The organism is Novosphingobium sp. (assembly GCF_031424035.1).
Classification (GTDB): domain Bacteria; phylum Pseudomonadota; class Alphaproteobacteria; order Sphingomonadales; family Sphingomonadaceae; genus Novosphingobium.
The window spans coordinates 1-53,807 of sequence record NZ_JANPGP010000135.1 but is presented as its reverse complement, the minus strand read 5'-3'; the positions used below and the strand labels follow the sequence as shown (position 1 = coordinate 53,807).

The window sequence follows — 53,807 nt, the reverse complement described above, 5'->3', positions numbered from 1 at the left end:
CTCGCCTGGGCAGGCTATGCCTGTTACCGGCCGATCGGCGGCCTGACGACGCGGCTGGGGCCGGTGCTCGACTTGCCCGAATGGTCGCTGTGGCTGATCGCCTGCCTGATCGCGACTGTGCCGATGACCGTCGTCGTCTGGTTGGTCAGTGCCATGCCGGGACCGCTGGCCGTGCCATCCCCGGGGGCGTGGATCGAGACTTACGGCTATGTGCTGGCCATTGGCGGCATGGTGACGATGGTGTTCTACCTCGTCCAGTCGAAGCCCGCCGCACCTGCACCCTTCGCCAAGCCGCAGCCGGTGCCTGCCGCAGAGGTTGCACAACCCGCGCCGCAACCGCGCCTGTTCGATCGCCTGCCGCCGGGGCTCGGCACTGACCTTGTCGCGCTGGAGATGGAGGACCATTACCTGCGCGTCCACACCGCGCTGGGGTCCGACCTGATCCTGCTGCGGATGCGCGATGCCGTGGCTGAACTCGATGGCATCGACGGCGTTCAGGTCCATCGCAGCTGGTGGGTGGCACGCGGCGCGGTTCAGGGCGTGGAGCGCGATGGCCGCAATATCCGTCTTGCCCTGGCGCGCGGGCTGATTGCGCCTGTCGCACGCAACATGGTGCCGGTGCTCAAAACAGCAGGCTGGCTCTAGTCGCGGGGCCAATGCTTGCCTATAGGCGCGCGACGACGATCAGGGGGACCTAAGTGTACGACAAGACCCATGCGCTGATGCAGCGCGGCATCGAATTCCTGGGCAGCGAGCACGCGATCCTCTGCGGCGCCATGTCGTGGGTGTCTGAACGAAACCTCGTTTCGGCGATCAGCAATGCCGGCGGCTTTGGCGTGATCGCCTGCGGCGCAATGACGCCAGAGCTGCTCGATGCCGAAATCGCCGCGACCAAGGCGCTGACCTCCAAGCCTTTCGGCGTCAACCTGATCACCATGCATCCGGGCCTGTTCGACCTGATCGCGATCTGCGCCAAGCATCAGATCGGCCATGTCGTGCTTGCCGGCGGCATTCCGCCGAAGGGCAGCATCGAGGCGCTGAAAGAAGGCGGCGCGAAGACGATCTGCATCCCGCCGACGCTGGCGCTGGCAAAGAAGTACCTGCGCTCTGGCGCCGACGCGCTGGTGATCGAGGGTATGGAAGCCGGCGGTCACATCGGCCCCGTTTCGACCAGCGTTCTGGCGCAGGAAATCCTGCCCGAACTTTCCGCCGACCATCTGGTCTTCGTCGCGGGCGGCATTGGCCGGGGCGACATGATCGCCTCCTACCTCGAAATGGGCGCGAGCGGCGTCCAGCTCGGGACGCGCTTTGCCTGCGCGACCGAATCCATCGCCCACCCTCTCTTCAAGAAGGCTTTCTTCCGTGCCAACGCCCGCGATGCGGTCGCCTCGGTCCAGGTCGACCCACGCCTGCCGGTGATCCCGGTGCGCGCGCTGAAGAACAAGGGCACCGAGGAATTCACCGCCAAGCAGGTCGAAGTGGCCAAGCTGCTCGATGAAGGCAAAGTCGATATGGGCGAAGCACAGCTCCAGATCGAGCACTTCTGGGCCGGTGCGCTGCGCCGCGCGGTGATCGGCGGCGATGTCGAGAACGGCTCGCTGATGGCCGGGCAGTCGGTCGGCATGGTCACCTCGGAAGAGCCCGTCGCGCAAATCATCGCCGCGCTGATGCAGGAGTGCGAAGCGGCGCTGGCCCGCCGCTGATTTGTGCGCCAGACTGGGCGTCAGGGAGATAATCCATGCCCACCCAAAGCCTCGATCACGTCAACATTCTGACCGATGACCTCGCCGCGACGATCGCCTTTTATGAAAGCGCGGTTGAGTTGACGGCGGGCGCCTCTCCGGCGGAGAAGTTCGGCTATCAGGGCACTTGGCTATACGACGCGAACGGCCATCCCGGCGTGCATGTTGTGGTCAAGGGCACGCTCCGCAATTACGGCGAGGACCATGTCGTCGGCGCGCCGACCAATGCCGTCCACCACGTTGCCTTCCGCTGCACCGGCTTTGCCGAGGCGCAGGCTCGGCTGGCGGCGGCGGGTCATGCGATCAAGGTCAATGACGGGATCGCCGGTCTTAAGCAGATCATGCTGACCGACCCCAATGGCATCAATGTCGAGCTGAACTACACGGCCGAGTGATCAGTCGCCCGCCGCGATGAACCGCGCCCAGGCCGCCGCGCCGGGATAGTCGTTGGTCTCTGGCTCCCACTGGCGGTTCATGATTGCGCGGGCCTCGCCCTCATTCATGCCCAGCACGTCGCGGTGCCAGCGATAGAACATGGCCGAGACGCGCCAGTTCATGATGCAGTGGACGTGGAGCGGGCGGGGCGCGGTTTCGACTGCCTCGACGAAGGCGGCGAAGTGCGTGTCCTCAGGCGCAGCGAACGGCACCGGAATGTGCGTGTAGCCGATGCCCAGCGCCGCAAACCGCTCGGCCGCGTCGGGCAGGATCTGCGGATGATCGCCCATCGCAAGGTTGATCGCGTGCCGCACACCGAGCGCCGCCAGCGCGTCAAAGTCCGCCGGTTCGAGATGGCCCGAGGTCGTCACCGTGCCCGACAGGCGCTGCCAGCAGGCGATCTGCTCAGGTGGGGTCTTGTCGGATCCAACTGCTTGCATATGCATTTCACTATCATATGTTGGATGCCGTTCCATCGGGAGACTGGCCATGTGCGATGATTTCACCCTCGAAGCCGATAAAACCGCGCTTTCCCGGCGGACGTTCGGGATCATCGGCGGGGCAGCGGCAGTGTCGATTGCGGCCAGTCCGGCAGCGCTCGCCAAGGGCGGCCCTGCGCTGACCGAGCGCATGGTCGAAATTCCGACGCCCGCCGGCATCTGCGACGCGTTCTTCGTTCATCCGGCCAAGGGCAAGCATCCCGGCGTGATCTTCTGGCCCGACATCGGCGGACTGCGTGATGCCAAGAAGGAAATGGCGCGGCGGCTGGCGGCGCAGGGCTATGCCGTGCTCGCGGTCAACCAGTATTACCGCGCGGGCAAAAGTCCGGTGCTGAACTCTTTCGCCGAATGGCGCACGCCCGAAGGCCAGGCCAAGCTCAAGCCGATGATCGCCACGGTCACACCAGAGGGCGTTTCGCTCGACAGCAAGGTCTTCGTCGCCTGGCTCGACCTGCAAAAGGCGGTCGACAAGAAGCGCGGCATCGGCAGCGAGGGCTATTGCATGGGCGGGCCGTTCACCGTCCGCACCGCTGCCGCCAACCCGGGCCGGGTGCGTGCCGCCGCATCGTTCCACGGCGGCGGTCTGGTGGGCGACAAGCCTGACAGCCCCAGCAAGTTGCTCGCCAAGACCAAGGCCAGCTTCCTATTCGCCATCGCCAAGAACGACGATGCCCGGTCACCCAACGACAAGGACGCGCTGAAGGAAGCCGCCGCCAAGGCCGGGCGCCCGGCAGAGATCGAGGTCTATGCCGGTGACCACGGCTGGACCGTCCCCGACTCGCCAGTCTACGACAAGGCCGCCGCCGACCATGCGTTTGAACGGCTGCTGGCGCTCTACAAGAAACTGTAATCGCTGCGCTCTTGCCCTTCCGATTCCGCTTGCGGGGCCGTGCTGCCGCGTTAGCATGGCTGGCATGGTGGTAACTGAGGAGAGCGTGATGGGTGGGACATTGCTGGCCCTTGTGGTCGTGGTCGTGCTGTTCCTGCTGATGGGCGTGCGCGTCGTGCGGCAGGGCTATGTCTATACGGTTGAGCGGCTGGGCCGCTACACGCTCGCCGCGCAGCCGGGGTTGCATGTCATCGTGCCTTTCGTTGACCGTATTGGCCACAAGGTCAACATGATGGAGCAGGTGCTCGACATCCCCGGGCAAGAGATCATCACCAAGGACAACGCGATGGTCGGGGTCGATGCCATCGTCTTCTTCCAGGTGCTGGACGCCGGCAAGGCGGCTTACGAGGTGTCGAACCTCTATGTCGCGATCATGCAGTTGACGACCACCAACCTGCGTACCGTGATGGGCTCGATGGACCTCGACGAAACGCTGTCCAAGCGTGACGAGATCAATGCCAAGCTGCTGATCGTGATCGATCACGCCACCGCGCCGTGGGGCGTGAAGATCACCCGCATCGAGATCAAGGACATCCGCCCGCCAGCCGACATTTCCAATGCCATGGCCCGCCAGATGAAGGCCGAGCGCGAAAAGCGCGCCAACATCCTTGAGGCCGAGGGGCTGCGCGCCAGCGAGATCCTGCGCGCCGAGGGTGAGAAGCAGGGCCAGATCCTTCAGGCCGAGGGCCGCAAGGAAGCCGCCTTCCGCGATGCCGAGGCCCGTGAACGCCTTGCCGAGGCCGAGGCTGCCGCCACCCGCGTGGTGTCGGAAGCCATCGCCACGTCGGGCACGCAGGCGCTCAACTACTTCGTGGCGCAGAAATATACCGAGGCGGTCGCCGCCTTTGCGAATTCGCCCAATGCCAAGACGATCCTGTTCCCGGTTGAGGCGACGCAGCTGATCGGCTCGCTGGGCGGGGTCGGTGAACTGGTGCGCGACGCGCTGGGTTCACCGAAGGACAAGCCATGACCGACTGGCTGAACAGCCTCGATCCGCACTGGACTTGGCTGGCCATAGGTCTCGTCCTCGCGGCGGCGGAAATCGCGGTTCCGGGGTTCTTCCTGATCTGGTTGGCCGGGGCGGCGGTGATCACCGGGCTGGTCGCCTGGGTCATGCCGATTTCCTTCGCGCTGCAAGTGCTGCTGTTCGCCGTGCTCGCGCTGGGTTTCGTTATGGCGGCTCGGCGCTGGCTCAAGACGAACGAAATAGAAGGCTTGGACCCGGCGATGAACGATCGCGGCGCGCGGCTGATTGGCGAGATCGTCCAGATCACACACGCCATCGACAATGGCACCGGCCGCGCCAGTCACGGCGATACCGAATGGCTGGTCAAGGGCCCCGATGCCTCCCCTGGCACCAAGATGCGGATTTCCGGCCATGACGGCGCGGTGCTGGTTGTCGAGCATCTTCACTGATCCCATATGGCACGCAGGCGGCAGGCACGGAGACGACCATGACGGACAGGATCGACATCAGCGAAGGTGAATGGCGTGAAAAGCTGACTCCCGAGCAGTATCACGTGCTGCGCGAAGGTGGCACCGAACGGGCTTTCACCGGCAAGTACGAAAGCAACAAGCAAGCGGGCCTCTACAAGTGCGCCGGCTGCGGTGCGCCGCTGTTTGCCAGCGAGACGAAATACAATTCCGGCTCCGGCTGGCCCAGCTATACCGCGCCAGTCGAAGGCGAGGCGGTCGAGGAACTGCGCGATACCGCTCACGGAATGGTCCGCACCGAAGTGCGCTGCGCCAAGTGCGAAGGCCATCTGGGTCACGTATTCCCCGACGGTCCGGGCGAAAACGGCCTGCGTTACTGCATCAATTCGGCCAGCCTCGATTTCGAGCCGGAATGAGCTGAACGACACGATTTGCCATTAACGCTGCGTTGCGATTGCCCTAGGTAGGGGCGCAGGGACGGGCGGAACTTTTTCCGCCAGAGGATGGGATTGCTTCAGAATATGGCACGCAGCGCCATCAGGCAACGTTTCGGTGCACCCGGTATGCCCACGCCCCCTCCGCCCCCGCCGGGCAAGCAGAAAAAAAAGAGCGGCTGGTTTCGCAAGCTGCTGATCTGGGGCTTTGCCCTGGCGCTGCTCGGCGCGATCTTCCTTGGCGTCGCCGTGGCGGTGACGGCAAAGTCGATCCCCAGTTATGAGGAGCTGAAGCGCAGCCAGTCCGGCCAGACCATTCTGGTGCGTGCCCGCGATGGCAGCGAACTGTTCAACATGGGCCCCAGCTATGGCAAATGGGTGTCCATGCGGTCGATCCCAAAGGTGATGCCGGCAGCCATGACCTCGGTCGAGGATCGGCGCTTCTACAGCCACTTTGGCATCGATCCGCTGGGCCTGATGCGCGCGGTCTATGTCTCGATCACCAGCGGCAAATCGATGCGCGCCACATCGACGATTACCCAGCAGCTGGCGCGCAACCTGTTCCTCAACAACAGCCGCACGATGACCCGCAAGCTGAATGAAGCGGTCTGGGCAATGGCGATGGAGACGAAGTTCTCCAAGGACCAGATCCTCGAGCTTTACCTCAACAAGGTTTACTTCGGCGGCGGCGCTTATGGCATCGATGCCGCCAGCCGCAAGTTCTTCGGCCACGCGGCGGAAGAAATTACCCTGCCCGAAGCAGCGATTATCGCAGGGCTGGTCAAGGCACCGTCGCACTATTCGCCCACCGCCGATGCCAAGGCCGCGGTCGACCGTGCCAAGGTGGTGTTGCAGACGATGGTCGAAAACGAGGCGATCAGCGCGTCGGAGGCCGGTGCGCTCGACCTCGCCGCCATCAAGTTCGCGCCTGAGGGTGGCAAGAACTCGGTGCGTTATTTCACCGACTGGGCGCTGCCGCAGCTCGACATTCTGGTGCCGGAAAATACCGACCCGATCGAGGTATGGACCACGCTTGATCCCGCAATGCAGGACGCGGCGACCAAATCGATAGTCGCCAATGTTCCCGGCGGGGCGCAGGGCGCGCTGGTTTCGATGGACCGCGACGGCGCGATCCTGGCCATGGTTGGCGGCACCGATTACGTCACCTCGAACTACAACCGCGCAACTCTGGCCGTGCGCCAGCCGGGCTCGGCGTTCAAGCTGTTCGTCTACCTCGCCGCGCTCGAAGCCGGCTACAAGCCTGACGATGCCGTGGTCGATGAACCGGTGACGATTGATGGCTGGACGCCGCGCAATTCGGGCGGCACCTTCGCCGGCAAGATCGACGTGCGCACTGCCTTCGCCTATTCGAAGAACACCGTTGCGGCGCAGCTCGGCAACGAGGTCGGCTTTGGCGCGATTGCCGGAGTTGCCCGCCGGTTCGGCATCACCACGCCGGTCAATACCATGCCTTCGATGGTGCTCGGATCTTCCGAAGTGCGGGTGATTGACATGACCCGCGCCTTCGCCACGGTTTCGGCCAAGGGTGTGCCGATCGATCCCTATGGCATCAGCAAGGTGGTGACGACTGACGGCCGCACGATCTATCAGCGCGCCGCGCCCACCGCGCAGCCGATCGTGCCGCAATATGTCATCGCCGGGATCACCGACCTGTTGCAGAGTGCCGTCAGTGTCGGCACCGGCCACGCGGCGCAGATCGGCCGGCCTGTGGCGGGCAAGACCGGAACCACCACGTCCAACAAGGACGGCTGGTTCCTCGGCTTTTCGAGCGGAATCACCACCGGCGTGTGGATGGGGCGTGACGATGCCAAGCCGGTCGCCGGCCTGCAGGGCGGCACCGCGCCGGCGCGCGCCTTTGCCCAGTTCATGAAGTTCGCCGTGGCCAAGCGCCCGGTTGAGAAGTTTGATACCGAGCTGAAACTGCCGGCCTGGCAGCTTGAACCTGATGACGAACAGATCCTCGCCGCGCCTTCGGACTATTCTTTCGTCGACGAGCAGGGCAACCTGATCGAGCCGCAGGAAAACCAGCGCCCGCGCCCGGGGGATGAACCCGGCCGCCCAGAAGACGCCGGCCTGCCCCCGCGTGCGGCGAACGATGACTTCCTCAACGAGGCAACCGGCAAGGAAGGCGTCCGCGTCCGCCGGGGTGACCAACCGCCACCGGGGAATTGAAGGTAGTAAATCCTCCCCGTGCACGGGGGGAGGTGCCCCGCCGGGGCGGAGGGGCGTCTCGGTCGAGTAACCCCGTCTCCATCTGCGCTTCCCCCTGCGAACGACCGCCGGCCGCGCAGCCCCCTCCGTCAGCCTTCGGCTGCCACCTCCCCGCGTGCGGGGAGGATTAGATGCGCCAAAGAAAATCCCCCCGCCGCGCGGGCGGCAGGGGGACTATTCATTTCCCGGCTAAGATCAGCGCAGGCGGATCGGAATATAGGCCGCCGGCTGGCCGCGCCGCTGGATGCGGAGCAGGACGGCGTTACGGTTCGATGCCTTGGCTTCGGTGATGATCGCTTCCAGACCGGCAGCGGTAGTGACCGGGCGGTAATTGGCGGTCAGCACGATATCGAAGCGCTGCAGGCCCTTCGATCCGGCGTCGGACGAACCATCGACTGCCGTGATCACCAGACCCTGCGTGCCCTGCGCCGCGCCAAGCTGGGTGGCGATCTGCGGGGTTACCGGCACCACGGCAAGGCCGAGCGCCTTCTGGATCAGGCTGTCGCCCTGCTTGTCACCCTGAGCGAAGGGATCGCCGTCGGTGTCACCCTGCTGGCCGAAGTTTTCAAGCGCGAGCTGTTCCTCGCTGGGGCGCTTGCCGACCGTCACGGTCAATGTCATGCGCTTGTTCTCGCGGATGATGTCGAGCGGGATGCGGGTGCCTGGCGGGGTGTTGGCGACGATGTAGGACAGCGTCTGTTCGGGCGTTACGTCCTTGCCGGCCACCTTGAGCACGATGTCACCCGGTTGCAGGCCCGCCGCAGCGGCAGCGCCGCCCGGTTGCACGCCCTGCACGATCTCGCCGCGCTTGTGCGCGATGCCAAGCGAATCGGCGACGTCCTCGGTCACCGGGGCAATCTGCACGCCCAGATAGCCGCGCTCGATGGCGATGCCCTTGATCAGCTTGTCAACGATTGGCTGGGCAATCTCGGTCGGAATGGCAAAGCCGATGCCCACTGACCCGCCCGTAGGCGAGTAGATGGCGTTGTTGATGCCGATGACCTGACCCTTCATGTCGAACAAGGGCCCGCCCGAATTGCCCCGGTTGATCGAGGCGTCGGTCTGCAGGTAGCGGTCATAAGCACCGCCTGCGCCGGTATTGCGATAAACGGCAGAGACGATGCCGGCGGTGACGGTGCCGCCAAGGCCAAAGGGATTACCGATGGCGATCACCCAGTCACCCACGCGGGAATCGCGGCTGTCACCCATCTTGACAAAGGGCAGCGGCTTCGAGGCGGTGATCTTGAGCACGGCGAGGTCCGACTGTGCGTCCTTGCCGACCAGTTTGGCCGGGTATTCGGTGCCATCGGGCATGGTCACGGTGATCGATTCGACCTGTCCGCCGGCGCCCTCGGCGCTGATGACGTGGTTGTTGGTGACAACAAAACCGTCCGCCGAAACGATGAAGCCCGAACCCAGCGACTGCGCCTCACGCGTCTGCGGGCCGCCTTGTCCCTGTCCGCCGCCGAAGAGATCGCCGAACGGCGTGCCGGCAAAGGGGTTGGCCGCCGCTGCAACACGCACTTTCTGGCGGGTGGAGATATTGACCACCGCCGGCTGCAATTGCTGCGTCAGTTCGGCAAAACTGCCGGGAGCACCGGCGCGCGGCACGATCTGGCCCATCTGCTGGGCGTCATTCTGGGCAACCTGCGCCCCGGCGGGTACGCCGGTGGCCAGCGAAATCGCGGCGCCGCCAAGCAGCAGGGCCGACGTCACTCCATAGGCATATTTCACGGGCTTCACGTCCTCTGGTTTCCTTCGTCTGTGTCTCGTGTCCCCGGTGCCGGATTCACGCCGACAACGATGAACGCACATTGAATGGCGACATTTATTGCTTTCCGCGGAATTACTGTTTTCCGCGGAATTGGCGCAGGTAATCGCTGTCGGGCGAGAGCAGGATGGTCGAACGGCCGACGTTCTTCTGATTGGAGAAGGTCGCGTCATAGCTCTGCATCGCGCGCCAGAAGTCATAGAACGCGGCGTCCTTGCCGAAGCTTTCGGCATAGATCTGCGCCGATTTCGCCTGGGCATCGGCGCGGATCAATTGGGCGTTCTTCTGGCCCTGCGCGATGATCGTGGTCGCCTCGGAATCCTTGGCGGCGGTCATGCGGGCAAAGGCAGAGTCAAGCGGGGTACCATCGGGCAGGTCTGCGCTCTTGATCCGCACATCGACCACCTGCGCACCGTATTCGCGCGCCTGCTTGTCAAGGTTGTTGCGGATGTTGATCATCGCCGCCCCACGCTCTGCCGTCAGCAGCGACTGGAACGTGCGCTTGCCCAATTCCTGACGCAGCACCGACGAGAAGATCGGCTGGAGCTGCAGGACAACGCGGTCAGCCGACCCGGCAGAGCGGACCATGCGCGCGGGATCGATGATGCGGAAGCGGGCATAGGCATCGACCACCAGCGGCTGCTGGTCGATCGACAGAACCTGCTGGCGTTCCATCGGCACGCTCAGCATGCGCTTGTCGATCCGCACCACAGTTTCGGCAAACGGCAAGCGCCAACTGACGCCCGCGCCGGTGCTGCCAAAATCGATACCCGGCTGGAACCGGTTGATCACGCGGTTGGGTTCACCCAGCCGCATGACAACAGCCTGCTGGGTTTCAGGCACGATGACGATGGTCGACAGCGCGACCACGGCCGCGAGGATGACCGTGATCAGCGCGGCCTTCTGCTCTTGAAGCAAACGTGTGAGCATCACTGGCCTCCCTGCGGCGCGGCGGGTGTTGCGGGCGTGGCTGTCTGGGCCGGAGCGGAGCGACGCACTTCAGGAAGTGGCAGGTAAGGCGTGACCCCGCCCGATTCGATGATCACCTTGTCATTGTTCGACAGCACGCGCTCCATGGTCTCGTAATAGAGACGGCGGCGGGTGACTTCCGGCGCAAGCTTGTACTGCTCGTAGACCTTTTCGAACTCGGCGGCGCTGCCCTGGGCCTGATTGATCACCTGCTGCGCCCACTGGCGTGCGCTGGTGACTTCCTGCTGGGCATTCTGCTGCGCGGCGGTGACACGCTGGAAGGCCTCGATCACCTTTTCAGGCGCGTCGGTCTTCTTGATTTCGACGCCGAGGATGCGGATGCCCGAGTGATAGGCATCAAGGATCTGCTGCATCCGGGTGAGCACCTGGCTTTCGATAGCCTGCCGGCCCGAACCGCCCATCGCCCCGTTCAGCGGCACTTCGGCCACGGCGGCGCGCATCGCGGCCTCGGCCACTTCACGCACCGTCTCGTTCGGCTTGTCGAGCTGATAGGTGTAAAGCTTCAGGTCCTTGATGTTCCAGCGCACCAGGTACGAGATGTTGACCAGATTCTGGTCGCTGGTCAGCATCAGCTTTTCATCTTCACCGGTCGGGATCAGGTCGTTGCGGATCGAGGTCACTTCCTCCACCGCCATCGTCTCGATCGGCCAGGGCATGGTCATCGAGATGCCGGGGCCAACGGTGCGCGAATACTTGCCGAGCGTGGTGACAATGCCCTGCTGCTTCGAATCCAGCTGGTGCGTGGTTGACCACAGCAGCCAGATCGCGACAGCTATTACAATTGCCGGCTTGGCCCAGGACTTGCCGTCGGGGCGCTGGGGCAGGGGCGGGAAGTTGAAGCCGCCGGGCCCCCTACCGCCGCCGCCGCCACCGCCCTTGCGGGGGCGCAGGATGTCTTCAATGCTGGCCGAGCGACGCGGTTCTTCAGCGCCGGCGGGCGGCAGCCAAGGATTGCGCGGGCCTTTCGGGGAGTCCTTCGGGCCTTCTGGCGGAGCTTCGGGCGCGCCATCGACGCCGGAAGGGGGCGGCGTCCCCTCGCCATCGCCTCCACCCGGATTTCCCGAACCCCAAGGGGACTTGCGGCCAGCCATGGCCAGACGTGCCCCCGCGATTGCATCGCTTATGATCTTCATGGCTTTCGTTATAGGAATGCCTCACGGAATTAACAGGGGCATGGCTTCCGATTTTTGCACGGGTATTTTGCCCCTTCGGGCAGTTCCAAGCATAACATTCTGCGGCTAAGGGCAGGCCCGGACAGCAAAAAGGCGTGACAATGACCGGCAGCACTGGCGACGAACTCAAGGCAGCCCTGCCGCCCGCGCTGCAGGCGCGCGTCACTGCATTGCGCTTTGCCGAAGGCGCGGCGACCGTGGTGGCCGACGTTTCCGGGCTCGATGCCATCGAGCGCGAACGCACCGAAGCCGCCCTGCGCGTGGCGCTGCTGGGCCAGCCGGGCGTCAGCGAAGTGCGCGTTGCGATGACGGCGGACAAGGTCCAGCGCCGCATCATTGCGGTGGGTTCGGGCAAGGGCGGGGTTGGCAAGTCGACGCTATCGGCCAACCTTGCGGTCGCCATGTCGCGGCTGGGGCGCAAGGTCGGTCTGGTCGATGCCGATATCTACGGCCCCTCGCAGCCGCGCCTGCTGCAGACCGAAGGCATCAAGCCGCGTGCCAAGGACAGCAAGATGTTCCCGGTGCCAAGCCCGTTCGGCTTCGGCGTCCTCTCCATGGGCAACCTCATCGAAGGCGACAAGGCAATTGCCTGGCGCGGGCCGATGGCGAGCGGCGCGCTGGGCCAGCTGATCGATGCCGACTGGGGTGATGCGGAGATCCTCATTGTTGACCTGCCGCCCGGCACCGGCGACGTCCAGCTGACCATGCTCCAGCGGCACAAGCCGGCGGGTGCGGTGATTGTCTCGACGCCGCAGGACCTCGCGCTGATCGACGCCACCCGCGCTATGCAATTGTTCAATCAGGCGGGCGTGCCGATTATCGGCGTGGTCGAAAACATGGCCGGCTATATGTGCCCGCACTGCGGCGAGGTGTCTGATCCGTTCGGTTCGGGCGGGGCTGAGGCCGAAGCGGCACGGCTGGGCGAGGCTTTCCTTGGCCGCATCCCGCTGACCATCAAGATCCGGCAGGACAGCGACGCGGGCCAGCCTCCCGCCGCCGGGGATAGTCCCGAGGGACAGGCCTTCGCTGCCATTGCCAGACGCGTGCTGACATGGCTTGATAACCAGTAATGGTAACGCGGCGCGGCATCTTGGCAGGGGCAGCTGTGGGCGGCGGGCTCATCGTCGCCTATGCGCTGATGCCGCGCACTTTTCCTCTGCCGCTTGAGCCGCGCGAGGGCGAATGGGCGTTCGGCGCATGGCTGAAGATCGGCAAGGACGGCATGGTCTCGGTCGCGGTGCCGCAGCTGGAAATGGGGCAGGGGGTGACGTCACTGCTGCCGCAGATCGCCGCGATGGAACTGGGAGCGGACTGGCGGCAAGTCGCTGTCGAGCCCGCACCGCCGAGCGGTGCCTATGCCAATGTGCCGCTCGCTGCGAAGTGGGCGGAGCTGTGGATGCCGGCCTTCGCAAGCCTTGCGCAGGGCGATGACCCGGCCATCGCGCGCAGCTTTGCCGAGCGCGGAAAGTTCACCATCACGGCAGAAGGCACCAGCGTCGCCGCCTATGAAGAACCGCTGCGCCTGGCGGCTGCCGCTGCGCGCGAAATGCTCGCTGAGGCTGCCGCTGACCGCTGGGGTGTTTCGGCCGACGAGGTGAAGATCGAGGGCGGGTTCGCCAGCCACGGCAAGCAGCGACTGGGCTTTGGGCAACTGGCAGAAGACGCCGCCGCGCTCTCCCCGCCTTCAAGCCCGACCATCCGCTCCGAACCGCCCAACGAACGCGGCGCGGGCCGTGCGCTGGGCGAGGCCAATCGCTTTCCCCGGCTCGACGTGCCGAGCAAGGTAACGGGCATGGCGAACTTCGCCGGCGACGTACGGCTGCCCGACATGGTCTTTGCCGCCATCGCGCAAGGGCCGGTCGGAGAGACGCGGCTCGCCGGATACGACACCAAGCGGATCGAGGGACTTCCCGGTGATGTCCGACTGGTCAAGGGGCCGGATGACGGCTGGCTGGCAGCGGTGGCGACCAACTGGTGGGCGGCCAACCACGCGCTCGAAGTGCTCTCGCCGCGTTTCGGCACGCGGAATGCGGTGGAAAGCGAAACCCTGTTCACGGCTCTCGACAAGGCTGTCCGCAAGGGTGTCACGGAACGCATCTTTACCGAGGGCAATCCCGATGATGCCATTGGCGCCAAGCCAAGCCTAGTCGCCCGCTATGATGTTTCCCCCGCGCTCCACGGCACGCTCGAAACGGCAAGCTGCACCGCGCGGCTTCAGGGTGGCCGCTGCGAATTGTGGCTCGCCGCACAGGCCCCGCAGGCCGCGCGCGAGGCTGTGGCCAAGGCGCTCGGGATCAAGCCGCTGGATGTGATTGTCTATCCGGTCCCGGCGGGCGGCAGCTTTGACGCCCGGCTCGATCACCGCCACGCGGTGCAGGCGGCGCTGATCGCCAAAGAGGTCGGCAAGCCTGTGCAACTGACATGGTCGCGCTGGCAGGAACACCTCGCGACCCTGCCGCGCACGCCTGCCGCTGCCGTGCTCTGGGCCAAGATCGCCGAACCGGGCGGGCAGATCACCGGCTGGAAAACCCGCATCGCCGCCCCCTCCATCGGCAAGGCCTTTGGTCGCCGCCTGTTCGAAGGTGAAAGCCCGCAGGCCGCGATGCGCGAGAGCGACGGCGCGGCGGACGCTATGGCCGTCGAAGGCGGTGTGCCGCCCTATGCACTGGCCAACTTCTCGCTCGATCACGTGCCGGTGGCCACCGGTCTCCCCGCAGGCCGGATGCGCGGGCAGGCGCATGGTTACACCGCGTTCTTCACCGAATGCTTCATCGATGAACTGGCTCACGCCGCCAAGCGCGAGGCACTGTCCTACCGCATGGAGATGCTGGGCGGCGATCCGCGCCTGGCCGCCTGTCTGCTGCGCGTGTCGAGCCTCGCCAACTGGAACGGCGGGCATGATGCGAGCGGCCAAGGCCTCGCCTGCTACCGCATAGGCGGCGATGAAGGCGGGCGCATCGCGGTGATCGTGACCGCGCGGCGCAATCCCGAAGGCGGTGTGCTGGTCGACAAGATATCCGCCGCAGTCGACATTGGCCGCGTGATCAATCGCGACATCGCGTTGCAGCAGGTCGAAGGCGGGCTGGTTTATGGCCTTGGTCTGACGATCGGATCATCGACCGCCTATGCCGAAGGGCTGCCGCTGGTCGGGCGGCTCTCGGGCCTCGGCCTGCCGCTGCTTGGCCAGATGCCGACGATCGAGGTCGACCTGCTCGACAGCACCGCGCCGCCCGCCGATCCCGGCGAGCTTGGCGTCGCGGCAATCGCCCCTGCCATCGCCAATGCCCTGTTCTCGGCCACCGGCTACCGTTTCCGCCGCCTGCCGCTGCTTGAGGAAGCCGAATGACCCTGCCCGAAGGCCACCCCTCCGTCGCGCTTGGCCGCGTCGGGGTTCTGCTCGTCAACCTCGGCACGCCTGATGCGCCGACGCCGGCGGCGGTGAAGCGCTACCTCGGCGAATTCCTGATGGACCCGCGCGTGGTGGAAATTCCGCGCCTCGTCTGGTGGCCGATCCTCAACGGCATCATCCTCAACACGCGCCCGAAGAAGAGCGCGCATGCCTACTCGCAGGTCTGGACTGACGCCGGCTCGCCGCTCGCCGCGATCACAAAGGCGCAGGCAGAGGCCCTGCAGGCGCGCATGGGGCAGGGTGTGCAGGTCGACTGGGCGATGCGCTATGGCAATCCCTCGGTACCGGCAAAGATTCAGCAGCTTAAGGGCCAAGGTTGCGACCGAATCCTCGTTGCGCCGATGTACCCGCAGTATTCCGGTGCCACCACGGCGAGCGCGATGGACGCGGTCGGCGCGGCGCTGAAGGCGATGCGCTGGCAGCCGGCGATCCGCACCCTGCCGCCCTATTATGATGATGCGCTGCATATCGAGGCACTGGCCAAGGACACCTCGCGCCAGCTCGCGGCCCTGCCGTTCCGCCCCGAAGTCCTGCTGCTCTCGTTCCACGGAATGCCCGAACGGACGCTCCATTTGGGCGACCCCTACCACTGCCAATGCCGCAAGACCGCGCGCCTGCTGGCAGCGGTGCTGGCGAAAGACTGGGGCGATCTGCGCGTCGAAGTCACCTTCCAGTCGCGCTTCGGCAAGGCCAAATGGCTGGAACCGGCGACTGATGTGGTGCTGATCGAGGAAGCGAAAAAGGGCACGAAGCGCATTGCGCTGGCCGCCCCGGGCTTCTCCGCCGACTGCCTAGAAACCATCGAGGAACTCGGCATCCGCGGCCGCGAGGACTTCGTCGCGGCGGGGGGGACGGACTATGCCGTGCTGACCTGCCTCAACGCCGAAGAGCCGGGCATGGCGATGCTGGAAGCGCTGGTGCGGCGCGAACTGGCAGGGTGGGTTTAGCTTTCGTCGCGTCTAAGCGGTCGCAAACGCCTCATTTTGCGCGCGAGACCATAGGGCTGGCGCAATTCAAACCGTTGCAATTCGTTCGATGCATCAGGATCGCCTGCGTGAGCCGCCCTGCGAAGCCAGCGACGATAAGCGGCCAAGTCGCCCAACCAGAAGTAAGTCATCGCCATGTTCTGTGCGGCGGTGGCAGAACCCGAACAATAAGCCCGATAGATCAGAAATGCCGGGCTATTGCCGTCGCCAATTCTGCCGAAACTGGATCGGTTGCCATCGACGAGCAGGAAGTTTGCCAAATCGAGCAAGCCAATGGCGTAACCACGCAAAGCAAGGTGGTGCAAGATGGGCAGTCGGTGGCCGTTGGCCTGTCTTTCGCCAATCTTCCAAGCCCTGAGCCACAGTCGGTCCAGCTTCTGACCGCGATTCACCGGTGCGCCTTTCAAAAATCGATCGCGATGCCGTCCTTCACCCAGTCGCCGTAGCGGGTGGGGGAGAGGCCGTCCGGTTCCGGGCCCTGCTGCTTTGATTCGGCGGGTTTCGGCGCGGGTTCGTTGGTCCAGTGCGCGGGCTTGACGAAGTCGGTCGGGCGTTGGGTGGCGCGTTTGGTCATGGCTCGATCCTATCAGCACAACTTGATACCGTCATCCTGAACTTGTTTCAGGATCCATTAGGCCGGTTCACGCAGGTCATCCGGCAGAAGTGCAACGGCGAGGCCGGGTTTGCTAACGGCGCTTCGGCGCGTGGTGCGCGATGGATCCTGAAACAAGTTCAGGATGACGGCTGGGTGAGGGAGGAGCTTATCTCGATCAGGATGACGAATTGGCGAGGGAGGGGCTTATCTCGTGGGCCAATCTCCCCTAGGGCCAGCCCATGTCTGACATTCCCGGCCTTCCCGCCCGCCGCGCGGCGCTCAAGCTTCTCGATGCCGTCCTGCGCCGGGGGGAGACGATCGAGCAGGCGTCGCACAATGCCTGTCAGGGTATCGTCGGCGGGCCTGACCGGGCGCTGGCTATCGCCCTGGCGAGCGAGGCGCTGCGCTGGCTCACCGATCTCGACGCGCTGATTGACAGCACGACCAACCAGACGCTGGATGAAGACACCAAGGTGCGCTCCGTCCTGCGGCTGATGATTGCCGGCTGGCTGCGGCTCGAAACGCCGCCTCACGCGGTGATCGCCACGGGCCTGCCGCTGCTCACCGGAGGTCCGCGCCGGTTGGCGCACGGCGTGTTTTCCTCACTGTCAAAGCGCGGCGCGGCGCTGCCTGATGTGCCGAGCCTGCCGGCCGAAGTTGCCGAGCGCTGGGGCATGCGGGCCGATGCGATTGCCAAGGGGCTGGGCAGCCCGCCGCCGCTTGACCTGACGTTGCGCGACCCTGCCACCACCGCCGAATGGGCCGAAAAGCTGGGCGGCGTGTCGCTCATGCCCGGCCACGTCCGTCTGCCGCGCGGCGACGCGATCGAGAACCTTGAAGGGTTCAATGATGGCGCTTGGTGGGTGCAGGACTTGGCCGCGAGCCTGCCCGCACGCCTGCTAGGGGCGGGAGAAGGCCGCCGCGTGCTTGATCTCTGCGCCGCGCCGGGGGGCAAGACGCTGCAACTCGCTGCCGCGGGCTGGCAGGTCACCGCGCTCGATATCAGCGCCAAGCGGCTCGAACGGGTCGAGGCGAATTGCACCCGCGTGGGGCTTGAGGCTGAACTGGTCACGTCTGACGCGCTGGAATGGCAGCCTGAGGCACTTTTCGATGCCGTGCTGATGGATGCACCGTGCACCGCGACCGGTACCGCTCGCCGCCATCCTGACGTGCTCCACCGCATAGCGCCGCGCCACATTGCCGAGATGGCCGAACTGCAAAAGAAGCTGATCGCACGGGCCATCGAATGGGTGAGACCCGGCGGCGCGCTGGTCTATGCCGTTTGTTCACTCGAAGCTGACGAAGGTGAGGGACAGGCGCACGAGGTGCAGCTCGATCCGTGGCCCATCACGGCGGATGCACTGCCTGCCGGCATCGAAGCCAGCGCCGACGGCTGGCTCCGCACCGATCCCGGTATGCTGGAAGAACAAGGCGGCATGGACGGCTTCTTCATCGCCCGCTGGCGCAAGCCGTCCTAAACCCTAGCCTTTAAGCTTGTCGGAAAAACCGGCCTGCAACTTGGCCAGCTTGGGCGGGATCACCGCGAGGCAATAGGGGTTTCGCTGGCCTTCGCCCTCCCAGTATTCCTGGTGATAGTCCTCGGCGGGATACCACGTGGCCGGCCCTTCGATGGTCGTCACGGCCAAGCCGTCATGACCGGCGTTCCAGCGGTCGATCCCGGCCTCAGCCTCGGCGCGCTGGTCATCGTCCAGCGGGAACAGCGCCGAGCGATATTGCGTGCCGACATCGTTGCCCTGCCGGTTGAGCTGGCTCGGGTCGTGAGTCGCCATGTGAATGTCGAGCAGGTCGCCGTAGCTGACGACTTCAGGATCGAAGGCAACGCGGATCGCCTCGGCGTGGCCAGTCTGGCCGCTGCACACCTGCTTGTACGTCGGGTTGGCTGGCGCGCCGCCGATGTAGCCGCTTTCGATACCGCTGACTCCGGCAATCGAGCGGAACACCGCCTCGGTGCACCAGAAGCAGCCGCCTGCGAAAATTGCTTCAGCCATTGCGATATCTATCCTTTTCGTCCTGCCTGACAGGTAGATAGGAAGCAGCTTCGTGCTTGTCATCGTTGCGGCTGCAACTAAACAGGGGGCATTCAAAAAACCTAGGGAGTTTCCATGCGCCGCCTGCTTATCGCAATGTCTGTCGCCGCCATCAGCCTTCCCGCTGCAAATGCTATCGCCCAGCCTGCTCCGGCTCAGGCCAAGGCGATGAAGGCGGAACTGGCCGCTGCCGTCGCCAGTCCGCTGCGTGAAAAGGATCGCGCCCGTGACCAGTACCGTCGTCCGGCTGAAACACTGACCTTCTTCCAGGTCGCCCCCGACATGAAGGTGGGCGAATATGCCCCGGGCGGCGAATGGTATTCGCGGATGCTGGGCTTGTACCTCGGCGGCAAGGGCAAGCTCGTCGGACTCTATTTTGATCCCACATCGGGCCCGTTCAACGAAAAGAGCCAGGCTGGCATTCGCGCCGGGGCGGTGAAGTATCCCGCCGATGTTGCCGCTGCCAGCGGGCTTCCCGCCGAACGCTTCGCCGCGATGACCCTCGAAAAGTTGCCTGACAGCGAAAAGGGCAGCTTCGACCGGATTCTGGTCATGCGCATGATGCATAACCTGATGCGCTGGAACATTGCCGACCGCGAGATCAAGGCAATGCGCGACCTGCTCAAGCCCGATGGCATGATCGGCATTGAACAGCACCGCGCCCGCCCGGACGCACCGTTCAGCTATGCCGATGGGTCAAAAGGCTACTTGCGCGAAGCCGACGTGATCAAATTCATGGAAGTCAACGGCTTCAGCTTCGTTGGCAAAAGCGAAGCAAATGCCAATCGCCGGGACCCCGCCAACTGGCCCGGCGGCGTCTGGACTTTGCCGCCGATGCTCGACGGCGCCAAGGAAGCGGACAAAGCGCGGCTCCAGGCCATCGGCGAGAGCGACCGCATGACCCTGCTGTTCCGCAAGCGCAAGTAATGTTAGGGGCGGCGGCATGACTGAACTGACTGTCGCCGCCCTGCAATTGCCCCTCGGTTCCGCTGACGAGGGCGAGAACATCGCCGCCGTTTCCGCACTGGTGGAGCAGGCTGCCGCCAAAGGCGCGCAGGTGATCCTGCCGCCCGAACTGTTCTCCGGCCCCTATTTCTGCACGGTCGAGGACGAGGCCCTGTTCGCGCTCGCGCGCCCCGCGGCCGAACACCCTTCGGTCAAGGCGATGATGGCGCTGGCGGCCAGACTCAAGGTGGCCATCCCGACCAGCTTTTTCGAGCGCGACGGGCACCATTACTACAATACGCTGGCGATGATCGGCCCGGACGGCGAGGTGCAGGGCACGTACCGCAAGAGCCATATTCCTGATGGTCCCGGCTACGAGGAAAAGTACTATTTCCGCCCCGGTAACGATGGGTTCAAGGTGTGGGACCTGTTCGGTGCCAAAGTCGGCGTGGGCATCTGCTGGGACCAGTGGTACCCCGAATGCGCGCGCGTGATGGCGCTGATGGGCGCCGAAGTGCTGTTCTATCCCACGGCAATCGGCTCCGAACCCTATGACGCGGATCTCGACACCAGCCGCATGTGGCGGCGCGCGATGCAGGGACATGCCGTGTCGAACTGCATGCCGGTGGTGGCGGCCAACCGAATTGGCAGCGAAGGCGGGCAGGCGTTCTACGGCCACTCGTTCATTAGCGACGAATGGGGCGACCTGACCGATGAATTCGGCGCGGAGGAAACCGGTGTGCTGGTCCGCAGGCTCGACCTGACGCGGGCGGCAAGGCACCGCGCCGGGATGGGCTTCTTCCGCGATCGCCGGCCGCAGCTTTACACCCGCATCGCGCAGGACATCTGAGGGCGGGGAAGATGGCGCAGGGCTATCTTATCGCGCTCGGTTCCAACCAGCGCCACCCGGTCCATGGTTCGCCGCGCGGCGTGCTCGCCGCCGCGTTTGCGGCGCTGGACCGGCAGGGGGTGAACCTGCTTGGCGCATCGCCGGTGATGGACAGTGCCCCCGTCGGCCCCACGCTGCGCCGCTATGCCAACGCCGCTGCGCTGATCGAAACGCGGCTGGACCCGGATGACCTGCTCGATCACCTTCACACTATCGAGGAACAATTTGGCCGCCGCCGCATGGGACAGGCCTGGCGATCCCGCGTGCTTGATCTCGACATCGCGCTGTGGAGCGGCGGCGCCTATGCCGTTTCCGGCCTCACCATCCCCCACATCCACTTGCGCCACCGCACCTTCGTGCTGGGCCCCGGAATGTCGCTCGCACCGGATTGGCGCGATCCAATCACAGGTTTGACGCTGCGACACTTGCACAGCCGCTTGACCCGACCCCGCCCACTCCCCTAGGGCGACCCGCGTGGTAAGGGCCCTTAGCTCAGTCGGTAGAGCAACTGACTTTTAATCAGTAGGTCGCTGGTTCGAACCCAGCAGGGCTCACCACGATATAAAAAACAATGCTTTACGCGTCATTTGTTCGCTCTGTATCACAGCATTGTATCACATATTCATCTGCTCCTGTCAGGGGAAGTCGGCGACGGAATCGTCGCCCATTGTCCGTCCCAGGCACGCGAGGCCGGTTCGCCTGATGTTTCCCCGACGGTAGCTAAGGGCATCCGCATCAGGCGGAAGCTGGCCTCGTCACCACAGCACAAGTGGCGCAAGGAAAATTGTTCAGGGTAAAGTCGTGTTTGGACACCGGGGGACCGGCTCCATCCGGGTAGCTGGATCGCGCCAAAGCTAGGACTTCGCCTTTCTTGGCCCTCAATACCCTCCTGCCAGATCATGATCTGGAGGGTATATCCTCCAGCCCGTTTCAGGCGTCCAGCCAGCGACCCCAAACGTGCCCATGCCCATCTCCTCGCGCAGGCGTGTGTGCCCACCGGTCAGCGTCCAGCGCGAAAACTCGCGAATGGTGATGGGGGTAACCCGCGACGAGGCATCGGCGACCGTTGAAATCCGCGACGATGGCCCCGGCATGCCGCCTGCGGATCTCGAGCGCGCCTTCGAACCGTTCTTCCGCGCCGAACCTTCGCGCAATCGCGACACCGGCGGAATAGGCCTCGGCCTGTCGATTGCGCGGTCGATTGCCGTGGCCCACGCCGGCACGCTCACGATCGAAAACACGCCGCAGGGCGGGCTGCTGGCCCGGGTCGTTCTGCCCCACGGCTTGCCGGCGAAACAGGAGGAACGACATTGAAGAAGGCAATTTTCGCCTGCGCGGCTCTGGCAGCGGCCATTCCGGCCCAGGCCCGGTCTGCGCGGGCGGATCGGTCTCGAATCCCAACGCGGCACGATCCAGTTCCGCAACCTGCGGCTAAAGCCTCTGGAGTGACTCCTGCATCGAGACAGGGTTCTAAGCGGATAAACTAACGGGAGGGACTGCCCGCCCGGATGCGCTTGCGGAACTTATCCGGCGTCGTGCCGGTGGCCCTTCGGAAAGCGGCCGTGAAGCTGGACTGCGATGAAAAACCCAGGATGCTCGAAATGTCGGCGATACAGGTGTCCGTATAAAGCTTGCGCTTGGCCGCTTCTATCCGGGTCTGCGTCAGGAAGTCGCTGATCGAACTCCCACGGCTGGTCTTGAAAGCGCGGCCGAGCTGGCGGGATGAAAGCCGGCAAAGCGTTGCCAATTCGGTGACGGTTGGAAAAGCGAGCGAACGGTCGGATATCCTGTCGTCAATCAAGCGCAGACGCCAAGAGGCCAATCCGCCTTTCTCATCGGTCGAGCTGGCAGCAGCAAAGTACCGCGCCAGTTCGATTGCGAGAATGGAGGCAAGGGATTCGCAGAGCTCAAGCGAGCCTGGCCCCGGATTGCGCAATTCATGATTGAATCTTAGCATCAAGGGCCGGATGGCGTCGCTGGCGATATTCAGCGATGCTTCGAGCCGGCGTTCGGTCCAGGTGAAGTCTTCCGGAAGCCATTTCTCAACCGCCGATGCCTGCAACTGGCAGATCAGCGATACATGGCGTCCTCCCGCGCTGTTCAGTTCCATGCGCATGCGCGGCGGAATGGCAATCAGTGAACCCATTCCTAGCGTCCGGGCCGGGCTCCAGTGATCGACGAAGCGCGCGGACGAATTCGGCCGCCTTGGGGTCAGGCACAGGTCTACCCAGAAGACCTTGTCGCGCCGGAATTTGTTGGTGTCCGCCTTCGGATGGTTCAACTCAGCGATGAAGACATGAGCGATCGACAGCTCTATTTCGGCGGCCACAGTAAGGCTGCGGGCGGGTGTGGCTTCACTTCCCCTTCTTATTGTGTCCGCGTTTTCGTTCGACGTTTCCACCGCCAAGGCCAAGGCTCCAATCCCGGTTACGCAATTCGAACGGCGCAGTTTACCGGCCGCCAGTGCTTTAGTCCAAGGCCAATGCCGCAATCTGCGAACTGATCCACCGACGCTCCCAGAGGTTTTTTCCGCCGGTCTGGTGATCGAGCATGATCAGCGCGTCGCGCTTGGCCCGCCGGACCTCGAGGCTGGAAGCGTCGTCCGCGGCCGCAAGGCGGAGCAGGTGCAGCGCTTCGAGCGGTTGGCCGAGTTTCACGAATTCACGGGCCTTTGTAACAAGCGGAGCCAGGCCGCCGATGAGTTCGGCAATCGCCGGGCCCACGCTCTCGGCGGGGACGCCGTAAAGCTCGGTCGTTCCGCGCGCGGGATCGAACCAGCCGGAATATTCATGCCAGATCGCCCGGATGTTCCACGACAGCTTTCCGTATTCTTCGGTCAGCGTCAGAGCTTCCGGCGTGCGGATTTCGCGCATCAGGGTTTGCAGGTCAGTGCCGGCGTTCATGCCCTTGACCGTCTCGTCATGAACCCATTCGACAGCGTCAGCGATGCGGGCGGTGATCTCCGCGACATGCGCTTCGCCGCGAATGTCCTCGTGTCCGGTGAGAATCTGTACGGGGCGCAATTCCCGCAGCTTGCGAACCGAAGCGACGAATTCCATCGCCGATCGCGGCTTGTCTCCGCGCAGCGTATTGAGGTTGGGGTGATTGCCGAAGAGCGGTCCGAACAGGTTGCCGACAATGGCAATCCGGTCGGCCGGCAGCCAGACGATGACCGCAGAACGCGTTTCCCCGCCCGGCGTCCAGATAACCTCGAATTCGCGCTCTCCGACAGAGAATCTCAACCCTTCGTCGCCGATCAGCCGGTCGGGCCGGACCTCGGCGGTGGGCACCATGTCTTCGGTGCGGCCGGTGATCCCGCCGAATATCCGGCGCGAGCCGCGGCGATAATGCTGCGAGAGCATCTCGCTGATCTGCCGTTCCTGAGGATAGAGCTTGTGGGCGATCACGTCGTTCTGCGGCGTCTTGTAGACTTCAAGCCCGCCGTACTGGTTCGCGTGGCTCTGGGTCAGCACGATCCGGGCGATCGGCGCTGCCGAAACCTTGGCAAACAGGTCCTTGCCGCGCTTCGCGTCGGCCAGGGTCCCGGCATTGACCAGAACGCTCTCGCCTTCGGTAGTGACCAGGTAGCTGTTGCCCACCCCCCGGCATTCCCAGATGCCGGGGCCGCGTGAGATTGCTTCCTTCTGGCCTTGCCCCGACTTGACCATCTGCGCGGCGCGCAAATTGCGATCCGAAAGGTCCTGCTGCTTTCCGTCCATCCTGCTTGCCCTTTTCCTTCGCGGGTCCGGCCGCGGGAACAGGCGCTATAAGGCCGTTCAATACCGAATGGCGCAAGCGTGTCCGGACCCCGGTGCTGCCGGGCGGTTCGATTGGGTCCTATTGAAAACAATGTGTCGCCCTGGCGACAATCCTGCGCCTTGCTCCCGCGCTGCGGGGTGGTGATATCCACGCAACAGTCGAGAAGTTGCGATGGGAAAGTGGATGTCACTGACGTTTCAGGATGTAGTCGAGGGCGCAAGGGCAAAGACCGGAGGACTGCCGGACCCGGATTGCGATTCCTGGCGCGAAGGTCTTGAGATCCTCCTCAAGGATCACGCGAAGCAGCAGCGCCTGACGGAACGTGGCTGGGCCAGTGTCCGTAACAGATACATAGATTGCCTCGCCGAGCGCATGGTGGTCGACGATTACCACCGCCGCCATCCCGAGCTTGCCAGCCAGCCGATCGAGCGGCCGGTATTCATTCTCGGCATGCCGCGCACAGGCACGACCTTGGTCAGCTACCTCATGGAATCGGACCCGGCGAACCGCACGATGCTGCGCTGGGAGGCATACAACCTGGCACCGCCGGCCGCGCCCGGTGCGCTGCGCACCGATCCGCGCTGCCTTGCTGAAGTCGCGAAGGACGAGATGATCTTCAAGAGCGCTGCGAAAGTGGCGGCGGCCCATTTCGAACCCGGCGACAGCCCGACCGAATGCGTGCACCTGCTGGCGCAGGATTTCCGCTCGCTGATGCTGGCAGTGATCACCACCACGCCGACCTACCACGACTGGTTGTTGTTCACCGACATGACCAGCGCCTTCGAACACCGCAAGCGCGCGATGCAGATCATGCAGTCGACCAATCCCGGCCGCTGGGTGCTCAAGATGCCGTCGGATTCGCTGTTCGTGCGGCAGATCTTCAGGACATTTCCCGATGCCCGGGTGATCTGGACGCACCGCGATCCCTATGCCGCCGCGGCATCAGCGCTCGGCATGCGCGGCGCTTCGCGGCCTTTTTCCGAAGTCGATGCCGGGGCGGACTACATGCGCCGGCATTTCCCGCTGCAGTTCGCGCTCCACCTTTCGCGCCCGCTCGAAGTGAGCAAGGAACGGCCCGAGGATTTCTACCACCTCTATTACGACAGCCTGATCGCCGACCCTCTCGCCGAAATGCAGCGGGTCTATTCCTGGCTCGGGGACGAATGGACCGAGGCCAGCGAGAGCGCCATGCGCGGCTGGCTCGCCGACAACCCGCAGAACAAGCACGGCAAGCACGTCTACAGCTTCGAGGAATGGGGCCTGACCAAGCAGGACATGGAACCCTATTTCTCCGACTACCTGCGCACCCATCCGGTCGAACGAACGAAAGCATGAGCGCAGGCATGTTTGACCTGACCGGCAGGGTCGTGCTGGCGACCGGCGGTATCCTGTTCGTCGACAGCGGCCGATCGGTAAAGCCGAAGTAGATCCGCAAGGCTTCAATGTTCCGAATGAGACGCTTTATCTCTAATCGGCCATGAAAGGGCCTGTCAGGCGCTCGCAAAGGCATCTCAAGGCACGTTGGCGTTTGGGCTGTGATCGGCCTGACCAGTATAGTCCTGACCAGCAGGAGCGAAGTTGCAGGGCCACGCCCGGGACAGCCTCGCCGCAAAAATCTGCCTTTGGGAGGGATGATCATGAAGACCTTGCGTACCACCGAATTTCGCCGAGCAATCCTGGCAAGCGCTGCTGTATTTGCGCTGCTGCCGAACCTTGCTCTCGCCCAGTCCAGCGCCGCTGAAGAGCCCGAAGGAGACGGTTCCGAAATCGTCGTGACCGGCACGATCCTTCGCGGCGCGGCACCTGTCGGTTCGAATGCGATCACGGTCGGGCAGGAAAAGATCGCCGAAACCGGCGCGACGACGGCCAACGAATTGCTGACCTCGGTCCCGCAGGTCACCAACCTGTTCAACAACGTGCCGCAGTCGCGCCTCGGCGTCGCGGTCAACCAGATCCAGGTGGTGCGCCCCAACCTGCGCAACCTTGCGGGCGAGACCAGCTCGTCCTCGTCAACCCTCGTGATGTTCGATGGTCGCCGCATTGCCCCGGTCGGCGTGACGCAGAACGCGATCGATCCCGACATCCTGCCCCCGATCGCGATCGAGCGCGTTGAAGTCGTTACCGATGGCGGCTCCGCGACCTATGGTTCCGACGCGGTCGGCGGCGTGATCAACTTCATCACCCGCAAGCGCTTCGATGGCCTGAAGGTGCAGGCGCACTACGGCATTGCCGACAATTACAAGCAGTATGATGCCTCCGTCATCGCCGGCAAGGACTGGGGTTCGGGCTCGGCCTACATCGCTTACAGCTACCAGCATAACGACCCGCTGTTCGCGCGCGACCGTGACTTCATCAAGGATGTCGACTGGCTCTCGCCCAACCTGACCCCGCGCGGCCGCTCGTGCACGCCGGGCAATGTCCGCGTCGGTTCGGCAGCGTTCTTCGCGCTTCCGGGCCTCACTAGCACCACCCCCAACTCGTGCGATTACCGCAACAACTCCGTGGTTCCGGAGAGCACCCGCCACAGCGGTCTGGCCCGTCTCCATCAGGAGCTGTCGCCTTGGCTGACCGTCGACCTCGGTGCGTTCTACGGTGAACGCAAGTCGGTCTCGCGTTCCGATTACGCCGGATCGGTGACGGTCAACGGCGCCTCTCAGCCAGAAATTGATTTCCGGCCTTTCTTCTTCCAGCCCGCGAGCTTCAGGAATTTCTATTACACCCCGGTACCGGGCCAGTCCGCGACCGCCAGCCAGACGGTGTTCTTCAACCTCAACTCGGTTCTGGGCGCTAGCACCAATCTGTCCAGGTCTTCGTTCAAGGAATGGGGCGCCAACGCCGAATTCCAGGCGGATCTTGGTGGCGGCTGGCAGCTGCGCACGCTGTTCAACTACAGCAACAGCGATAGCGAATACCACATTGGAGGCTTCAACTCGACGCTGCTGAACGCGTTCGCCTCGGGTCCGAACTCCGTAACCGCGGCTGGCGCAATCAACTTCTATAATCCCGGATCCGGCACGAGCGACCTGGCGAACATCCAGCAGCTGATCAACACTGAGTCGGCCGGACAGGGCAAGGAAGAACTGTTCAACCTGCGGGCGATTGTCGACGGTACGCTATTCACCTTGCCGGGCGGCGACGTGAAGGTGGCCGCCGGTTACGAGTTCGCACGCGACAACTTCCGCCAGCGGATCGTTGCCGCCAACCTGGCTGTCGGCGCGCTCGCAAACACCCCGTTCGTTCCCTACGGCCGGTCGGTCAATTCGTTCTTCGGCGAAGTGCAGGCTCCGGTCATCGAACAAGTCACGCTGTCCGCGTCGGTTCGCCATGACCGCTTCAGCGACTTCGGCAACACGACCAATCCGAAGTTCGGCATCAGCATCAAGCCGGTGTCCTGGCTCAATCTGCGGGGCAATTACAGCACTTCGTTCAACGCGCCTTCGCCGGTCGACCAACTGGGCGTGTTCACCAACACCCTGTTCGCATTCCCCTTCAACGCCTTCGTTCCTGCCGGCGTTACACCTGCCGCGTCAGGCACGGTAGCTCTTCAGGGTTCGAACCCCGGCCTGCTGCCGCAGACCGCCAAGACATGGTCGGTCGGGTTCGACATGGATCCGCTGGAAGGCGTGCATGTCAGTGCCAGCTACTACAACGTGAAGTTCAAGAACATCATCGGGACCCCGGCCCCGAATGCGACGATCTTCGCGCTCAACCCGAACAACGTGATCGCCAATGTCAACGGCGTGCCGCTGGCGACCATCACGAGCTTCATCAACGCGTCGGGCCTGTCGAGCGCGGCGGCCACGCTGGCAACGGTCACGGCAGGCTGCGCCAATCCGACGAATTGCCTCAACGTTTATGAGCTCGTCGATTTCCGCAAGGGCAACATCGGCAGTGTCAACGTGGACGGCATCGACTTCGTCGCCAGCTACCGCGGCAAGACCGGATTTGGCGGCTTCGATCTGGGAGTGTCAGGCAACTATGCGCTGAACCGCACGAGCCAGGCGGGTGTGGGCGCGCCAATCGTCAACGAACTGATTGCGACGAATATCTTCGTGCAACCGGGCAACGTATCCCTGCAGCGTAATGGCTCTTCGCGCTTGCAGCTTCAGGCTACGGCAGGAATCGATGTCGGCAGCTTCCGTGCTCAGGCGACGCTCAATCACAGCTCCGGCTATGCCACCTATCGCTGCGACGCGACCTCGACCCCGGTCTGCAATGCCACCACGAATGGCAACCCGAGCGGCAGCGGCCAGCCGCAGGACCGTGTCGGCGCGTTCAACACCGTCAACCTGTTCTTCAAGTATGACGTGCCTGCCGAAAGCGGACTGCTCCGCGACCTGCAGTTCACGCTCAACGTGAACAACGTGTTGGATACCGATCCGCCGGTTCTCCGCGCGATCGGTGGTTCGGGCTACGCCAACGGCTTCACGCTTGGCCGACTGATCCAGTTCGGCGTCGCGAAAAAGTTCTGATAAGGCTCTCCCAGGCCCGGTTGCTGCACCCGCAGCAGCCGGGCCAAACCCGGACAGGTGCACCTATGGTCAAGCGCGCAGCAGGTACTGCCTTGTTTCTCGCATCGGCCATTCTGAACCCTGCTGCCCTGGCACAGCAGCAATCCGAAAAAGCCTGGACCGCCAGCTGGATTGACCAGCCGGGGTCCGAACCTGCGAAACCGGGGGTCTACCACTTCCGGAAAGAGTTTGAGCTTACCGCGCAGCCGGCGAGTTTCCCCATCCGCGTGTCTGCGGACAATCGCTACCGGCTCTATGTGAACGGCGTCGAGGTCTCGAACGGACCTGCCCGCGGTGATTTGCTCCATTGGCGTTACGAGAGCGTCGACATTGCCGCGCATCTGAAGCCCGGCAAGAACGTCATCGCCGCGCTCGTCTGGAACATGGGCGAGTTCAAACCGGCTGCCCAGATCTCGCTTCGCACGGCGCTTGTCGTCCAAGGCGACAGTCCGGAGGCGGCTGTCGTCAGCACGGGAAGCGGCGGGTGGAAAGTTTTTTCCAGCCGGGCGTACACGTTCAAGCGCGTCGAGGGCGACGATACGGGCGGTTTCTATGTCGCCGGCCCGCGCGAAGAATTTGACGCCGGCCAGGCTCCATGGGGCTGGGAACAGCCCGGCTTCGACGCGGGCGGGTGGACCGAGGCAAAGCCCATCGTCCAGCAATTCGCCTCGCCAGTGGCACTGGCTCGCGGAACCCAGTTTAATGGCAGTGCGGCGGAATGGCAGCTCGTCCCCCGCAACATCCCGCTCCCCGAACAGACCCCTGTCCGCTTCGCCTCCGTCCGCCGCGCCGAAGGCGTGACGGTTCCGGCGGGTTTCGCCGCAGGCAAGCAGGCGCTGACCGTGCCGCCGCGGACAAAGGCGACCCTGCTGCTCGATCAAGGCGCCTTGACCGTTGGCTATCCGGTGCTGATCACAAGCGGCGGGGCTGGCGCGAAAGCCACGATTATCTTTGCCGAAAGCCTGTTCGATGCAGCGGGCAACAAAGGCAATCGCGCCGAGATCGAAGGCAAGACAATCCGCGGCCTGCGCGATACCATCCGGTTCGATGGCGGAGAGGGCCGGCGGTTCCAGTCGCTCTGGCTGCGGACCTGGCGCTATGTGCAGGTGGAAATCGAAACGGGCGACCAACCGCTCCGCATAGACTCCATCGAAGGCATCTTCGCGGCTTACCCCTTCAAGCAGAAGGCGGCGTTCGAATCCGACGCGAAATGGATCAAGCCGGTCTGGGACATGAACTGGCGCGCCCTGCGCATGAGCGCCTTCGAAACGTTCTGGGACACGCCCTATTACGAACAGCTCCAGTATGTCGGCGATACGCGCATCGAAGCGCTGATGTCGGTCTATCAGACTGGTGACGACCGCCTGATGCGCAGCGCCATCGAGCAGTTCGACGATTCGCGCACGTCCGAAGGGCTGACGGCCAGTTCCTATCCCTCCAGCCTGCGCCAGCAGATCCCGCCGTTCTCGCTTTGGTGGGTGGCCATGGTCCACGACTACTGGATGCTGCGCGGCGACCCCGCCTTTGTCCGCGGCCGGATGCAAGGCGTGCGCGACGTGCTCGACTGGTTCGATCGGCACGTTGACGAGACCGGGCTGCTGGGGCCGATGCCGTGGTGGAATTATCTCGATTGGGCCAAGAGCTACCCCGGCGGCATTCCCCCGGGCGGCGGCAAGGGGCACTCGGTGGCGATCAACCTGCAGTTCGTCATGGCGCTGCAACAGGCCGCCGAGTTGGAGCAGGCGCTGGATCGGCCCGACGATGCCAAGCGCAACCTTGAGCTGGCCAATCGCATCATTGCCACTCTCAGGACCAAGGCGTGGGACGAAGGCAGGGGTCTGTTCGTCGACAGTCTCGAAGCGCGATCCTTCAGCCAGCAGACCAATTCGCTCGCCATTCTCGCGAATGCCGTGCCGGATGGCATGGCGAAACCGGTCGCCGAGAAAATGCTCGCGGACAAGGATCTGGAGCCGGCCACATTCTATTTCCGCTTGTATGTCGATGAGGCGATGCGCAGCGCAGGTCTTGCCGACCGCTACCTGAGCCGGCTGGGCCCTTGGCAGGAGATGATCCGCAACGGCATGACGACCACGGCGGAGACGCCCGAACCGACCCGCTCGGATTCGCACGCGTGGGCGGCCCATCCCAACTATCAGCTGCTTGCGACGGTGCTGGGCATTCGGCCCGCGACCCCCGGTTTCAAGCACATTGCGATCACGCCTGCGCTTGGAACCCTCAAGTTCGCACAAGGCCAGATGCCGCACCCTGCGGGCGCGATCAGGGCATCCTATCGTCAGGCTAAGGACAAGCTCTTTGCCGATGTGACCCTGCCCCTCACCGTATCGGGTGACTTCGTGTGGCGCTCGGCAAAGTTCGACCTCAAGGGCGGGAAAAATTCCATTGTCTGCACGGCAGACCAATGCCGACCGGTGAAAGCCGGAAGTGTGCGCCCCGTTGTGCCTAAAGGAGAGTGATGAAATGCTGAGCGCCCCAACCGGTTCGCGCGGGACTCTGATGCTCGGCGCTGCAGCGCTGACACTGGCCTGCGTCGGTACCGCGCCAGCTTGGGCAGCGGCCTGCAAGCCAGCAGGCGAGACGCTGTTTGGCGGCGTTGATGCGCCGCTGGCGGTCGATGCGGATTGCACCGATCCGGATTACAATGCCGACACGTTGGTGCTCGATTCCACCGAGAGCAAGATGCTCAAGCTGCCCGATGGCGGAACGATCGGCTATACCGAGGTCAAGGCCCATTGGCCGGCCGCCGGCCAGGCCCAGCAGGCACCTGCGGGCGGGGAGGCCGCAAAGCCTGCCATTCACAGTCTTGTCTGGCGCTTTCCCGACAAGAAGCTTTTCCGCAACCGCTTCTTCCAGCAGACCTATCCGCTGAACATCGAGATGCTCAACGTTGTCGATGCCCGTTTCGCCTTTGAAACCGGCGGAGGCTATACGGTTGGCGTAAACGCGGGAAATCCGAATGTGGGCTTCCGCGTCCCCGCCGCTGCCGCGAAACTGGCAAAGGCCTATGCTCGCAAGCATTACGGCACCAACGAACGCATCTATGGTTATATGTATGGCCAGAGCGGCGGATCGGTGCAGACGATCGCCGCCGCAGAAGGGACGACCGGAGTCTGGGACGGCCTTATTCCCGTTGTCATCGCGACAGACGGGTTGAACAGCCACAGCTTCGCCTGGGGTGCCCTGTATAATCTGGCCATCCCCACGGAGAAGCGGAAAGCGATTGCCGAGGCCGCCGCGCCGGGAAGCGGAAAGGACATCCGCGCCGGGCTCAACGCCGAAGAGCATGCGGTCCTTGATGAAGTCCTCAGCGCCGGATTTCCTCAAAACGTCCTAGAGACGATGCAGTTTTCAATGGGCGGCGGGATGTTCGGGTTCGGTTCTGTCCGCGCTTTCGATCCCGGTTACTTCACCGACTTCTGGACCACGCCGGGCTATGAAGGCGCCAACTCGCCCTCATTCCTCAAGGCGGCAATCGTCGATGGCACTGCAACGATCTCGTCAATTACCCGCAACCTGCAGGGCGAAGCGACGGCCATCGTGTTCGATGCGGCTTCGATGCCGGCGCTGGGTTCCAGTGGTGTCGATGGCGTCCAGTTCATGGTCGTGCAGGACGGCACGGCGAACCCGGACAAGGGCGATGCGCCTGCGCTCAAAGGCAAACTCGAGGGCACGACGGTCAAGCTCGAGGATGGCAAGAACAGCCCAGCGCTGCTGGCCACGCTCGCAAGCGGGACAAAAGTCAGGCTGGACAACCGCGCAGCCATCGCCATGGCCTTCTATCCGCGCCATTCGATCCTCGAAAACGGCAACCCGGCCTACAACCAGTACCGCAATGCCGACGGCAGCCCCCGGTATGCACAGCGGCCGAAGACGCCGATCGCCATCCCCCTGCTCAGCAATATCGGCGCTGCCGGCGGGATCGTGCAGAGCGGCCGGATCAGGACCAAGACGATCGTTTTCGAGAACCTCTATGACGGGAACTCCTATCCCTATGTCGCGAGCTTCTATGCCGGTCAGGTGAAGCGTGCGCTGGGCGCGAAGCAGGCGCAGCAGATGTTCCGCCTCTATTATCAGGAGAACGGAATCCACGGCGTGTTCCTCGATCCCTTACCCGGCAAGTTCGGGACCATGACGGCGGCCACCGGGGGAACGCTGCACCAGGTGTTGCTCGATCTGGCCAATTGGGCGGAAAAGGGCATCGCACCGCGCGCTTCAACCCGCCACACGCTGGACCCGATGAACCAGGTCGTCCTCCCGGCCTCGGCCGCGGCGCGTGGGGGGCATCAGGCTGTCACCCGGCTGACCGTCAATGGCGGCAAGCGGGCCGAAGTGGCCGTGAACCAGTCGGTCACGGTAACCGGACGGATCACCATGCCGTCCGGTCCCGGCAAGGTCGTGCAGTACGACTGGTATCTCGGCACGCCCAATGCCAAGTTCGAACCCGCCATCAAGCTCGCCGTCCCGAAAAAGACGGTCATGGCCAGCCGGACTGTCAGCTTCGCCAAGCCCGGCGAATACGTAATCACATTCAGGGCAACCGGGCAGCGCGAAGGCAAACAAGATACGACCACGCCGCTGAACAACATCGACCGCGTGCGCGTTGTGGTGAAGTAAGTCCGCTGCCAAGCATTCCGGGCGGCCAGGGCTCTCCCGGAATGTTCTCTAATCTACAGCCACCCCGCCGTGCGGATCTTCGCTCCTGATCGTGCGGCGGGTGGAGGCTCTATCGAAGTTCGCTTCGTATTTCGGCCGCATCGTGCCGCAAAGCCGGTCCCAGATGGTCGTATAGCCGCCGAAATTGCCGGTGAAATAGTGGTGATGCTCGTCGTGAAAGCTGGCCGAGATGAACCATTTGGTGAGCCATGTCCGGTTCCACCAGCGGGGCAGCAGTTCGAAGCCTGAGTGGACGTAGAGCCCCATCAGGATGGAGGTCGGCACGATGAACGGGACGGTTGCTTCGTGGATGGTGAAGACCACCATGAACAGCGGCGTGAACATGCCCTCTATCACGCCCTCGATCGGGTTCATCGACCACGAGGTGATCGGCACCGGCGCGGTTGAGCGGTGGTGCAGCTTGTGCACCCACGAGTAGTACGGCTCCTTATGCATCAACCGGTGCGCCCAGTAGAAATAGGCGTCGAACAGGAAGAACGAGAGCGCGTATTCGCCGGCAATGGTCCAGCCTGAAACTGGCCCGGTCCTGAGCTCGATCCAGCCGATCTGCGTCCACCAGCTGATCAGTCCGGTGATCGTCACGGTGACGATCACCAGATTGAACAGGCCGTGGCGCAGTTCGGTCTTCACATAGGGCCAGCGGAAGGTGCCCGGCTGGATCTTGCGGGCGAGCAAGGCATCGCGAAACAGGAAGGCGGCGAGCAGAGCCACGACGGCGAAAGCCGTGATGACGAGCGCGAAGGACAGGGCTGGATTGCTGCTAGACACTATGACGACTCCCGGATCGATCCCGTGTGTTCGTCACTTTGTTAGCAAGCCGACAGGCGGCGGTCAAATCTGCCCCGGCGGTCAGGCTTTGAGCGGCTCCAGCTGGTCAAGCAAGGCACCTAGCGCCCCGATGATTTCCTGATGGCCGCTGCTCACGCCCAACTGCCGTTCGCGCGAAAGCAGCAGGGCCAGACTGGTGATCGTTACCGTCAGGCCGGTCGGCCCCATGTTGCTGATCTGGGGGGCACGCTGAAGCGCCTTGGTCAGCACGCCCACTTCCACTTCGCGCGACGCTTCGATGAAATGGATCACCTCGCGCCGCAGGCCTTCGATACGGTTCGCCAGCGCCATGAATTCCGCGATCAGCCGGCTGTCAGTGGAATTGAGGCTGATGTCCCACAGGGTGCGAAGCGGATGGGGTTGGACTGCAGCTTCTTCAAGCCGCGCCAGTTCGCGCATCGCCATGCGCCGGAACAGGCTGATGATCAGATCGTCCATCGTACGGAAGTAGTAATAGACCAGCCGCTGCTTGACGCCGATGCGTTCGGCCACCCGGCGCGAGGTGAGTGCGGCGTGGCCTTCCTCGCGCAGGATCGCCTCGGCCCCGTCGAGCATGGCGTGCCAGTTGTCAGAGCCTTCCGGCCCCATGCGGCGCTCGGCTGCCGGCTCTTTGCTGCTGTTCATGCTGGTCGCCCCATATCGTCGCGGCGCTTTGCGTAGTTTGCGCGTCCGCCAAGGTAAAGCCGGCAATTGACCCGCTGCGGCACCCCCGCTAACAAAATGACGAACAAACGTGTGGAGCGGATCAAGTGACGGGAACGGGCAGGCTGGCCGGCAAGGTCGCAATCGTCACCGGTGCCGGGCAAGGTATTGGCGAAGCCATCGCCCGCGCCTTTGCCGCCGAGGGCGCGAAAGTGATCCTGACGGGGCGCACCTTAGACAAGATCGAGGCCGCCGCCGTCGCTATCCAGTCCGAGGGCGGCACGGCGCTGGCGATCAAGGCCGACGCCGGCAATGCCGATGAAGCCGCGATGGTTGTCCAGCGCGCGGTCGCTGAATGGGGCCGCATAGACGTGCTGGTCAACAACGCGCACAGCTTCACCGATTACCTGCCGCTCGAGGATCCGAAGATGGAGGCGAACTGCAAGGTCGACCTGCAATCGGCCTTGTTCGGTTCGCTGCAGATGATGCAGGCGGCCTTCCCGCACATGGTGGCGCAGGGTGGCGGATCGATCATCAACTTCGGTTCGGACTTCGGCATCCGCTGCGAACCGGGCTTCCTTGCCTATGCCGCGAGCAAGGAGGCGATCCGCGCGCTGACCCGCACCGCGGCGCGCGAATGGGGCAAGCACAATATCCGCGCCAATACGATCCTGCCGCGCGCCATGTCGCCCAAGGCGCTGTGGTATCTTGAAGAAACCGGGACCCACGATGCCGAACTGGCAAGGGTTGCCCTGGGCCGCTTCGGCGTTCCCGACGATATTGCTCCGACCGCCGTGTTCCTCGCCAGCGACGATTCCGCCTTCGTGACCGGGCAGACCATCGGCGTCGAGGGCGGCGTGACGATGTTCTGAACGCAGAGAAGGAATTCAGACAATGGCAGACGCTCAGCGCGTGGCACTGGTAACTGGCGGAGCGGCCGGCATGGGCAAGGCGACCAGCCTCAAGCTCGCCGCCGATGGCCATGCTGTCGGGATTATCGACATCGATTTCGACGGCGCCGCGGCAGTGGCTGACGCGATTGTTGCGGCGGGGGGCAGGGCGCTCGCGGTCAAGGCCGACATTGGCGAACGTGCGGCAGTGGAGCAGGCCATTGCGAAAATCCGCGAGGCGCTGGGACCGATCACGATCCTCGTCAACAATGCCGCGGTCGAGAATTTCTCGGCGCTGGAAGACCTTGATGACGCCACCTGGGACCGCCTGATGGGCATCAACCTGCGCGGGGCCTATGTGGCGGCGCAGTGCGTCCTGCCGGATATGACCGCCGCCGGTTGGGGCCGGATTGTCAACGTCTCCGCCTTCGGTGCCCAGATCGGCGCGCCGAACATGGCGCTCTATACCGCGAGCAAGGGGGGCATCATCTCGATGACCCGTTCGCTGGCGATCGAGCTTGGGCCGAAGGGCATCACGGTGAATTCGGTCTCGCCCGGGTTCATCGACACCCCGATGGCGCGCCGGGCGATCGACGGGGGCTTGTTTCCCGTCCCTTACGAGCAGATCATCGCGACCTATCCCATCCCCCGGCTCGGCCAGCCGGAAGACATTGCCGCCGCCTGCGCCTTTTTCGCTTCCGATGCCGCCGGGTATATTACCGGGCAGGTCCTGGGCGTGAACGGCGGGGCAGCGATGTGATCGATGACGCATTCAAAGCACGCAGGTAACGCCATGACCACTTCTGTTTCCAACACGTTCGAAGTCACGCAGGTCAAGCCGCTGATCGGGGCGGTGATCGAGACGGACAAGGAGACGCTGCTCAGCGGCCGGCATTCGGCGGAGATCCGCGGGATGCTCGAAGACCGCGGCGTGATGGTCTTCCCGCAGGTTCATTTCACCGACGAGGAACAGGTGGAGTTCACCAGGACACTCGGCAAATTCGTCCCCGAAATGCACGGCGACATCTTCAAGATATCGATGGACAAGGCGATCAATCCGCAGGCCGACTATGTGAAGGGTGCGTTCTACTGGCACATCGACGGGACCATGCAGCAGGTGCCACTGTTCGCCTCGATGCTGACCTGCAAGAAGGTCGCGCCGGTCGGCGGCAACACCGAATTCTGCAACACCTATGCCGCCTGGGACGCCTTGCCGGAGGAAGAAAGAGCGGCGATCGAGAACCTGCGCGTGGTCCATTCGCTGGTCGCCGCGCAGCTCTTCGTCGAGCCGGAGCCGGACCTTGCCCTGCTTGACCAGTGGAGCCGGCTGGGCACCAATGAACTGCCGCTGGTGTGGACGCATACCTCGGGCCGCAAGTCGCTCGTGCTGGGTTCGACCTGTGATTACGTGGTCGGCATGGACCCGATCGAAAGCCGCCGCCTGCTGGTAAAGCTGCGCGACTGGGCGACGCAGGAACAGTTCTCGCTCAGCCACGAATGGTCGGTGGGCGATGCAGTGATCTGGGACAACACCGGCACGATGCACCGCGCCATGGCCTATCCGCTCGATTGCGACCGCCAGATGCACCGCACCAAGCTGGAAGGCGAGGAAGCCTTTTCCTGACCTGTGACACGTTGAAAACGATAGGGGACCGATATGCCTGATGGCCAATCGCTGAAAATCTTCCTGCCCGTCCTGCTGGTCGTGGCCGTAACCTTCGTGGGCTTCGTCAAGATGGCGATCGAACGCGCGGGGGCGGTGAAGCAGGGGCAGAACCCGGAATTCTACAAGGTCTATCTCGGCGATCCCGAACCCGAAAAGACCCGCGCCGCCGTGCGCCACTGGGACAACCTGTTCGAACTGCCGACGGTGTTCTACGCCGGATGCCTGACCGCCTATGTGCTGGGCGCCGTCAGCATCACCGTGCTGGTCTGCGCGTGGATCTTCGCCGTGGGCCGCGCGGTGCAGAGCTTCATCCACCTCACCTACAATAGCCCCAACCACCGCGGCGGGGCCTTTACCCTGTCGTTCCTCGGCCTGATGGTCATGTGGGGCGCGCTGGCAGCCCACATCGTCGCGGCAGTCTGAAGCGACCTTTCCCAAAAGCGAGATTTTCGATGAATTCACAGCAGAACGTCGTCGCCATTGTTACCGGAGCCAGCAGAGGCGCCGGACGCGGAATTGCCATCGCGCTGGGCAGCCATGGCTGCACGGTCTACGTTACCGGGCGTTCGGAAAAAGCCGGGGACCATGCCTTGCCGGGCACGATCTACGAAACCGCCGAGGCCGTCACCAAGGCTGGCGGCAAGGGCATCGCGGTGCGCTGCGACCACGCCGACGACGCGCAGGTCAAGGCACTGTTCGATCAGGTCCTCGCAGAACAGGGCCGTGTCGACATCCTCGTGAACAACGCTGCCGCCGTCTATGACGAGCTGTCGATGCCCGGCAATTTCTGGGAAAAGCCGCTGAAACTCGTCGACATGATCGAAGTCGGCCTGCGCAGTTCCTATGTCGCGAGCTGGCTCGCGGCCCCGGCGATGGTCGCTCAGGACAATGGCCTGATCGTCATGACATCGGCCTCGGGCGCGGCGCATTATTCGATGGGGCCGGCCTATGGCGCACACAAGGCGGGGGTGGACAAGCTCGCCTTCGACATGGCGGTCGACTTTCGCGACGCCAAGGCCAGTGTCGCAGCCGTCTCGATCTGGATGGGCGCGCTCGCCACCGACCGGCTGCTTGGCATGATCGAGGCCGAGCCCGAGAAGTACGGCTACCTGCGCGACACGATCGAGACGCCGGAGTACACCGGACACGTGATCTGGGCGCTGTTCAACGACCCGACCTTGCAGGAGCGTTCCGGCCAGACGCTGATCGGCGCGGAACTGGGCCGCGATTATGATGTCACCGATGTGGGCGGTCGCCAGCCACCGTCCTACCGCGACACGCACAAAGTCATGCCGCACCAGCATTACCCGCTGGTCATCCGCTGACACCACCAGCCGTGGAGAGACTGACATGAGCCATCCCCGCATCCCGCCTCTCCCGCAAGCGGAATGGACTGACGAAGCGCGCGAAGTTTTCGCCTATTGGGAGGGTGAGCAAGCGCGGCAGAATGGCTCGCGATCGAACACCATGATGACCCTGGCCCAACATCCCAATCTGGCACTGGCGTCGCTCGATCTCGGCAAGTATTTCATGCTCGAATCCGCTTTATCGGCGCGTCAGATTAAGCTGATCATCCTGCGCATCGCGCACCGCTATGGGTCAGTCTATCAATGGACTCACAATGCGCATGGCGCCCTGCAGGTTGGGATCAGTGACGACGAAATTGATGCAATTCGTTCAGACACGGATGTGCCAATCTGGTCTGCCGAGGATCGTGCCTTGCTCAATGCTGTGGACGCAACGTGCAGTGGCGGGCGATTTGACGGCGAAACCTGGGAGGCGCTCACCACTCTGTTTGACCGTCGCTTCATCATGGATTTGATCCATGCGGCTGGGTATTTCACGATGGTCGCTTGGGGCCTGATTGCCATGGGCGTCGAAGTTGAACCGGACTTCGCCGACTTTTCGAAAAACCGTGCTAAGCCAAAGTGAAATAAATGAAGCTTAGGGTTACTCTTTTCACGGCCGGCTGAACTCCTCAAGGGCCTTGCCCTTGCGCGAAGCACCGCTCGCCCATGACCGGTTCTGAAGCTTCACCTTGTAGCGCTCGGGCATGCTGTCATTAATGATGTCGAAGATGCGTTGCTCGAAGTGCCATTCGGCGAGCGACAATTCCTTCTTCTTTTCGCAGCGAGCCTTGCGGTGGTTTTGGGCAAACGCATTGACCTCTTCCTGCGCCTCGGCGCGGCGGGCGATGCGCTTTTCCCAATCCTTCTTCTCGCGTTCATCGAGCGGCCTCTCGGTGCGCACGAGCTGCGAGCGACCACGGCGCCATCGATCCAGCTAAACCATGCATCAATCAATGGCGGGTTTGGTTTGGACCGGGATCGGCACGCAGGGTACCGACTGCGCCATAGACGCTAGCCCGCTGGCCTGCACTGAGAGGAATATTCGATGGACCCCGTGGTCATGGCACGCCGCCTCGGCGAAGGGTTGCTTTCTTTCCCTGTTACTCATTTTGGAGTCGACGGCGGATTCTCCGAAACACCTTACCGCGCGCATTGCGCCTGGATGCTCGAACACGAGCTGACCGGACTGTTCGCTGCCGGCGGAACCGGCGAATTCTTTTCGCTCAACTCCGCCGAAGTGATCGACGTTCTGGGCGCGGCGGTGGCAGTAAGCCGCGAAGTCGGTAGCAACGTTCCGGTCCTGTCGGGCTGCGGCTATGGCACGGCGATCGCCACAGACCTTGCGCGCCGGGCGGAGAAGGCAGGGGCCGACGGTCTGTTGCTGCTCCCGCCTTACCTGATCAATTCGAAGCAGGATGGTCTTGCCGCGCATATCGAAGCGGTGTGCCGTTCGACTGGACTGGGCGTGATCGTCTACAACCGAGACAACGCCGTTGTCAGCGATGAGACACTTGCCCGGCTGTGCGAGCGCAACCCCAATCTGGTCGGTTACAAGGACGGCGTTGGCGATATCGAGCTGATGACCCGCATCTACGCCCGGATGGGTGACCGGCTGACCTATATCGGCGGCCTTCCCACCGCCGAGACCTTCGCCGTACCTTACCTCACCATGGGCGTAACCACGTACTCTTCGGCGATTTTCAACTTCCTGCCTGAATGGGCTCTGGCCTTTTACAAGGCGGTACTCGCGGGCGATCAGGCCTATGTCCTGCAGCAGCTCAAGGATTTCGTGCTGCCCTATATCGCGCTGCGCGATCGCGGAACGGGCTATGCGGTGTCGATCGTCAAGGCCGGGTGCCGCCTGGTCGGGCGCGATGCGGGGCCGGTGCGAACGCCCCTGACCGAGCTGACACCAGCGGAGTTGGAAGACCTGCGGGCGCTGATCGAAAAGGTCGCGCCAAAGTCACTCGTCGAGGCGATATAACCGCGCTAGGCTGGCGGGATGTTCGAACTCAGCCAGCTGCGCTGCTTCGTTGCCGCCGCCGAGGAATTGCATTTCGGCCGCGCGGCGCAGCGGCTCAACATGACGCAGTCGCCGCTCAGCCGCCAGATCCAGCTGCTAGAGCGGATTCTCGACGTGACCCTGCTTGAACGCACCAGTCGCAACGTAGCCCTCACCCCTTCGGGTCGGGTTTTCCTGATCGAGGCCCGGCGAATCGTTCGGCTGGCGGAAAGCGCGGCCCTCTCTGCGCGGCGCGTGGCCAAGGGAGATGCCGGCAAGATCGCGATCGGCTTTACGGCCGTTTCGGGCTACACGCTGGTGCCGCAGATCGTCGCCCATGCTCGCGCTTCCCTGCCCAACATCGATCTCGAACTGCACGAGATGGTCTCGGGCGATCAGACCGATGCGCTGCTGACCGGCCTGATCGACATTGGCTTCGTCCGCCCTCCCGTTGTGCGGCACGAATTCGAAACCGCGCTGATGCTCAACGAACCCCTGCTGGTCGCGCTGCCCTCGGGCGACGCGCGCCAGGCCATGTCAGTGCTTGCGCTGGCCGATCTCGATGAGTTGCCGCTGATCATGTATTCGCGGGCTGGCGCAGGCTATTTCCATGACATGCTGGTGAGGCTGTTCGATGAGGCCGGAGTCTCGCCTCAGCTGGTCCAGCATGTGACCCAGATCCACTCGATGCTCGGCTTGGTCCGCGCCGGTCTGGCGGCGGCAGTGGTGCCGCAATCGGCGATGGGCCTGCACCCCGACGACGTACAGTTCCGTCAGCTGGCGACCATGCCTGAACGTCCCGTCGAACTGCACATCGCGTGGAAGCGCGACAACGCCAATCCCGCGCTTGAGGCGATGCGCAAGCTCTGCCTTGAATGCGTTCCTGCATGACGACCCGGCGCACGGCACTCAAAGGACTCGCTTCGGCGTCGCTGTTCGTACCCGGACTGGCGCATGCTGCGACCGGCGATCCGGTCGCGGTCACCCGGCATGGCCGGGTCCGGGGTCTGCGCGAAGACGGCGTGCTGGCGTTCAGGGGTGTGCGCTATGGTGCCGATACCGCGTCGCGCCGCTTTGCCCGAGCGGCGCCCGCAGCGCCATGGACCGGCATTGCGGACGCTATTCGCTACGGTGCCAGCGCGGCGCAGACCGGTGTTGACGGACCCGGCAGCGAAGATTGTCTTTTCCTCAACGTCTGGACCCCCGCGCTTGATGCCGGGCGGCGCCCCGTGATGGTCTACCTCCACGGCGGCGCGCACAGCCATGGTTCGGGTTCCGATCCGCTATACGACGGTGCCAACCTGGTGCGGCGCGGCGACGTGGTTGTGGTGACGCTCAACCACCGGCTCGGCGCGCTGGGCTATGGCTATCTTGCGCGGCTCGGCGGCCCCGCTGAATCGGGCAATGTCGGAAATCTCGACATAGTCCTCGCGCTGCAGTGGGTGCGCGACAGTATTGCCGCGTTTGGCGGGGATCCTGGGCGAGTGATGCTTTTCGGCCAGTCGGGCGGCGGGGCGAAGGTCGTGACCCTGATGGCCATGGCCGAGGCGCGCCCGCTGTTTCACTCTGCTGCGACGATGAGCGGCCAGCACGTCACCGCTGCCGGGCCGCAGCACGCTACGCAGCGCGCCGCAGCGTGGATGGCAAAGGCGGGCGCGCGCGATTTCGCCGAACTCGCGCGGATGCCGGTGGAGCGGATGGTCGCGGCGATGGCGATGACTGACCCGATTGAGGGCAGGGGTGAAATCAGCTTCACCTCAACGCTCGATCACGCTGTGCTCACACGGCATCCGTTCTATCCGGGAGCCCCGCGCGAGGCCGCGCATATCCCACTGATCGTCGGCAATACGCACGATGAGACCGGCTATTGGCTGGAGAAATCGCTAAAGGCCGGCGACACCACCTGGGACAATCTGCCAGCGCGTCTGGGGCAACAGATTGTCAAGGATGTCGATCCGGTTTGGCTGATCGGCGAATACCGCAAGCTTTACCCGGACCGTAGTCCCGGGCAGATCCTGCTGGCGGCATCGACAGCGGCGCGGTCATGGCCCGGCCACCTGATCCAGGCCGAGGAGCGCGCGAAGATTGGCGCGCCGACATGGATGTACCAGCTCGATTTCTCCTCACCCGAAGCGGGCGGCATGCTCGGCGCGTTCCACACGCTCGACATCGGACTGGTCTTTGCCAACTCGCAGAACCCAAAGGCGCGAACCGGCGCCAGCCCGGAGGCGCGGCAGCTTGCCGGGCAGATGGCCGATGCATTCATCCGGCTGGCGCGTGCCGGTAACCCAAACGGCGGCGATCTGCCACACTGGCCACAATACGATCTCGATCGGCGCGCGACGATGATCTTCGATCGGGCGGTCCGTGTGGAGAACGACCCGCGCCGCGCCGAACGACTGCTGCTTTCGGTCGCGCCTTATATCAAGCCGGGAGGATAGGCCTCAGCGATCCCACGGGAAGGCAAGGCTGGGCCGGTTGGCGTAACGGCTCATTGCGAGCGCCAGCCGGGTTCCGGTGCCGGGTTCCAGCCGCACGGTAAAGTCCCGCGCGCCGACAGCGTGTTTGATGCCATCAATCGTCACCGCATCAATTCGGTGTTCGGCAAATGCGCCGCCTTGCACCACGACCGTGCGCGGCGCAGGGCCAAGGTTGACCAGCGTCACCTCGGTTGCGGTATCGCCCAGCGAATGGACCAATGCGGCGACGTCTGCCGGCACTCCGGCGCGGCGAAGCGCGGGATCGAAATAGCGCAGCCGGCAGTGCAGCGGTACGCCTCCCTGTGGCGGGCTTGTGGGCGACCATGGCGGACGAGCAATATGAAGCCCGCCGGTCATGGTCTGGATCAGTGCCATGGCGCTGGCCGGGTTGATGTCGAGCGTCCAGTCAGCCAGGCGGGTGCCGGGATTGGTGGTATCGGCAAGGCGCGCCGCTACGCGGTCCGCGACACGCTTGAGATCGCCTTCCAGCGCAGTTTCGGCATAACCCGGATTACGCCCTTCAAGGAAATCGAGCCACGGATGGTCCCCCGCTGCGGCGCGGTCCGCTGGGCTTTGCGTGGCGTACCAGATCTCGAAGCCGTTGGTGCGATACGGGCCCGGCTTCCAGCCCCACCAGCCCTCGGGCCCGTACATGGACGGGGCCGAAAGCCTGCCATCGATCGACTTCGATGCCGCATTGATGATGGCATTCTGGCGAGACCACAGCCGCACGTAGTTCCGGTCACCGGTGAGCAACAACGCGTTATAGAACGCGGTGATCGAGCGCGGCACGCGGTTGCGGTTCTCACGCTTGCCCGTCTGCGGGACGACCGGCGAGAAGTTCCAGCCATAGGTCCCGCCCCACCAGTCGGCTGCAATCTTGCCATCCGGCCCGATCTTGCTCGGAATGATTCCGCCGTTGGCCTGCATCCGCTCGGCCCAGGCATCGAGATAATCGAGCGACCAGCGGCTGAACCGTTCGCCCAGTCCCAGTGCAAAGGCGTTGAGCCCCAGCGTCGTCGCCTGCAGGTTGAGCGGGTTGTCCCCCACAACGTCGGTATATTCGGCATAGTGGGCGAGGAACTCGGCGAAGCTGTCCTCACCGTGCTCAAGGTGGAACGGACGCGCATCGAAGGGATCACCGGCCCAGTCTAGCGGGGTCGCGGCGCGCAGCATCGGCCCGCGACTGCCGTTTAGCAGGCTGCGCATCATGCGATGCCGCGCGTCATAATTGTTCACAGAACGGTCTGCGCCGGTGTATAAATCGGCAAAGCGCCGGGTGCGCAGCGCCAGCGCCGGGTCGCGCGGGTCGCTCAGCCCCATCACGTTGAAGCTCGTCAGTCCCTCGGCATTGTGCTGCCAGTCCATCTGCACCGGGAACTCGCGGTGGTACATGCCCAGCCGGGCGATGGGTGCTTCGCGAGTGCGCACGCGCGAGTATTGGCGCAGATGGCCTTCCCAGAATTTCTGACCCAGAATCTTGAGCCGGTCCGACCCGCCGAGTGCGTGGAGCACGAACCAGTCATTGGTGAACTCGGCTGCATCGTCGGGCCCATCATTCGCACCCCAGCGCGGGAATGCGAGAAGCTCGTTATCGCTGGTGACGTATTTGGCATAATAGGCTTCGCAGGCCGCAGCGTTGGCGGCGAGCAATTCGCGCTGGAGCACGGCCCAGCGCGGCGGGGACATTGGCGTGGCGATCCGGAGCGTTGCCAAAGGGGGGCGCGCTGCGGCGGGTAGCGCGGCCAGCGCCGCTCCTCCCGTCAGGAATGCGCGCCTTGTGGGCGTCATTCGCCGAGTTCCAGCCGCCTGATGGGTCCCACCACGAAGCCATAGGCCGCCATCGTCAGCAGGCAGTGGGCCGCGACGAAGGCCAGCGCCCAGTCGAATGACCCGGTCGCCGCAACGATGAAGCCGACCGCGATCGGGGTGACAATCCCGCCGATATTTCCGAACATGTTGAACACGCCGCCAGCCAGTCCTGCGAGGCGCGGCGGGGCGACGTCGGCCATCACCGCCCAGCCGAGAGAGGCAACCCCCTTGCCAAAGAAGGCGATGCTCATGAACAGGACGACAAGCCATTCCGCCTCGACCCAGACACATGCCAGGATCGCGGTGGCAAGAGCCATGCCGAGAAGAAGCGGAGTCTTGCGGGCCAGGTCCAGGCTTCCCGTGCGCTTGAGGATGCGGTCCGAGATGAGCCCGCCGGCAAGGCCCCCGACAAAGCCGCAGAGCGCTGGCGCAGCGGCGGCAAAGCCAGCCTCCAAGATGTTCAGACCGCGCTCCTTGACCAGATAGATCGGGAACCAGGTGACGAAGAAATAAGTCAGCACGTTGATGCCGTATTGTCCGATGTAAATGCCCAGCATCATCCGGTTGGAGATCAGTTCGCGTAAGTTGGGCCACGAAAATGGCGGGGCGCTTCCGCGTGCAGTGGATTCCATATCCACGAGTCCGCCGCCTGCCCGGATTTCCTCAAGCTCGGCGGCGTTAATCGCGGGATGGCGGTCCGGTCCGTGGACATAGGCAACGAACAAGGCTGCGGCGATGACGCCGACCAGCCCCATCACCCAGAACACCGTTCGCCAGCCAAAACCGTGGACCAGCCAGCCCATCGCCGGTGCAAAAACCACTAGCGAAAAGTATTGCGCACTGTTGAATATGGCCGAGGCGATGCCGCGCTCGCGGCCGGGAAACCATGCAGCTACCAGTCGCGCATTTCCCGGAAAAGACGGCGATTCTGCGAGGCCCACCAGGAAGCGGAGCGCGAACAGCGTTCCAACCGCGCTCAGCCCGGCGACCAGCCCAACGAATCCCTGGCTGAAGGTGAAAATCGACCACAGCACAATCGCTCCGGCGTAGATGCGTTTCGTGCCGAAGCGGTCAAGCAGGGCCCCGCCCGGGATTTGCGCCAGCGCATAGGCCCAGGCAAAGGCCGAAAGGATGAAGCCGGTCTGCACCGGCGACAGCCCGAGCTCGCGGGAAGCCGATTCGCCCGCGATCGAAAAGGTGGCGCGGTCTGCATAATTGAGCGTGGTGATGACGAAAATCAGCGCAATGATACGCCAGCGAATCCGCGTCGGCCTGCCTGCCTGATCCATCATCATCTCCTCGGCCGGTGATCGCACGACATCGGCTCTTGCTCACAAACTAGCGGCTCATAAGCGCCGGGTCCAAGTCGATTAGCGGGATGATCAAGTCAATCCATGGCACAATGGCGAGCGAGCCCGCGCTCGCATAGCGGCCATCTGTGCAAGTCTTGCATCAATCCATGCCGGATTGAGGTTGGCCCGTTTGCCGCGCCGCCGGTAGGAGGATAGCCAATCCGGTCCGTTGAGGCCACCGACTTCAGAGGGGATTACTGATGGCTCATTTCGCTTTCCGCGGCCGCAAAGTCGCATTTGGACTCAGCACCGCCATTCTGGCGCTGGCCGTTCCGCACGTTGCCTTTGCGCAGGACGCCGCTCCCCAGGACGAAGCACAGCTCGGCAGTGAAACCCCCATCGTCGTTACCGGCTTCCGCGAAAGCCTTTCCAGCGCGCTTGGCATGAAGCGCGCCGAAACGGGATCGATCGATGCGATCAAGGCTGAGGACATTGCGGAATTTCCCGACCTCAACCTCGCTGAATCGCTCCAGCGCATCCCCGGAGTGGCGATCAGCCGCGTGAACGGTGAAGGCCGCAACATTTCGGTGCGCGGCTTGGGCCCTGAATATACTCGTGTCCGCATCAACGGCATGGAAGCCATCGGCACCACCGGCGGCACCGACAATTCCGGCGGCGTCAACCGTGGGCGCGGCTTCGATTTCAACATCTTCTCGTCGGACCTGTTCAGCAGCCTCGCTGTGCGCAAGACCGCCAGCGCAGACGTGGAGGAAGGATCGCTTGGTGCGACTGTCGATCTCAATGTTTCGCACCCACTCGATTTCCGCGAAGCGACCGCCACCGTGTCGGTCCAAGGCAGCTACAATGACCTCGCCCGCAAGGTGACCCCGCGCTTCTCGGGGCTGGTCACCAAGAGCAACGACGAAGGCACCTTCGGCGTTCTGCTTTCGGTCGCTTACGAAGAGCGCAGCCTGAAGGAAGAGGGCGCCAACATCACGCGCTGGACCTATGGCGGATTCAACGGTGGGTTCAATGCCGCCTCGACGCTGCCGGGCTACACCATCGCTCAGATCAACAACTCGACCAACCTCGACACCGCGCTGTTCCACCCGCGCATTCCGGGGCTGGTCAGCTACGATATCGATCAGAAGCGCCTTGGCGCGGCACTCTCACTCCAGTTCAAGCCCGCTGATGGCACGCTGATCACGCTGGACGGACTCTATTCGCGGCTCGACGGAACGCGATCGGAAGCCCAGTTTCAGGCCATCGGATTCAGCCGCTCTGGCACCGGCAAGCCGCAATCGATCATCCGTACCGGCGTGGTCGATGGCAACAACAACATCATTTCCGGCACCTTCGACGCGGTCGATCTGCGGGTCCAGTCGCGCTATGATGTGCTCAAGACCGATTTTTACGAAGTGACCGGCAATATTGAGCAACGGCTGGGCGACAATCTGAAGTTCACCGGGCTGGCTGGCTATTCAAAGTCGGCATTCCGCAATCCGATCCAGACCACTGTTACGCTCGACGCGGCGAACACCAACAATTTCAAATACGACTTCACTACCCGTTTCCCGGCGATCATTCCGGGCGTCGACATTTCCAATCCGGCAAGCTTCACGTTTACCAACGGAACCTCGGAAGTACGGATTCGTCCCCAGACGGTGGACAACAGCTTCACCACGGCCAAGGGCGCGATTGAGTGGACCGCAAGCGATGCGATCAAGGTCAAGACCGGTGTCGACTGGCGGAAGTTCACTTACGAATCGACCGAGAAGCGCCGTATTTCCGGTGAGACCGTGGTCGAAACGCTGACCGCCGCCCAGATCGCCGCTGCAACGACCGTATACTCCGGCTTCGGACGCGGGCTTAACCTCCCATCTGGCACGCCTACAGGCTGGGTCGTCCCCGATCTCAGCCAGTACATCTCGCTTTACGGCATTTACGACAAGCCGATCTACCAGATCGGCGGTGTCGAAAACTCCAGCGCGCGTGGTTCCTTTGTTACCGTCACTGAAAAGGACCTGGGCGCCTACGGGATGGTCGAGTTCAATCTTAAGGACGTGGGCCTGCCGCTGCGCGGTGACGCAGGCGTGCGCTACGTCAAGACCAACCAGCTTTCGACCGGTTATGCGAGCCAGGGCGCGACGATCAATTTCGTCACCGCGGAGCGCAGCTATGACAAGTGGCTGCCAAGCGCCAACCTGGTGTTTGATGCCAGCGACCACCTGCTTATCCGCTTCGCCGCAGCCAAGACGCTGGCCCGCGCCGGAATTGGTTCGCTCTCGCCGGGCGGAAACCTCTCGGTTTCGGGCGGCAACCGGACCTTCAGCTCAGGCAATCCCGATCTGAAGCCCACCGAGTCAACAAATCTAGATTTCGCCATCGAATGGTATCCGACTCGCGGCGCGATCTACTCGCTCGCCCTGTTCCAGAAGGACATCGGGACATTCGCCCAGACCTTGAGCGTCACGGTGCCCTTTACCGATCTTGGCCTGCCTGCATCACTGCTGACCGGGACAACAGCCCTGCCGACCGACAGTTTCATCGTGACGCAGCCGATCAATTCCACTGGCGGCAAGCTTAAGGGCTTCGAAGTCAACATGCAGCAGCCGTTCACGTTCTTGCCCGGGCCGCTGGCAAACTTCGGAATCCTGGCGAACTTCACTTACGTCCAGTCCGACATCAAATACTGCACCGTCGCCTCTTGCGCGACATTTGTAGTGGCGCCGTTGGTGGGCCTGTCGAAATATGCCGCAAACGGCACGCTCTATTACGAAGACAGCAAGTTCTCGGTTCGCGGTTCGGTCGCTTACCGTTCGAGCTATCTCGTCGCGGTGCCGGGCACGGAAGGCAACGCCTACAATGGTACGAACAAGACCATCAGTGTCGATGCGCAGATGTCTTACTCGATCAATGATCACATCAAGGTCAGCCTCGAAGCGATCAACCTGACCGACACCAAGAACGACCAGTTCGTTGACGAAACCAACCGCCTCAACGTGCTTACCCACAGCGGACGGCAGTTCAACTTCGGCGCGAAATTCACTTTCTAAACACCTCTCTCCCGGGGTGCACCTGAGCTTCGCGAAGCGGACCAAACCTTTGGCCGCCTCGCGGGGCTCATTTTTTACGGAACAGACAATGATCGATGGCAGTATTCTGATCGGCGGCTCGGCAATTCAGCGTGACGTGAAATTTCGGGCTCATGAGGCAGCTTCGGGCGAGGTAATTGGTCCCGAATATTCCGAGGCGAGCCAGGCCGACGTTGAAAATGCCTGCGCTAAGGCGGCCATCGCCAGCGAACCATTTGGCGCCTTGGAGCCGGCGCTTCGTGCAGCCTTCATCGATGCGGTCGCCGACCAGATACTGGCAATTGGAGATGAACTGATCGAAGTCGCGATGGCAGAAACCGGTCTGCCGCGCACGCGCCTCGAAGGCGAGCGTGGCCGGACCGTGGGCCAGCTGCGAATGTTTGCCGCCGAAGTCCGGCACGGGCGATGGCTGGACGTGACAATCGACCCTGCCATGCCGGAACGGGTGCCGCCCCGCGCCGACCTGAGGCGAATGAATATCCCGCTAGGCCCGGTTGCGGTGTTCGGCGCGTCGAACTTCCCGCTCGCTTTCTCGGTTGCCGGGGGCGACACGGCGTCGGCTTTCGCGGCGGGTTGCCCGGTCGTCGTCAAAGGGCATCCGGCCCATCCCGGAACCGGTGAACTGATTGCGCGCGCGATCCGGTCGGCGGTCCAGTCGTGCGGCCTGCCCGAGGGCGTATTCTCCTATTTGCCCGGGAGCACCAACGGGCTGGGCGGTGCGCTCGTCGCCGATCCGCGCATCAAAGCGGTCGGCTTCACGGGATCGCGCAGCGGGGGGCTTGCCCTCGTCGAAATCGCGCACAAACGCCCCGAACCCATCCCGGTCTATGCCGAAATGAGCAGCATCAACCCCGTCGTCCTGATGCCCGCCGCGCTGGCCGCGCGCGCAGAAGCGCTGGGCGCGGCCTTCATCGGATCGCTGACACTTGGCGCCGGGCAGTTCTGCACCAATCCCGGTTTGGTGATCGCGCTCGACGGTCCCGACCTTGACCGCTTCGTCGCTTCAGCCTCGGCGGCGCTTGCCGCTGCGCCGCCACCCGTCATGCTGACGCCCGGTATCCATGCTGCCTTTACCGCAGGCGTGGCCGCGCTGGACGGCAATGCGGCGGCAAAGCGTATCGGTGCGGGCGCTCTGTTCGAAACGACCGCGACGCAATTCATTGCAGACCGTTCGCTCGGCCATGAAGTTTTCGGGGTGTCATCGCTCATCGTTCGATGCACAGACATGAACGAGATCGCACAAGTCATTGCCGAGCTAGAAGGCCAGCTGACGGCGACACTGCAAATCGACCCGGCGGATATCGGTGACGCCGCGCCGATCCTTTCGCTGCTACAAGCCAAGGTGGGCCGGGTGCTGGCGAACGGCTGGCCGACCGGTGTTGAGGTCACCCACGCCATGGTGCACGGCGGCCCCTTTCCGGCGACGTCGGACGGGCGGACGACGTCGGTGGGTACGTTGGCCATGACGCGATTCCTGCGTCCGGTTTGCTATCAGGATTTGCCAGACGCGCTCCTTCCGCCCGCGCTTCAGGCCGCGAATCCGTGGAAACTGCGGCGCCGTGTCAATGGCGTGCAGGAACCGGCATGATGCGGTCGCTGCTACAGTTTGAGCGAGGCGGGGTGCGAGGGGTTGCCGCGCTCGATGGCGCTGGCAAGGCCTGCCGGCTAAACAATACGACCTCGACCCGCGAGCTGGCGCTTGATGCACTGTCCGCAGGTATCGGAATGCGCGAGCTGGCCCAGCAGCGCGCCAGCGAAGCAATCGACCTGACCGCCGTCACCCTGCTGTGCCCCGTCGATCATGCCGATCCGGCTCATCTGCTCGTCTCAGGAACGGGTCTTACCCATCTCGGCTCAGCCGAGGGCCGCGACAAGATGCACCGCGCGGCAGCATCAGGCGAGACACTCACCGATTCGATGCGGATGTTCCTGATGGGCATGGAGGGCGGAAAGCCCGATGCCGGTGCCATCGGCGTGCAGCCCGAATGGTTCTACAAGGGCGATGGCGACATTCTCGTTGCCCCCGGCGCGCCGCTGACCGCCCCCGGCTTTGCCGAGGACGGCAGCGAAGAACCAGAGATTGCCGGGGTCTATCTGATCGACGCAGCAGGCAATCCGGTGCGGCTGGGGTTCGTGCTCGGCAATGAATTCTCTGATCACATCGTCGAGCGGACCAACTATTTGTGGCTCGCACATTCCAAGTTGCGCCAGGCCGCGCTCGGTCCGGAATTGCTGCTGGGCGATCTGCCAGCGAGCATAAGCGGCACCAGTCGCATCCTGCGCGATGGCAAGCTGCTGTGGGAAAAAGCGTTCCTGTCGGGCGAGACCAACATGTCGCACAGTATCGCGAACCTTGAGCATCACCATTTCAAGAACGCGCATTTCCGGCGCGCGGGCGACGTGCACGTTCACTTCTTCGGCACGGCAACGCTCTCGTTCAGCGACGGCGTCACCACGCAGCATGGCGATGTGTTCGAGATCGAGGCCGACGCGTTTCGGCTGCCGGTGCGCAACCCCTTGGTGCGCGAAGCCGCTTGCGCCCCGGTCGAGGTCCGGGTGTTATGACAAACATCCGCCTCGGGCTGGTCGGGCTTGGCAAGATCGCCCGCGACCAGCATTTGCCCGCCATTGCATCGACCGCCGGGATCGATCTGGTCGCGGTCGCGAGCCGCAACGCCACCGCCGAGGGCGTGAACAACTACCACGACCTTGCCGCGATGCTTGCCGGCGAACCCGGTCTTGATGCCATTGTGCTGTGTCAGCCACCGCAGGCCCGCTTCGACGCGGCGCGGATGGCGCTGGCGGCAGGCAAGCACGTCTTCCTCGAAAAGCCCCCCGGCGCGACGGTGTCCGAAGCGCAGGCACTCGCTGCGCTGGCGACGCAACAGGGCGTGACGCTTTTTGCGGGCTGGCATTCGCGGTACGCGTCCGCTGTAGCGACCGCCAAATCATGGGCTGCCACGCACACCCTCAAACACGTCACTATCGACTGGAAAGAGGACGTCCGCCACTGGCATCCCGGGCAGGACTGGATCTGGGAACCGGGCGGCTTCGGCGTGTTCGATCCTGGTATCAATGCGCTGTCGATCCTGACCGAAGTGATCGGAGCACCAGTACGGCTCATCGATGCCGAGTTGGAAACCCCTGCAAACCGCCAGGCCCCGATCGCCGCGCGCCTTGCGATGGCAACGGCGGGTGGCGTGCCGATCGCGGCTGAATTCGACTGGCGACAGACGGGTCCGCAGACTTGGGATATCGTCCTCGAAGCCGAGAGCGCGACGCTGCGCCTGTCGCACGGCGGCAACATGCTTGTGATCGACAACGTGCCGCAGGATACGGGATTGGAAGCGGAATATCCTGGTCTTTACCGCCGCTTTGTCGATTTGATCGGGTCGCGCGAAAGCGACGTCGATCTGGCACCGCTGCAAATCGTAGCCGACGCCTTTCTTCGCGGCCGCTCTCGCTCTACCGAAGCGTTCGACGATTGAAGTGCAGAATTGAAGGCAATGTTTGTTGGGCAAGACGGAACGTATTCATCAGGCAATCGCCCGCACATTAGGCACGGCGATTCTGGCGGGCCAGCACAAGCCCGGCGACAGTTTTGAAGGCGAAATCGAACAAGCGTTGGCGCTCGGCGTTTCGCGCACGCCCTATCGCGAGGCGATCCGCATCCTCGTCGCCAAGGGCTTGCTCGAGAGCCGCCCCAAGGCAGGGACGCACGTAACGCCGCGCGCGCGGTGGAACCTGCTGGATCCCGATGTGCTGGCCTGGACGTTTGCGGGGGAACCCGACGCGGGCTTCGTCACCGGACTATTCGAGCTGCGCGGCATCATCGAACCCGCAGCAGCGGCGCTGGCGGCACAGCGCCGGACGCCCGCCCAGATCGACGCGATGCGCGCCTCGCTGGATGCAATGGCCCGCCATGGTCTCGCTAGCGACGCAGGCCAAGCCGCCGACCAGCAGTTTCACTTGTCGATTCTGGAGGCGACGCACAATGACGCGCTCGCCTCGCTCGCCAGTTCTGTGGGCGCGGCGGTCGGCCTCACCACCCGCTTCAAACAACGCTACCACGCCCTGCCCCGCGATCCCCTGCCCGATCATATTGCCGTGTTCGAAGGGATTGCTGCGGGCGATAGCGCGCAAGCGCGGCGCGCGATGGAGGAACTGCTGCGGCTGGCGCTCGCCGATATGGCGGTGGTGCGCGCCTAGGCCGTCGTGACGTCAAAGTTGCCTCTTCTTGCTCCCCCGCGAAGGCGGGGGTCCAGCACTAGAGCAAAGAGTTTTTTGACACAGGACTGGGGCCCCGCCTTCGCGAGGG

The 53,807-nt window shown here is 63.7% G+C and carries 48 protein-coding genes and 1 tRNA gene; 35 read left to right on the top strand and 14 right to left on the bottom strand.

The window, feature by feature from the left end; genetic code table 11:
• The 3 genes from RMO89_RS18810 to RMO89_RS18800 all read left to right on the top strand — a co-directional run.
• The coding region (locus RMO89_RS18810; RefSeq protein WP_310535088.1) for a LytTR family DNA-binding domain-containing protein at nucleotides 1-645 on the top strand (645 nt) is incomplete at its 5' end.
• 77 nt (nucleotides 646-722) lie between these two features.
• Nucleotides 723-1,703: a nitronate monooxygenase gene (locus RMO89_RS18805; protein ID WP_310535091.1), complete on the top strand. Its 981-nt coding sequence runs from the start codon at nucleotides 723-725 to the stop codon at nucleotides 1,701-1,703.
• A 35-nt stretch (nucleotides 1,704-1,738) separates the two neighbouring features.
• Complete coding sequence (locus tag RMO89_RS18800) at nucleotides 1,739-2,137, top strand: VOC family protein (protein ID WP_310535086.1); 399 nt, start codon at nucleotides 1,739-1,741, stop codon at nucleotides 2,135-2,137.
• On the opposite strand, the gene RMO89_RS18795 is transcribed toward RMO89_RS18800, so the two are convergent.
• The gene (locus tag RMO89_RS18795; RefSeq protein ID WP_310535084.1) at nucleotides 2,138-2,617 is read right to left on the bottom strand and encodes a beta-lactamase hydrolase domain-containing protein; all 480 of its coding nucleotides are present in this window, start codon (nucleotides 2,615-2,617) and stop codon (nucleotides 2,138-2,140) included.
• A gap of 49 nt (nucleotides 2,618-2,666) precedes the next feature.
• Between RMO89_RS18795 and RMO89_RS18790 the strand changes: the two genes are divergently transcribed.
• The 5 genes from RMO89_RS18790 (at nucleotide 2,667) to RMO89_RS18770 (ending at nucleotide 7,627) form a co-directional block, all read left to right on the top strand.
• Nucleotides 2,667-3,527 carry a dienelactone hydrolase family protein gene (locus RMO89_RS18790; RefSeq protein WP_310535082.1) on the top strand — a complete coding sequence of 287 codons (861 nt, stop codon included), beginning with the start codon at nucleotides 2,667-2,669 and terminating at the stop codon, nucleotides 3,525-3,527.
• An 88-nt stretch (nucleotides 3,528-3,615) separates the two neighbouring features.
• Nucleotides 3,616-4,536, top strand: a complete 921-nt coding sequence (locus RMO89_RS18785; protein WP_310535090.1) for an SPFH domain-containing protein — start codon at nucleotides 3,616-3,618, stop codon at nucleotides 4,534-4,536.
• Nucleotides 4,533-4,982 carry an NfeD family protein gene (locus RMO89_RS18780; RefSeq protein ID WP_310535080.1) on the top strand — a complete coding sequence of 150 codons (450 nt, stop codon included), beginning with the start codon at nucleotides 4,533-4,535 and terminating at the stop codon, nucleotides 4,980-4,982. Before RMO89_RS18785 ends, RMO89_RS18780 begins: the two co-directional genes overlap by 4 nt.
• A 38-nt stretch (nucleotides 4,983-5,020) precedes the next feature.
• Nucleotides 5,021-5,416, top strand: a complete 396-nt coding sequence (gene msrB, locus RMO89_RS18775) for a peptide-methionine (R)-S-oxide reductase MsrB (protein ID WP_310535079.1) — start codon at nucleotides 5,021-5,023, stop codon at nucleotides 5,414-5,416.
• A 147-nt stretch (nucleotides 5,417-5,563) separates the two neighbouring features.
• Nucleotides 5,564-7,627 carry a PBP1A family penicillin-binding protein gene (locus RMO89_RS18770; protein WP_310535078.1) on the top strand — a complete coding sequence of 688 codons (2,064 nt, stop codon included), beginning with the start codon at nucleotides 5,564-5,566 and terminating at the stop codon, nucleotides 7,625-7,627.
• 234 nt (nucleotides 7,628-7,861) lie between these two features.
• Here RMO89_RS18770 and RMO89_RS18765 read toward each other — a convergent pair whose 3' ends face one another.
• From RMO89_RS18765 to RMO89_RS18755, 3 genes are all read right to left on the bottom strand, one after another.
• Nucleotides 7,862-9,400 (bottom strand): Do family serine endopeptidase, encoded by a 1,539-nt coding sequence (locus RMO89_RS18765; protein ID WP_310535089.1) that lies wholly within the window; start codon nucleotides 9,398-9,400, stop codon nucleotides 7,862-7,864.
• 112 nt (nucleotides 9,401-9,512) lie between these two features.
• Nucleotides 9,513-10,367, bottom strand: coding sequence for a protease modulator HflC (locus RMO89_RS18760; RefSeq protein ID WP_310535076.1), 855 nt, complete (start codon nucleotides 10,365-10,367; stop codon nucleotides 9,513-9,515).
• Entirely contained in the window at nucleotides 10,367-11,560 is a 1,194-nt protein-coding gene (locus tag RMO89_RS18755) for a protease modulator HflK (protein WP_310535075.1), read from the bottom strand. Before RMO89_RS18755 ends, RMO89_RS18760 begins: the two co-directional genes overlap by 1 nt.
• Nucleotides 11,561-11,700: 140 nt before the next feature.
• On the opposite strand from RMO89_RS18755, the gene RMO89_RS18750 reads away from it, so the two are divergent.
• From RMO89_RS18750 to hemH, 3 genes are read left to right on the top strand one after another with little or no spacing between them, the layout of a single operon-like run.
• Nucleotides 11,701-12,669 carry an Mrp/NBP35 family ATP-binding protein gene (locus RMO89_RS18750; protein ID WP_310535074.1) on the top strand — a complete coding sequence of 323 codons (969 nt, stop codon included), beginning with the start codon at nucleotides 11,701-11,703 and terminating at the stop codon, nucleotides 12,667-12,669.
• A 20-nt stretch (nucleotides 12,670-12,689) separates the two neighbouring features.
• On the top strand, nucleotides 12,690-14,945 hold the full coding sequence (locus tag RMO89_RS18745) for a molybdopterin cofactor-binding domain-containing protein (protein WP_310535072.1): 2,256 nt from the start codon (nucleotides 12,690-12,692) through the stop codon (nucleotides 14,943-14,945).
• Nucleotides 14,942-15,955, top strand: a complete 1,014-nt coding sequence (gene hemH, locus RMO89_RS18740; protein WP_310535071.1) for a ferrochelatase — start codon at nucleotides 14,942-14,944, stop codon at nucleotides 15,953-15,955. Before RMO89_RS18745 ends, hemH begins: the two co-directional genes overlap by 4 nt.
• Here the strand turns inward: hemH and RMO89_RS18735 are convergent.
• On the bottom strand, nucleotides 15,952-16,386 hold the full coding sequence (locus tag RMO89_RS18735; protein ID WP_310535070.1) for a hypothetical protein: 435 nt from the start codon (nucleotides 16,384-16,386) through the stop codon (nucleotides 15,952-15,954). The two genes, hemH and RMO89_RS18735, sit on opposite strands and share 4 nt — an antisense overlap.
• Before the next feature lie 11 nt (nucleotides 16,387-16,397).
• On the bottom strand, nucleotides 16,398-16,568 hold the full coding sequence (locus RMO89_RS18730; RefSeq protein WP_310535068.1) for a DUF1674 domain-containing protein: 171 nt from the start codon (nucleotides 16,566-16,568) through the stop codon (nucleotides 16,398-16,400).
• 260 nt (nucleotides 16,569-16,828) lie between these two features.
• On the opposite strand from RMO89_RS18730, the gene RMO89_RS18725 reads away from it, so the two are divergent.
• Nucleotides 16,829-18,067, top strand: coding sequence for an RsmB/NOP family class I SAM-dependent RNA methyltransferase (locus tag RMO89_RS18725; RefSeq protein ID WP_310535067.1), 1,239 nt, complete (start codon nucleotides 16,829-16,831; stop codon nucleotides 18,065-18,067).
• A gap of 3 nt (nucleotides 18,068-18,070) precedes the next feature.
• Here the strand turns inward: RMO89_RS18725 and msrA are convergent, their stop codons facing one another.
• A complete protein-coding gene (gene msrA / locus RMO89_RS18720; RefSeq protein ID WP_310535066.1) occupies nucleotides 18,071-18,598 on the bottom strand; it encodes a peptide-methionine (S)-S-oxide reductase MsrA in 528 nt (175 codons plus the stop codon).
• A gap of 114 nt (nucleotides 18,599-18,712) precedes the next feature.
• On the opposite strand from msrA, the gene RMO89_RS18715 reads away from it, so the two are divergent.
• The 5 genes from RMO89_RS18715 to RMO89_RS18695 all read left to right on the top strand — a co-directional run bounded on the left by RMO89_RS18715 (nucleotide 18,713) and on the right by RMO89_RS18695 (nucleotide 21,785).
• Nucleotides 18,713-19,564, top strand: coding sequence for a methyltransferase (locus RMO89_RS18715; RefSeq protein ID WP_310535064.1), 852 nt, complete (start codon nucleotides 18,713-18,715; stop codon nucleotides 19,562-19,564).
• 16 nt (nucleotides 19,565-19,580) lie between these two features.
• Nucleotides 19,581-20,432, top strand: coding sequence for an N-carbamoylputrescine amidase (gene aguB / locus RMO89_RS18710; protein ID WP_310535062.1), 852 nt, complete (start codon nucleotides 19,581-19,583; stop codon nucleotides 20,430-20,432).
• A gap of 11 nt (nucleotides 20,433-20,443) precedes the next feature.
• Nucleotides 20,444-20,935, top strand: coding sequence for a 2-amino-4-hydroxy-6-hydroxymethyldihydropteridine diphosphokinase (gene folK, locus RMO89_RS18705; RefSeq protein ID WP_310535060.1), 492 nt, complete (start codon nucleotides 20,444-20,446; stop codon nucleotides 20,933-20,935).
• Nucleotides 20,936-20,952: 17 nt separating this feature from the next.
• Nucleotides 20,953-21,028 (top strand) — tRNA-Lys (locus tag RMO89_RS18700).
• Nucleotides 21,029-21,503: 475 nt separating this feature from the next.
• The gene (locus RMO89_RS18695; RefSeq protein WP_310535058.1) at nucleotides 21,504-21,785 is read left to right on the top strand and encodes a sensor histidine kinase; all 282 of its coding nucleotides are present in this window, start codon (nucleotides 21,504-21,506) and stop codon (nucleotides 21,783-21,785) included.
• A 169-nt stretch (nucleotides 21,786-21,954) separates the two neighbouring features.
• Here RMO89_RS18695 and RMO89_RS18690 read toward each other — a convergent pair whose 3' ends face one another.
• Nucleotides 21,955-22,884 carry an AraC family transcriptional regulator gene (locus RMO89_RS18690; protein WP_310535057.1) on the bottom strand — a complete coding sequence of 310 codons (930 nt, stop codon included), beginning with the start codon at nucleotides 22,882-22,884 and terminating at the stop codon, nucleotides 21,955-21,957.
• Between the two features lie 55 nt (nucleotides 22,885-22,939).
• Complete coding sequence (locus tag RMO89_RS18685) at nucleotides 22,940-24,190, bottom strand: alkyl sulfatase dimerization domain-containing protein (RefSeq protein ID WP_310535056.1); 1,251 nt, start codon at nucleotides 24,188-24,190, stop codon at nucleotides 22,940-22,942.
• A gap of 223 nt (nucleotides 24,191-24,413) precedes the next feature.
• On the opposite strand from RMO89_RS18685, the gene RMO89_RS18680 reads away from it, so the two are divergent.
• From RMO89_RS18680 to RMO89_RS18665, 4 genes are all read left to right on the top strand, one after another.
• Nucleotides 24,414-25,565: a sulfotransferase gene (locus RMO89_RS18680; protein ID WP_310535055.1), complete on the top strand. Its 1,152-nt coding sequence runs from the start codon at nucleotides 24,414-24,416 to the stop codon at nucleotides 25,563-25,565.
• 302 nt (nucleotides 25,566-25,867) lie between these two features.
• A complete protein-coding gene (locus tag RMO89_RS18675; RefSeq protein ID WP_310535054.1) occupies nucleotides 25,868-28,702 on the top strand; it encodes a TonB-dependent receptor domain-containing protein in 2,835 nt (944 codons plus the stop codon).
• A gap of 266 nt (nucleotides 28,703-28,968) precedes the next feature.
• Nucleotides 28,969-31,215 carry an alpha-L-rhamnosidase C-terminal domain-containing protein gene (locus RMO89_RS18670; RefSeq protein WP_310535053.1) on the top strand — a complete coding sequence of 749 codons (2,247 nt, stop codon included), beginning with the start codon at nucleotides 28,969-28,971 and terminating at the stop codon, nucleotides 31,213-31,215.
• Between the two features lie 4 nt (nucleotides 31,216-31,219).
• Complete coding sequence (locus RMO89_RS18665) at nucleotides 31,220-33,373, top strand: PKD domain-containing protein (RefSeq protein ID WP_310535052.1); 2,154 nt, start codon at nucleotides 31,220-31,222, stop codon at nucleotides 33,371-33,373.
• A 48-nt stretch (nucleotides 33,374-33,421) separates the two neighbouring features.
• Here RMO89_RS18665 and RMO89_RS18660 read toward each other — a convergent pair whose 3' ends face one another.
• Both RMO89_RS18660 and RMO89_RS18655 read right to left on the bottom strand, forming a co-directional pair.
• A complete protein-coding gene (locus RMO89_RS18660) occupies nucleotides 33,422-34,201 on the bottom strand; it encodes a sterol desaturase family protein (RefSeq protein WP_310535051.1) in 780 nt (259 codons plus the stop codon).
• A gap of 81 nt (nucleotides 34,202-34,282) precedes the next feature.
• Nucleotides 34,283-34,885: a helix-turn-helix domain-containing protein gene (locus RMO89_RS18655; RefSeq protein WP_310535050.1), complete on the bottom strand. Its 603-nt coding sequence runs from the start codon at nucleotides 34,883-34,885 to the stop codon at nucleotides 34,283-34,285.
• A 125-nt stretch (nucleotides 34,886-35,010) separates the two neighbouring features.
• On the opposite strand from RMO89_RS18655, the gene RMO89_RS18650 reads away from it, so the two are divergent.
• From RMO89_RS18650 to RMO89_RS18625, 6 genes are read left to right on the top strand one after another with little or no spacing between them, the layout of a single operon-like run.
• Complete coding sequence (locus RMO89_RS18650; protein WP_310535048.1) at nucleotides 35,011-35,775, top strand: SDR family oxidoreductase; 765 nt, start codon at nucleotides 35,011-35,013, stop codon at nucleotides 35,773-35,775.
• A gap of 22 nt (nucleotides 35,776-35,797) precedes the next feature.
• Nucleotides 35,798-36,553 carry an SDR family NAD(P)-dependent oxidoreductase gene (locus RMO89_RS18645; protein ID WP_310535047.1) on the top strand — a complete coding sequence of 252 codons (756 nt, stop codon included), beginning with the start codon at nucleotides 35,798-35,800 and terminating at the stop codon, nucleotides 36,551-36,553.
• 33 nt (nucleotides 36,554-36,586) lie between these two features.
• On the top strand, nucleotides 36,587-37,417 hold the full coding sequence (locus RMO89_RS18640) for a TauD/TfdA family dioxygenase (protein ID WP_310535046.1): 831 nt from the start codon (nucleotides 36,587-36,589) through the stop codon (nucleotides 37,415-37,417).
• Nucleotides 37,418-37,450: 33 nt separating this feature from the next.
• Nucleotides 37,451-37,882, top strand: coding sequence for an MAPEG family protein (locus RMO89_RS18635; protein WP_310535045.1), 432 nt, complete (start codon nucleotides 37,451-37,453; stop codon nucleotides 37,880-37,882).
• Between the two features lie 29 nt (nucleotides 37,883-37,911).
• Nucleotides 37,912-38,784, top strand: a complete 873-nt coding sequence (locus RMO89_RS18630; RefSeq protein WP_310535043.1) for an SDR family NAD(P)-dependent oxidoreductase — start codon at nucleotides 37,912-37,914, stop codon at nucleotides 38,782-38,784.
• 25 nt (nucleotides 38,785-38,809) lie between these two features.
• Nucleotides 38,810-39,391: a carboxymuconolactone decarboxylase family protein gene (locus RMO89_RS18625; protein ID WP_310535042.1), complete on the top strand. Its 582-nt coding sequence runs from the start codon at nucleotides 38,810-38,812 to the stop codon at nucleotides 39,389-39,391.
• A 27-nt stretch (nucleotides 39,392-39,418) separates the two neighbouring features.
• Here the strand turns inward: RMO89_RS18625 and RMO89_RS18620 are convergent, their stop codons facing one another.
• A complete protein-coding gene (locus tag RMO89_RS18620; RefSeq protein ID WP_310535041.1) occupies nucleotides 39,419-39,709 on the bottom strand; it encodes a hypothetical protein in 291 nt (96 codons plus the stop codon).
• A gap of 159 nt (nucleotides 39,710-39,868) precedes the next feature.
• Between RMO89_RS18620 and kdgD the strand changes: the two genes are divergently transcribed.
• Genes kdgD through RMO89_RS18605 form a run of 3 tightly spaced genes read left to right on the top strand, consistent with a single transcriptional unit; the run spans nucleotide 39,869 to nucleotide 43,251 of the window.
• Nucleotides 39,869-40,792 carry a 5-dehydro-4-deoxyglucarate dehydratase gene (gene kdgD / locus RMO89_RS18615; RefSeq protein WP_310535040.1) on the top strand — a complete coding sequence of 308 codons (924 nt, stop codon included), beginning with the start codon at nucleotides 39,869-39,871 and terminating at the stop codon, nucleotides 40,790-40,792.
• An 18-nt stretch (nucleotides 40,793-40,810) separates the two neighbouring features.
• On the top strand, nucleotides 40,811-41,701 hold the full coding sequence (locus RMO89_RS18610) for a LysR substrate-binding domain-containing protein (RefSeq protein ID WP_310535038.1): 891 nt from the start codon (nucleotides 40,811-40,813) through the stop codon (nucleotides 41,699-41,701).
• The gene (locus RMO89_RS18605) at nucleotides 41,698-43,251 is read left to right on the top strand and encodes a carboxylesterase family protein (RefSeq protein WP_310535037.1); all 1,554 of its coding nucleotides are present in this window, start codon (nucleotides 41,698-41,700) and stop codon (nucleotides 43,249-43,251) included. Before RMO89_RS18610 ends, RMO89_RS18605 begins: the two co-directional genes overlap by 4 nt.
• 3 nt (nucleotides 43,252-43,254) lie before the next feature.
• Here the strand turns inward: RMO89_RS18605 and RMO89_RS18600 are convergent, their stop codons facing one another.
• Both RMO89_RS18600 and RMO89_RS18595 read right to left on the bottom strand, forming a co-directional pair.
• On the bottom strand, nucleotides 43,255-45,081 hold the full coding sequence (locus tag RMO89_RS18600; RefSeq protein WP_310535036.1) for a hypothetical protein: 1,827 nt from the start codon (nucleotides 45,079-45,081) through the stop codon (nucleotides 43,255-43,257).
• Entirely contained in the window at nucleotides 45,078-46,391 is a 1,314-nt protein-coding gene (locus RMO89_RS18595; RefSeq protein WP_310535035.1) for an MFS transporter, read from the bottom strand. The genes RMO89_RS18600 and RMO89_RS18595 overlap by 4 nt, the downstream gene beginning before the upstream one ends.
• A gap of 263 nt (nucleotides 46,392-46,654) precedes the next feature.
• Here RMO89_RS18595 and RMO89_RS18590 point away from each other — a divergent pair, with 263 nt between their 5' ends.
• The 5 genes from RMO89_RS18590 to RMO89_RS18570 all read left to right on the top strand — a co-directional run bounded on the left by RMO89_RS18590 (nucleotide 46,655) and on the right by RMO89_RS18570 (nucleotide 53,698).
• On the top strand, nucleotides 46,655-49,450 hold the full coding sequence (locus RMO89_RS18590; RefSeq protein WP_310535034.1) for a TonB-dependent receptor: 2,796 nt from the start codon (nucleotides 46,655-46,657) through the stop codon (nucleotides 49,448-49,450).
• An 88-nt stretch (nucleotides 49,451-49,538) separates the two neighbouring features.
• A complete protein-coding gene (locus RMO89_RS18585; RefSeq protein ID WP_310535033.1) occupies nucleotides 49,539-51,077 on the top strand; it encodes an aldehyde dehydrogenase (NADP(+)) in 1,539 nt (512 codons plus the stop codon).
• Nucleotides 51,074-52,054 carry an AraD1 family protein gene (gene araD1, locus RMO89_RS18580; protein ID WP_310535032.1) on the top strand — a complete coding sequence of 327 codons (981 nt, stop codon included), beginning with the start codon at nucleotides 51,074-51,076 and terminating at the stop codon, nucleotides 52,052-52,054. The genes RMO89_RS18585 and araD1 overlap by 4 nt, the downstream gene beginning before the upstream one ends.
• Complete coding sequence (locus RMO89_RS18575; protein WP_310535030.1) at nucleotides 52,051-52,977, top strand: Gfo/Idh/MocA family oxidoreductase; 927 nt, start codon at nucleotides 52,051-52,053, stop codon at nucleotides 52,975-52,977. Before araD1 ends, RMO89_RS18575 begins: the two co-directional genes overlap by 4 nt.
• Before the next feature lie 25 nt (nucleotides 52,978-53,002).
• A complete protein-coding gene (locus tag RMO89_RS18570) occupies nucleotides 53,003-53,698 on the top strand; it encodes a FadR/GntR family transcriptional regulator (protein ID WP_310535029.1) in 696 nt (231 codons plus the stop codon).
• Nucleotides 53,699-53,807 lie beyond the last annotated feature (109 nt).

Excerpts from the sequence above, each read along its gene's own strand:
- RMO89_RS18640 (WP_310535046.1), top strand. The coding sequence starts at position 36,587 with ATGACCACTTCTGTTTCCAACACGTTCGAAGTCACGCAGGTCAAGCCG.
- RMO89_RS18770 (WP_310535078.1), top strand. The coding sequence starts at position 5,564 with ATGCCCACGCCCCCTCCGCCCCCGCCGGGCAAGCAGAAAAAAAAGAGC.
- RMO89_RS18630 (WP_310535043.1), top strand. The coding sequence starts at position 37,912 with ATGAATTCACAGCAGAACGTCGTCGCCATTGTTACCGGAGCCAGCAGA.
- RMO89_RS18685 (WP_310535056.1), bottom strand. The coding sequence starts at position 24,190 with ATGGACGGAAAGCAGCAGGACCTTTCGGATCGCAATTTGCGCGCCGCG.
- RMO89_RS18600 (WP_310535036.1), bottom strand. The coding sequence starts at position 45,081 with ATGACGCCCACAAGGCGCGCATTCCTGACGGGAGGAGCGGCGCTGGCC.
- RMO89_RS18780 (WP_310535080.1), top strand. The coding sequence starts at position 4,533 with ATGACCGACTGGCTGAACAGCCTCGATCCGCACTGGACTTGGCTGGCC.
- RMO89_RS18595 (WP_310535035.1), bottom strand. The coding sequence starts at position 46,391 with ATGGATCAGGCAGGCAGGCCGACGCGGATTCGCTGGCGTATCATTGCG.
- RMO89_RS18760 (WP_310535076.1), bottom strand. The coding sequence starts at position 10,367 with ATGCTCACACGTTTGCTTCAAGAGCAGAAGGCCGCGCTGATCACGGTC.
- RMO89_RS18680 (WP_310535055.1), top strand. The coding sequence starts at position 24,414 with ATGTCACTGACGTTTCAGGATGTAGTCGAGGGCGCAAGGGCAAAGACC.
- RMO89_RS18795 (WP_310535084.1), bottom strand. The coding sequence starts at position 2,617 with ATGCAAGCAGTTGGATCCGACAAGACCCCACCTGAGCAGATCGCCTGC.
- hemH (WP_310535071.1), top strand. The coding sequence starts at position 14,942 with ATGACCCTGCCCGAAGGCCACCCCTCCGTCGCGCTTGGCCGCGTCGGG.
- RMO89_RS18625 (WP_310535042.1), top strand. The coding sequence starts at position 38,810 with ATGAGCCATCCCCGCATCCCGCCTCTCCCGCAAGCGGAATGGACTGAC.
- folK (WP_310535060.1), top strand. The coding sequence starts at position 20,444 with ATGGCGCAGGGCTATCTTATCGCGCTCGGTTCCAACCAGCGCCACCCG.
- RMO89_RS18575 (WP_310535030.1), top strand. The coding sequence starts at position 52,051 with ATGACAAACATCCGCCTCGGGCTGGTCGGGCTTGGCAAGATCGCCCGC.
- RMO89_RS18665 (WP_310535052.1), top strand. The coding sequence starts at position 31,220 with ATGCTGAGCGCCCCAACCGGTTCGCGCGGGACTCTGATGCTCGGCGCT.
- RMO89_RS18590 (WP_310535034.1), top strand. The coding sequence starts at position 46,655 with ATGGCTCATTTCGCTTTCCGCGGCCGCAAAGTCGCATTTGGACTCAGC.
- RMO89_RS18635 (WP_310535045.1), top strand. The coding sequence starts at position 37,451 with ATGCCTGATGGCCAATCGCTGAAAATCTTCCTGCCCGTCCTGCTGGTC.
- msrA (WP_310535066.1), bottom strand. The coding sequence starts at position 18,598 with ATGGCTGAAGCAATTTTCGCAGGCGGCTGCTTCTGGTGCACCGAGGCG.
- msrB (WP_310535079.1), top strand. The coding sequence starts at position 5,021 with ATGACGGACAGGATCGACATCAGCGAAGGTGAATGGCGTGAAAAGCTG.
- RMO89_RS18585 (WP_310535033.1), top strand. The coding sequence starts at position 49,539 with ATGATCGATGGCAGTATTCTGATCGGCGGCTCGGCAATTCAGCGTGAC.
- RMO89_RS18715 (WP_310535064.1), top strand. The coding sequence starts at position 18,713 with ATGCGCCGCCTGCTTATCGCAATGTCTGTCGCCGCCATCAGCCTTCCC.
- aguB (WP_310535062.1), top strand. The coding sequence starts at position 19,581 with ATGACTGAACTGACTGTCGCCGCCCTGCAATTGCCCCTCGGTTCCGCT.
- RMO89_RS18785 (WP_310535090.1), top strand. The coding sequence starts at position 3,616 with ATGGGTGGGACATTGCTGGCCCTTGTGGTCGTGGTCGTGCTGTTCCTG.
- RMO89_RS18675 (WP_310535054.1), top strand. The coding sequence starts at position 25,868 with ATGAAGACCTTGCGTACCACCGAATTTCGCCGAGCAATCCTGGCAAGC.
- RMO89_RS18725 (WP_310535067.1), top strand. The coding sequence starts at position 16,829 with ATGTCTGACATTCCCGGCCTTCCCGCCCGCCGCGCGGCGCTCAAGCTT.
- RMO89_RS18605 (WP_310535037.1), top strand. The coding sequence starts at position 41,698 with ATGACGACCCGGCGCACGGCACTCAAAGGACTCGCTTCGGCGTCGCTG.
- RMO89_RS18805 (WP_310535091.1), top strand. The coding sequence starts at position 723 with ATGCAGCGCGGCATCGAATTCCTGGGCAGCGAGCACGCGATCCTCTGC.
- kdgD (WP_310535040.1), top strand. The coding sequence starts at position 39,869 with ATGGCACGCCGCCTCGGCGAAGGGTTGCTTTCTTTCCCTGTTACTCAT.
- RMO89_RS18755 (WP_310535075.1), bottom strand. The coding sequence starts at position 11,560 with ATGAAGATCATAAGCGATGCAATCGCGGGGGCACGTCTGGCCATGGCT.
- RMO89_RS18790 (WP_310535082.1), top strand. The coding sequence starts at position 2,667 with ATGTGCGATGATTTCACCCTCGAAGCCGATAAAACCGCGCTTTCCCGG.
- RMO89_RS18695 (WP_310535058.1), top strand. The coding sequence starts at position 21,504 with ATGGGGGTAACCCGCGACGAGGCATCGGCGACCGTTGAAATCCGCGAC.
- RMO89_RS18655 (WP_310535050.1), bottom strand. The coding sequence starts at position 34,885 with ATGAACAGCAGCAAAGAGCCGGCAGCCGAGCGCCGCATGGGGCCGGAA.
- RMO89_RS18730 (WP_310535068.1), bottom strand. The coding sequence starts at position 16,568 with ATGACCAAACGCGCCACCCAACGCCCGACCGACTTCGTCAAGCCCGCG.
- RMO89_RS18800 (WP_310535086.1), top strand. The coding sequence starts at position 1,739 with ATGCCCACCCAAAGCCTCGATCACGTCAACATTCTGACCGATGACCTC.
- RMO89_RS18645 (WP_310535047.1), top strand. The coding sequence starts at position 35,798 with ATGGCAGACGCTCAGCGCGTGGCACTGGTAACTGGCGGAGCGGCCGGC.
- araD1 (WP_310535032.1), top strand. The coding sequence starts at position 51,074 with ATGATGCGGTCGCTGCTACAGTTTGAGCGAGGCGGGGTGCGAGGGGTT.
- RMO89_RS18610 (WP_310535038.1), top strand. The coding sequence starts at position 40,811 with ATGTTCGAACTCAGCCAGCTGCGCTGCTTCGTTGCCGCCGCCGAGGAA.
- RMO89_RS18750 (WP_310535074.1), top strand. The coding sequence starts at position 11,701 with ATGACCGGCAGCACTGGCGACGAACTCAAGGCAGCCCTGCCGCCCGCG.